Source organism: uncultured Campylobacter sp. (assembly GCF_938002845.1).
In the GTDB taxonomy this organism is placed as follows: Bacteria; Campylobacterota; Campylobacteria; order Campylobacterales; family Campylobacteraceae; genus Campylobacter_B.
Map to the genome: position 1 here is coordinate 1 of NZ_CALKZP010000046.1, position 52115 is coordinate 52115.

Sequence of the window (52115 nt, forward strand, 5' to 3'; positions counted from 1 at the left end):
AGCGCAACCTTGCCATGGTTGATGTCGCGAGTTCGACTCTCGTTTCCCGCTCCATTTTACATTCTGTTTTTGTATTAAACGTGCCCGGATGGCGGAATCGGTAGACGCAAGGGACTTAAAATCCCTCGGAATTTTTTCCGTGCCGGTTCAAGTCCGGCTCCGGGCACCACCTAATAAGCCGGCGTGGCGACATAGCCAAGTGGTAAGGCATGAGCCTGCAAAGCTTTGATCCCCGGTTCGAATCCGGGTGTCGCCTCCAGATCCTAAAAAGGAGTTATTATGAGATACATACTAGCGGCTCTTTTGGCATTGATGGTTTTTAGCGGGTGCTCTAATACTTGGCACGGCGTAAAAGAGGACTCACACAATGCGGCTCAATGGACCAAAGAAAAGGTTCACAACGGCGCCGAGTGGGTCGGAGAAAAAACCGAATAAATTCTACGCGTAGGTCCCAACCTGCGCGAACTTTCGGCGGGGTCCACCCGCCCTTAATCGGGAGATGGCTGAGCGGTCGAAAGCGGCGGTCTTGAAAACCGTTGAGGTGAAAGCCTCCTGGGGTTCGAATCCCTATCTCCCGGCCATTTTAATCTAATCTGAAACTCCCTTTTAACTTCAAAAAATTCACATTTTATTTATACTAATTTTCATTTAATGCTCTTTAGGCTAAAATTTTATCTTGCAGCAAACGGCAGTTTGCGGCGGTGCCTTTATAGATGAGAAACAGAATAGCATACGGCGAAGATGCCAAGATTGCGCGTTAGTGGCTTGTTTGATCGATACGCGCTAAAACAGCGCGTAGCGAGAATAGGGCGATGTAAAATTAAATGTTCGTCCGTCTCGCTATGAAAGCGTGTGGGCTCTGTTGCGGAATTTGGCTATAGAATTTCAAAGCTTAGTAGCCCGCCGCGCTTGGCGTAAAATTTTAAAATTTACCGATTCGCGCTTTTTAAATTTAGCCCTGGTGCAAGTAAATTTTAAAATTTGCGTCCGCGCCGCTATGCTGTCGCGCCGCCGCGCAGATAAATATCAATGCATTTGCCGATTTGGGCGATGCACAAAATGAGAGTAGCTGCTCGGTATGGGGCCAGAGCCGGTAAGCTTGCGAAGCGGACCGGGGTTGGCACAGCAAACAGGTGAGTAGCCAAGTTAAAAGTAAGCGAGCCTAAGAGATATCGCAGGCTGACGGGTCGAAGCGAGCAAATCTAAAAAATAGCGCAGAATAGCGCAGGCGGGCAGCTTGATAGGGCGAAAGAGAAAAATCTGTCGAAATATCTACGAGGCGGAATTTTACTAGAAATAAATGAAAGGCTTAAATGCGAAAAATTTTACTATTTTTACTGCTTTGTGCGGGAGCTTTTGCGCTTGAGTGGGACGGAGCCGTCCTGCGGGGGGCGCTGCCAAACGGGCTTAAATACTATATTTTAGAAAATTCCGTGCCTAAAAATTCCGCCGTTTTCTATCTAATCGTGGATGCGGGCTCGATCGACGAGGACCCTAATGAGCGCGGGCTTGTGCACTTTATCGAGCATATGTCCTTTAACGGAAGTCGCGATTTTAGCAAAAACGAGCTTATCAAAAAGCTACAGAGCCTGGGCGTGAAATTCGGCGCCGACGTAAATGCGCAGACGGGCTACGACAGCACGATCTACACGCTTAACATTGCCGTTAGCGAAGAAAATTTAAAGGACGTTTTTAAAATTTTTGCTTCAATTGCGGACGGAGTGGAGTTTAATCCGCTTGAGCTCGTAAAAGAAAGAGGCGTCATAATCGAGGAGGCGCGCAGTCGCGATACGCCTATCGCGAGGCTTTACGAGCGGATGGATGAGGAGCTTTACGGCGGCAGCGCGTATTTTGATCGCGCGCCGATCGGCGATATGGCGGTCGTAAAATCCGTAAGCGCGCAGCGGATCAAGGAGCTTTATCAAAAAATTTACCAGCCCAGGTCTATGAAATTTATAGCCGTGGGCGATTTTAAAAGGGATAAAATTTTAAAACTGCTAGAGCAAAATTTTTTGCCTCTTAAAAATACAAGCTCCTACGCCCGCCTGGATATGGGCATTCCGCCGAGACAGGGTTTGAAAATTTACAATTACGATACGAACGAAACGTCGCTAAATTCCGTTAAAATTTCATTTTGGGAGGAATTCGCGCCCCCAAATAGCGAGGCGAATGAGAGAAAAATTTTAAAAACCGAGCTTATCTCAAGCCTTATTTCTACGATTTATGAGCGAGCGAAGGCTAGCGAAGGCGCGCTTCTGCGCGTTAATTTTTCCAGATCGAATTTGCAGTTTCAAAAAACGATCTATAACTTCGACGTCGCCGTTTTGGGCGGAGATTTTGACGGTGCGATCTCGCAAGCGCTCGGGCTAATCAAAGGCTTGCGAGATAACGGCTTTGATGAGCGCGATTTCGCCCTTGCGAAGGATGCTTTGATCAGCTCGCGGCACAGCGCCTTCGAGCGCAAAAAAAGCGCAAATTCCGCGTTTTTTGCAAGAGAGATTCTTCATGCCGTAAAATCAGGAGCCGTCCTGCCTAGCGCCGCAAAACAGCGTGATTTGGAAATAAAGCTGCTCCGCGAGATCAGCCTGGAGGAGCTAAATTTAGAATTTAGGCGCCTTACGGATCTGGGCGAGGTGCATGCAAGCGTCTTTAGCGGCTCCGGATATAATCTTAATGAGGCTAAATTTAAAAAGCTGCAAAGCGGCGCTAAGGCGATAAATACGCATGCCGCGTATAAAAAGCTACCGGGTAGCTTGGTTTCTAAAAACCTACCTGAGGGCAAAATTTTAAGCAAAAGCTTTGAGCCGCGATTTAAATTTTATACCTACCTGCTTGAAAATAACGCGACCGTGATCTTAAAGCCGCTTAAGACGCGCAAGGATTTCATCTCGTTCGCCGCGGTAAGTAGAGGCGGAATGTCCAATCTGGCGCATCCGGGGCTTGGCAGTTTTGCCGCGATGCTTGCAAACGAAAGCGGCGCGGGCGAGTTTAACAATTATGAAATTTCGCAAATTTTAAGCGGGCGGCAGGTGAATTACCGCAAAAATATCTCCGCATTCTCGCACGGATTTTATGGAAGCTGCGGCTCGCAGGATCTAAAATGGCTGCTGGAAGCGATAAACTTAGAGCTTAGCTCTCCGCGCGTAGACGAGAAAGCGCTGCAAAATTTAAAGATCAAATCGCTCGACGAGCTTGCGCGAAACGAGAAGCTGCCCGGATATAAATTTAGCAGGGAATTTAGTGAGTTTTTTTATGGCGGCAATGCGCGAATGCGCCCGCTAAGCGCCGCGCAGATCAAAGCTCTTAACGCGGAGGAGTTAAAAAAGATTATCTATGATAAATTTAGCAACGCCGCATCCTACACTTTCGTACTTAGCGGCGATTTTGAGTTAAAAGACGCCGAAGCCCTCATAAAAAAATATCTGGCGAACCTGCCCGCTCGCGGCGAACGCGAGGATTTTAAAGATGACGGAATTCGCAGCTTAAGCGGGCGGCACGTTTTTATGCGCAACTATCAAAACTCTCCTAGAAGCGACGTCGCGCTTACCGCGATAAATAGATCCGCTCCGCATTCGCTTGAAAATGCGATAAAAATTTCCGCCCTAGCTTCGGTACTTCAGGAAGCACTTAGAGAGCGCATAAGAGAGGATGAGGGGCGCACTTACGGCTTTTCGGTCGCTTCGAGTCTAAGCCGCATCCCGTACGAGCACTCTAGCCTTCATATTTCGTTTTCCTGCGCGCCGCAAAATACGGATCAAATTCTATCCGCAATTAGAGAAATTTTTGCAGAAATCGCAGGTGGCGGATCGGACGTAGCGCGACATCTTGAAAATTTTAAAAAATCTCAGATCATCACGGCTCGCACCGCTCGCGAAAGCCCCGAGTTTTGGAACGATGCGCTCGTAAAATACGCGCTTTGGAATGAGGAGATCGCCGATTTTAAGACCTTTGAAACGATCGTAAATTCCATCTCGCCGAAGGATATCGCGGAGGCGGCGCAGACCTATATTTTTGACACCGATGAAACCGTGAGGATAAACGCGCCGAAATTTTAACAGGCTAGGCGCATCTAAATTTTGCTCGTTAAATTTACTAGCCGCGTTTAAATTTAACGGCGCTTGCACGGCAAATTTCGGCGCCGCAAATTTATGTGCTTTAAAAATATACCCAAGAATAAAACTCAATTAAGCCCATCTGTACCGTGCATAGATTTTAGATAAATTTTATTTTGGAATAGATTTATCTCGCCGATATACCGCTATTTTATTACATTTTTTCTATTGTTTGCATAAGTCGTATAATTGTTATCACTTTTATTGAAATTTAAAATATTATTGGCTAAATTTCCTCAGTCTTAATTTTTATTTTCAAAAAAGGAGAAAAAATGATTGTCGATTTTTGGGCCTGTAATCCATGTGAAAGCGGCGCAGGCCGCAATTATTCCGCTTCCATAAAAGGCGAGAAATCCACTCAAAATCGCTGCGGGGGGGGGCTTGCACGCTCCTTAATAGTCGCGGCGTGTCTTTGTGGTCTAAGCGTCGCGCAGGATTCGTCTGAAAATAACGCAACAAGAAGCGTTGCTACCAAAGAAAATCCAGGCGCGCAGAGTTCCACTGCGACGATAAATAGTTATAAATTCCCCGAAATAGTCGTCGTCGGTAACATCGACTCGAGCCTGACGAGCGTCGGCGATAGCTATGGCGGTACGCAAAAAATAAGCAGGACGATGATCGAGTCGATGCCTAGCGGCAACGGCGACTTCGTGCAGCTTTTGCGTACCAATCCAAATGTGCAATTCAGCTCCACAAACCGCCAGAGCACGACGCTAGGCGAGATCAGCCCCGCAAATATCAGTATCAACGGCGCGAAGTATTGGCAAAACAACTTTATGCTTGACGGCGCGAATATGAATAACGATCTTGATCCCGCTAGAAATCCGGGCGGCAATCCTACGCGCTTTTCGGCGTTTGATACGATGAATTCCGTCTCGCAAGGTATGGCGATCGATAGCGATTTTTTACGGAGCGTCGAGGTGCACGATAGCGGCGTCTCCGCCAAATACGGCGGATTTACCGGCGGCGTGGTGGAGGCTAAGACGCGAGATCCGCGTGCGGGCTTTCACGGCAAGTTTTCGATGCAGCACACCGAGGATAGTTGGACTAGATACCATATCTACGGCGATGAACAGAGCTTTGAAAACTCCGCTACTCCGTTAAATCAGCCGAGATTCGATAAGTGGATCACTAGGTTAAATTTAGAGGGCACCGTTACCGAGGATCTGGGCTTGATGTTCGGCTACACAAATACTAGAAGTAAAATTCCGCTCAAGGCCTACGACAGAAGATACAACGCCGATACGACCATCACCGAGCGAGTTCAGAGGCGAAATATAGACAACTACTTCCTAAAAGCGCTTTGGTATGCAAGCGACCGCCTAACTATCACGCCGAGCGTAACTTATGCGCCCGAGCGAAGCAAGATGTTTAACGACCACATCAAGGACTCCTACGCCGATATGAAATCTGGCGGTTTAAATTTAGCGCTTAAAACCGACTACGATGGCGATTTTGCTAGATTTAATCAAATTTTATCTTACAGCAAACTCGAGAGCTCTCGCGATGCGGAGAATGAATATTACAGGGCTTGGCAATACTCAAACGTAAAAAATTGGGGTAGTAAAATTTACGATGCTTCGGCGATAGAGGGCGGCTTTGGGGATCTCGATCAGACGCAAAAGAGCCTTTCATACAACGCAGATCTAGAGTTTAACGAATTTGATCTAGGCGGCAGCAGGCATAGATTTATCACGGGCTTTGAGTTTAAAAAGCAAGAGGCTAAATTTAACGTAAAAAAGGAGTTTATGACCGCCAGCGGAATAGCACCGCTACCTGCGGGCGTAAATGCTTGCGATCCGAATGACGAGCTCTGCTCTATAGATGATTCTTTTGCGAGGCGCGGTAGTAGCGGTCAGTTTTTTACGCGAAAAAGCTATTACAAGGGCAATACCAAGGTGGATATGAAGAGCTTGGCGGTTTATCTGGAGGATGAGATAAAAATCAATGATCTTACCTTGCGACCGGGCGTAAGATTAAGTAGGGACGATTATATGAAGCAAACGACCGTAGCGCCGAGATTTAATAGCTACTACGATATTTTTGGCGACGGCGATTCTATTCTTAGCTTCGGTGCAAACCGCTACTACGGGCGCAATCTCTTTACCTACAAATTAAGAGAGGGTCGAGAGGGCCTCGCCACTACCTACACGCGTCCGCGCAATGCCTATACTCAAAACTGGACGCAACTGCCAAAAGACCCATCTCTAACGAAATTTAACGAGCTAAGGGTGCCTTATGAGGATGAGCTGGTATTCGGGGCAAAGCAAAAGCTTGGGAATTTCGAGTTTTTCGGCAAATACGTAAGCCGCAAGGGCAGGGATCAGATCATCAAATCTACGCGAAGAGATCTAGGTCTAGCGCCGGATCCGAACTACCAAAGCAACTACCAGACCTTCACCAACGACGGCAGAAGCGAGAATAAAATTTTAACCTTCGGCGTTAAAACGATCGATGATTACGAGGCTTTCGGTACGCTAAACGGCTTTGAGCTGGGCTTTGAGCATATCAGGATGAAGACCAATAACACCATCTACGATGAGAAGCTTGATAGAGAAACGCTTGAAGATGAAAAAATCGTCGAATACGACGGGAAGTTGATGAGGTTATCGGAGCTTCCGGCGCAGGACTATGCGAGACCTTGGACAGCGAGCCTAAATATTATCACTAAAATTCCAAGCTACGGCATCAGCGTAAATAACTTCTTCTCGTTTAAAGGCTCGCAAGAGGCGATCGCCCGCACGGGCAAGACGCCCGCAGGCAAGTATCCGGCCAGATACGACAAATACGAAAAGGTCAATCTCGGCAAAAGCTACAGCTGGGATGCGCGCATCGGATACGCTAAAAAGATGGCGGGCGAGGTGGAATTTTTTACGAATTTAGATATCTACAACGTCCTAAATAGGCGCAACAAAGCAGGGCTTAGCAGCAATACTTCGCTCGATCTAGTCTATGAGGCGGGCAGGCAGTTTTGGCTGGAAGCGGGCATTCGGTGGTAGCGTAAGCTAAATTTGCGGAGCTTTTGAAATCCACGGCTCCGCAAAGTTTCGTGAAATTTTTTGAAATTCACGGCGTTTTGCGAAATTTCAAATTTCACGCCGTGCTCCTTAAAATTCCGCATCGCGCACTGTAAAATTTTAGCGTGCGCATCGTATGATTTAACATATGTGCCGCAAAATTTTAACGCACGCGAAATTATTAAATTTGCGCCCAAATTTAAGTTGAACCAATTTAGGAAGCCGAAACGGCGTTTTAAATTTTAACGCCGATATCGCTTAATAGGCTCTTTCATTGAAATATCACAAACTGCCTTTTAAATTTTGACGGGCTAATATGTCGATGATTTAAGAGATAATAGCAAACCCTTTCAAAGTCCTCCCCGCTCATCATAAAACTGATAAATTCGCCCTTGCCGTCATAGATGATCAAAGTATCGATCGCACGAAAGCTAAATTTCCCCTCCGTGATCTTTGAAAAAATCAGTTTGGCGATGAAAAACGGCAAAACCAATACCGCCGCGCTCATAATAAAAATTACAAATCCTCTAAAGCTCTGTAAAAATCCAGCGAACGCAACGCTTATCACGATGAACGAAAACACAATACCGATGGAATTTCTAGCGGGCACGATATGTCCGAATAGCGGCGTGGCGGTGAGCTTTATGAGCGATATCTCATCAAATTTTATAGATTTCGTGATTTTGCCTTTATTTACGTAGTTGATACTCCTGTTCGTCAAATGCACAAGGCGCGTATGGGCGCTGTTTAGATACGATATGACGGCGAATACTACAGGAACAAACGGCGTATAGTATGGAAAAATATCCCCTATATACAGAAACACCGGTACCGCCAAGGGAGCGAAGAATAGATTATAAATAAAGAATACTATTATGTTGTAGTCTTTGACGATGAGGGGTTTATTGTAAAATTGCGGTGAATTTTGGCGCTCGGCCCTGTTTTGTTCGGATTGCGATTTTTGCGGCTCATCGTTAAAATTTTTCATTAAATTTTTTGCTCCCGTTTTAAAATTTTATCGCTAGCGGCTCGGGCGCTTTGCGGCGCTAAATTTGCCGTTCGCGCCGCATGCTTTAGCGACGCTATTCCAAGCAGAGCCTGCTTGCGTCCTTTCAAAATTTTATTTCGTTGAAATTTATCAGCGCCGCGTATCGGTACCGCATGCGCTTACCGCGCCGCCGCATGAAATTTCGAGTTCTTACGGCTCGAAATCAAAGTAGTAAAAATCATTCGTCTCGCTCCAGAGCTCTTTTAACGAGCGCCCGTCTATCTGCGGCACGGCGTAGAGCTCCCGCAGCGTGGCGAAATACCGCTCGCCGCTTGCATTTGCACCCGCCTCGTCCGCGCATCTTTGAAACGAGCAGCGATCGGCGTAGACGATGATCAAGTATTGCGCGCCGCGCAGGCGAAAGCTAAGCTCGGGCTCGCCGCCCTCAAGGACGCATTTTAGCAGCATTTGCTCTATGGTTTCAAATGAGTATTTCGGCATTTCGCTCCGATCTTAAAATTTTATCGCCGCCGCCGCATATCGCGAGCGGTTTTACTCCGCCAAAAACCCGAAGCGCTCGATCATATCCAAAAGCATATCGGCTCTGCAAATTTCATCGTCCAGCAGATCGTCGTATTGATCTCGCAGTCGCTCGGCGTCCTGCGCCACGGGCTCTAAATACTTTCTAGCCTGCGCGGGTTCGCCCTTCATTACGTAGTATTCGCCCAAGATCACGCGAGCTCGCGTCTTGATAACCTCGTCGCCTTCGCTCTCAAGTGCCGCTTTTAGGCTCTGCACGCCGCCCTCCTCAAGCCCTCGCGAGAGCTGCGTTACCTTCTGTAAAGCTTCGCATCCATTTTCGCTCCTTTGCAAAATTTTATTTAAAATAATAGAACAAATTTCCGCCGTACTTAAGATCCACGAACTCCTTACTGTCAAAATAGAGCTTAAATTTCATGTGGCTCAGGTATTTGGCGTCCCGCGCTTTCTCTATAAAATTTCTTATCAGCCGCTCTATTTTTTCGCCACCTTCGCGGCGCGCCGCGTCCTGCCTCGTGAAATAAAAAACTACGGGCGCGTCGGAGACCGCCGCGATATACCAAATTTTAAGCGGCGCTAAAAGCTCGTTTCGGTTTCGCAGCAGCTCCTCTACCGCGCCTTGGATCAGATCGGTGCGGATCTGCGACTCGAAGGACTCGACCGAGATATAAAAATTCCTTAGCCCGTTTAGTTTCTCGAAAAGCGGCGTGCGGGCGAGGTAGCGCTCGATGCACTTTTTATCGGTGATTTTTGCGGCGTCTTTATCGAAGCGAAGCACGGATCTTAAGCCACGCCGAGTTCTTGCCCGCGCCGTAAAACGCGCTAATCGCTCGAGTTTTAAATTTAGCGTCTATGAACTCTATCAGACCCCTGACGTTTTCACTATTTTCGACTTTGCCCTCTATGATCTCTTTGCAGCGCCTGCTCTGATACGGGCTTAGATCGCAAAACATCGCGTGCCTTTAAATTTAAAGCTAAATTTACTCTGCGCTATAAGCCTGTAGCATATCGAAAGTCGGAGCGAAAAAGAGCGCGCCCGTCTTTGCCGTGCTAAAATCTAGCAGCCGGTCGTAGTTGCCCCGCGGACGACCGATAAACATACTCTCAAGCATCAGCTCCAGCGTGCTAAAGGTACTTGCGTAGGCGATGAAGTAGGTTCCCGTCTCGCCGCCTTGCACAAACGGCATATTGTCGCGCACGACCTTTTTATCGTCGCCGACATTGGCTGCGGCGGAGTGCGAGTTGCTGGGCTTTATCTCCTCGCTCATTTCGATGTCGTTTTGTTTGCTGCGCCCGATGACGCGCTCCTGCTCGGCGACGCCCGCGGCGTTCCATGCGCTCATATCGTGGATATATTTCTGCACGAAAAGGTAGCTGCCGCCCTTATACGCCGCATCCTCGTCGCCTACCTTGGCGAAAAAGTCGCGATCTGCGCCCTGCGGGTTTTCGGTGCCGTCCACAAAGCCGATGATGGCGCGCCCGTCGTAGTATTTAAAGCCGCAGATCTCCTCCTCGCACGTCGCGACGTCCTTTAGCGCGGCTCTGATCTCGCTTGCCATATCGTAGCAAATGGCTTGACTCCCCGCTCTGATGTGGATATGGATATCGCCTCCGGTAGCGGGCGCAGCGTGTTTATCGCCCCTAATCTCTTCGAAATTTTTTAGCTCCTTCGGCAAAGGCTTCGGCAAGCCGAGCATTTTCCACGCCTCAAAACCCACGCCGAGCACGCAGCTTGTTTCACTAGCCGCACCGAATCTCGTAACGGCGGTTTTGTTTAAATTTATCACCAGAGCGCAAAGACCCTCGAAAGCCTTTTTGCAGGCGGTTTTGCCTGCGTTAAAGCGCCAGATCATAAACACGGTGTTGTTGCCGGGCGCGTCGGTTACGTTTTGGGATTTGACATGCGCACAGGCGCAACTTTTTTCTTCACTCATTTTTCTCTCCTTCAAAGTAAAATTTAAAAGGAATTTTAGCGCAATATCGGTAAATATTGGGCGTAGAGATAGAATTTAGGCGGCTTTCGGGTTTGATTTTCGGCGGAGGAAATTTTGTCTTTGATCGTTAAATTTACGGCGCGATGGAATTTTGGCTTTAAATTTATAAAATTTACGCCGAGTTGAAAAGCGAAATTTCAGAGCTTTGCGGGGATGAAATTTTAAAGTAGTGGCAGATGGGAAGGGATTCGAACCCTCGAAAGCTTGCACTTTACACGCGTTCCAGGCGTGCTCCTTCAACCGCTCGGACACCCATCTAAATTAAAAGTCGCGATTATAGCGAAAATCTAAAATTTTGCCAAATTCCGTTTTGGCGCGCAATCCGTTTTGCCTTTAAATTTAAAACTCGGCGCTTGAAATTCTATCGCAATGCTTGGAATTTTTCTGCAGCGATTAGAATTCCGCCGTGCTGCTTGGAAATTTTACCGCAGCGCTTGAAATTCTACCGCGCCGCTAAGCCAAGCCGCTTTGCGCTTCTTAGCCGAGCGCGATTTTATCTTGCTGCGGCTATTTTAAAATTTAGATTATCTTTGAAATTGGAATTTGCCGTCCGCCGTAGCGCTAAATTTAAAAAGCGCAAGCAGATTTTTTCTTTCATACATCCGCTTGCGTCGTAAAAACCGGGCTGCGCTTTAAATTTACGGGTATTTTAAAATTTCGCGCCGTCCGTAAATTTATAAGCTAATTAAAAATTCTATCCTTCGGGAAGGCGGACATATCGGGCTGTACGTCCTTATCTGCGCCGATAAGCGCCTTGATTTCGCTATCCTCGATGCTAAAGCCGCCGCCGAGCGCCTTGTAGGCGTTTACCGTCGCGTTTAGCACGTCAAGATCGGTCTGCACTTTGTTTAGCTGCGCGCTAAGTAGGTTTCGCTGCGAATCCAAAAACTCCAGATGATCGCTGTAGCCCGCCTGATACCTGCTTGAGGCGTTTGAATAAATTTTGCTCTGCGAAGCGACGAGATCGGCGAGGCTTGCCTGCCTTAATTTGGCGTTTTGCACGCCTACAAGCGCGTCGCGAACGTCGCCGAAAGCGGTTTTAAGCGCCTTGTCGTATGCGATGAAGCTCGCGTTTTGCTCTAAATTTGCAAGTTCTACGCGTCTTTTTTGGCGTCCGAAGTCAAGCAACGGCCCTACGAGCGAGCCGCCGATATTCCACGTGCTCGCGTTTGCGGTAAACAGCCTGTCAAACTCGCCGCTTGCGTATCCCGCCGAGCCCGTAAGCGAGAAGGTAGGGAAGTAGCCCGCCTTGGCGACACCCACTAAGAAGTTGCTTGCGCGCAGATTTTCGAGCGAGCTTGCGACGTCCGGACGGTGCAGGATCACGTCGCTTGGGATTCCGCTTGGGATCTGCGGCGCGCTAGGCATTTTCGCGGCGATCTGCGGCGCGCCGCGTAAAATTTCATCGTAGCTCTTGCCCGTTAGGATATTTAGCGAAGTTTGAGCTGCGGAGAGCTGATTTTGCACGCTTATGAGGCTTGCCTCGGCACTTTGTACCGCAGCTTTGGCTTGATAAAATACGATCTCGCTAACCGCGCCCGCATCGAGCTGCTTTTTGCGGTAATTTTGCGTATCTTGATAGCTTTTTAGGCTATCTTTTAAAATTTTCTCCTGCTGCTTTAGTGCTAGTAGCGTAAAATAGGTCGTCGCAACCGTGCTAGTAATCGTATTTTTGGCGGTTTCGTAGTCGTATTTCGTCGCATTAAATTTCGATCGCGCCGAATCTACGCTGTTGCGCACGCGCCCCCAAAAATCGATCTCGTAGCTTAGCACGGCGCCGATCTGATACGAGCCATGGGAGTTGCGATCAGGCTGGTTGCCGAAATTATTTTGACGCACCGCGCTGCCGCTTAAATTTACGTTCGGCAGATATTCAAGCTTGTTCAGCCCTAAATTTACCCGCGCGTACTCGACGTTATTCAGCGCGGTTTGCAGGTCGGAATTTTGTTCCAGCGCGCTTTGGATCAGGGCGTTTAACTGCGGATCGTTAAAGCTTTTCCACCACTGCGTACTAACGTTCGTGCTCGCGTAATCCGCCTTAAAGCCGGTCTGCTTTTGCGGCGTAACGGGCTTGAAGTTGCAACCGCAGAGTAAAATTCCAAGCGTCAAGGCGCTTAAAAGAGCATTATTTATTTTCATCGTTCACCTCGTTAGTTTGGACTTTTTTACCGCGTCTATCAAGCCAAGCGTTGAAGCTTTCGAGCAGGTAGAAAAACAGCGGCACGAAAAAGATCGCGATCGTAGATGCCGCGAGCATTCCGCCTACTACGCCGGTTCCCAGCGCGTGGCGGCTAGCAGCGCCAGCGCCGGTGGCGATAACCATCGGAAGCACGCCAAGACCGAACGCAAGGCTCGTCATCACGATAGGGCGGAACCTCATCTTGGCGGCTTCTATGGCGGCATCGGCGATAGAGCGATGATTATTTAGGTGCTCGTTCATCGCAAATTCCACGATCAAAATCGCGTTTTTCGCCGCCAGACCGATTAGAAGCAAAAGTCCGATCTGAAAATATATGTCGTTATTCAGCCCGCGGAAATACGTAAATACGAGCGCGCCGAATACCGAAAACGGCACGGCGGTAAGCACGGCAAGCGGCATGAGCCACCTTTCGTATTGAGCCGCCAGGATCAAAAACACGAAGATCATTCCAAATACGAATGCCTGTGCGCCCTTGCCCGTCTCGCTGACCTCTTGATACGCGGAACCTGCCCAGCCGATCGAATATCCGCTAGGAAGCTCCTCTTTTATAACCTCTTGGATCGCTGCAATCGCCTGGCCCGAGGTATAACCCGTATTTGGCTCACCCATAATCTGCGCTGCTGGGAAGGCGTTAAATCTATTAACGGAATCAGGACCCAGCGAACGCTCAAGCCTCACTAAAGAATTTAACGCGATCAGATCGCCGCTGTCGCTGCGGACGTAGAGCGATTTTAGATCGTTAGGATCGTCTCTGTAGTTTTGCGTAGCGCGGATATAGACCTTAAACGTGCGACCCAAGAGGTTAAAGTCGTTGATGTAATACTGCCCGATGGTGGAATTTAGCACGGTGAAAATGTCGGCTATCTTAACGCCTAGCATCTTTATCTTCTCTTTATCGAGATAGAGCTTATACTGCGGGAAATCGGTATCCAGCGTCGTTCGCACGAGCTTTAAAGCGGGGTGTTGATTGGCTTTGGCAGTTACGCGATCCATATCTGCGCGAATTTCATCGTAGCTCTTGCCCGTCGTGCTTTGCGCGTAGAGCTCAAATCCACCCGTAAGCGAAAGCCCCATAATAGGCGGCGGCGTGACGACGTAAGTCATAGAGTTGCGATCCGCGCCGTAGAGCTGCCCGTTTAGCGCGGCGGCTAAGGCAAAGTTGGAATTTTCATCGCCCGGGCGATCTTTCCAGTCTTTTAGCTTCATAAAAAAAGCTCCCGCATTTTCTCTAAGCGCTCCGGCTAGCATATCGTATCCCGTGATTTGGGTTATATCTTTTACGTTTGGATACTTTTTAGCGATACTTGCGATGAAATCCTGATCTGCTTCCGTCCTAGGTAGAGTAGATGCCGATGGAAGCGTAGTCATCGCCATAATCGATCCTTTGTCTTCGTTAGGCACTAGGCCGCTCGGAGTAAGCTTAAGAAGCTCTATCATTGCATAGATGATGATGCCCACAAAAACGAGGCTGATTAGCACATGGCGCAAAACCATGCCGACGCCTGCGGCGTAAATTTTAGTTGAGATGCTAAAAAGATTATTAAACCATCTTATAAAGAAAAAAGGCTCAGATTCCTTTTTTTGCAAGATTAGAGCGCAAAGTGCGGGTGTTAGTGTAAGGGCTACGAAGCCTGAAAAACATACCGAGGCTACGAGCGTTAATGCAAATTGCCTCTGCATAACCCCGGTAAAGCCCTCCATAAACGCAACCGGCACGAAAACCGCTGAGAGCACGAGCACGATAGAGATGACGGGCGCTACGATCTCGCCCATCGCTTTTGTGGTAGCCTCTTTGACGCTAAGATCCGGCTCCTCGTGCAAAATTCTCTCTACGTTTTCGATCACGATAATGGCGTCATCCACGACGATACCGATAGCTAAGATGAGCGCGAAAAGGGTGATTAAATTTATCGAAAATCCGAAGGCGTAAATTCCGATAAACGCGCCGCAGATCGATACGGGCGCAGCAAGCGTCGGAATTATCGTCGCTCTAAGGTTGCCTAAGAACATATACATAACGATGATGACGAGGATTAACGCTTCAATGAAAGTATGAATGACCTCTTCGATCGATACTTTTACGAAGCTAGTCGTATCGTAGGCGACGTCGTAGGTCAGCTCGCCTGGGAAATTCGGTTTAAGCTCGTCTATGCGCTTATTTACCGCTTCGACTACGGCTAGAGCGTTGGCGCCACTTTGCATAAAGATAAGCACAGGCACCATTTCTTTACCGTTAAATTTCGCCGAGATATTGTAGCTTGCGCCGCCCAGTTTGACCTCGGCGACATCTTTTACGCGCAAGAAATTCCCATCTTTTTGCGCACGTATGATGATATTTTCAAACTCTTCGACGGTTTTTAAACGACCCTCAGGCTTGATCGCATATACGTAGGGATTGCCTAAGTTCATTGGCTGCTCGCCCATCTTACCCGCGGCGTATTGGCTATTTTGTTCGCTTATCGCGGCGATTATCTCGGCAGTCGTAACGTTAAATTTCTTAAGTAGCTCGGGCTTTACCCAGATCCTCATAGCATAGTCTTTCGTACCCAGCGCTTGAGCTTCGCCGACGCCCGGCACGCGCTTTAGCTCATCTACGACGTTGATAGCTACGTAGTTTTGCATCTCTACGACATCCATCTGTTCGCTAGGATCGTAAAACGCAAGCACTTCGAGCATCGTACTGCTGCGCTCGGTGACGGTTACGCCATAGCGGCGCACTTCGTCGGGAAGTAGCGTAAGAGCTGGCGTGACGCGGTTGTTTACATTGACTTTCGCATCTGCTGGATTTGTGCCGATTTGAAAATATACGTTGATACGAACGTCGCCGGAGGAGCTTGCTGAGCTTTCCATATAAATCATATTTTCAACGCCATTGATCGCATTTTCAAGAGGGGCTGCGACGACGTCGGCGATCGTTTGCGCGTCCGCGCCGCTATATGTAGCGCTTACGACGATTTGCGGCGGCGTGAGTTGCGGATACTCCTCGACGGAGGAATTTTTAAGAGCCAAAACGCCCGCGATTACGATGATGATCGAAACGACGCAGGCAAAGACGGGGCGGTTGATGAAAAATTTAGAAAACATTATTTCCCGCTTTCCGCATTGCTCTGAGACGGTTGCTCGTTAGGCTGCCCCGCTACGTAAGGATCGGTGCTTGCGGGTACGGGAGTGACCTTGGAGCCCACGTTGATCTTTTTAAAATTATCCAAAATGATCTGATCGCCGTCTTGCAGCCCGCTTGAAATCGTCGCTGTGCGGGTATCTTGCGCTGCGATTTTGACCATCTTTTTAGCGACCTTTCCGTCTTGCACGACATAGACTATGGTGTTGCTAAGATCTTGCTTGAGCGCAACTTGCGGAATTTTAAAGCCGTTTTTCTGATAAAAGCCATCGACGCTTATTTTGGTAAAAACGCCCGGACGAATTTCCAAGCTTGGATTTGGGATTTGAGCTTTGGCGCTGACTGACGCGGTATTTGTATTGATGACGCTATCGATGAAGCTTAGCGTGCCGTTGTAGTCCTTACCGCCGAGGTTTATGCTTACCTGACGACCCAGCTGCTTCCACTGCCCGTTTCTTAAATTTGCATCAAGCTCCAGTCTATCGACGTCCGCGATGCCGAATTCCACGTCGATCGGATCAAATTTAGAAAGCCTAACCAGATCCTCACCCACGTTTACGTATGCGCCTACGTCTTTTTGCGTATCGCCCGCCATGCCGTCAAAAGGTGCGGTCACGAGCGAGTGGTCAAGATCGATCTTTGCGCTTTTAAAATTTGCTTCGGCTACCATAAACGCGGCTTTTGCGGTGTCGAAGTCCTTTTGAGAGATCGTGTTGCTAGCTTTTAGCGCTTTAGCTCTTTTGTAGTCCGCCGAGGCATTTTGCAGATTAGCGTTTGCGCTGTCAAACGCCGCTTGGTAGCGAGAGCGGTCGATCTCGTAGAGCACGTCGCCCTTTTTGACGCTGTGACCCGGCTCGAAAAGCTGCTTTTCGATAGTGCCCGAAACCTGCGGCTTTAGCATTATCTCAAGCTCGCTCACGGTCTGTCCGTTAAATTTCAAAATTATCGGCACATCGGCGGATTTGGCGATAAATACGCCAACCGGTAGCGCAGAAGCCTCGCCGCTTTGTTTTGCGCCGCTTTCCTCCTTTTTTTCAAAATAGGAGCAGCCCGAAACCAAAAACGCTGCGAAAATCAAACTAGCGACTTTTTTCATGTAGTTTCCTCTGTTTGGGTTAAAATTTTGTATTTGTAATAGTTATTACGAATAAATTATAAATTATAATAAAAACTATATAAATAAAACTTAAATTTAGCCCGTAAAATAATATATCTGGGGAATTATAGCGGAATTTCGATATAATCGCGCTAAAATTTTAAAGGCTTTTTATGAGAAAAATTCTTACTATTGCGGGTTCGGATAGCGGCGGCGGTGCCGGCATCCAGGCCGATATCAAGACGATTAGCGCGCACAAGATGTTTGCAATGAGCGCTATTACGGCGCTTACGGCGCAAAATTCGCGCGGCGTATTCGGTGTGCTGGACGTTCCGCCAGATTTTGTAGAGGCGCAGCTGGACGCGGTTTTTAGCGACATCTTTCCGGACGCCGTTAAAATCGGAATGATCTCCAATGAGGGGGTTGCCGAGGCCATCGCAAAGAGCCTGGGCAAGCACGGCGCGAAAAACGTCGTCTTAGATCCCGTGATGGTCGCTACTAGCGGTGGAGTTTTGATGAAACAAAGCGCGCTGCATGCGCTAAAATACGAGCTCGCTCCCGCTGCGGAGATTATCACGCCTAACGTGCGCGAGGCCGAGGTCTTGGCGGAGATGAAAATTTTAAGTTTAGCAGGTATGCGCGCCGCAGCGGTTAAAATTTCGCAATTTTTTAGCGGCGCGATTTTGATCAAAGGCGGTGATCTTGCGGGTGCGAGCAGAGCTTGCGGCGCGGCGGATACGGCGCAAAATTTTAATGCTTCGCAGCGTGATACGGGCGAAAATGGCGCACGCGAAAATTTCGCCGGTTCGACGAAGAGCGCGGATTTCGCGGATGAAAATTTTACTAGCGGAGGCGGAAATTTAACGACGGGTGCGGAGCCTTCTTTTGGGCGAAATTTGTCCGCAGCGCCTTTAGATGCAGGTTTTGAATCAAATAGTGAGGACGCGGATTTGAGGAATTCCGCGGTTGATATTTTGTACGAAAACGGCAAATTTTATGAGTTTTCCGCGCCTAAAATTTCTACGCGCAACACCCACGGCACGGGCTGCACGCTCTCAAGCGCGATCGCGTGCGCGCTGGCGGCGGGGCTTAGCTTGCCTGTAGCCGTTGCCCATGCCAAGGGCTTCGTGCGCAGGGCGCTCGGGTGGGGTGAGCAGATCGGGCACGGATGCGGCGCGATAGATCATTATTTTACGGTGCGCGATCCCTTCGGCGCGGACTTTGGCGGATCTTGCGCGAACGAAATCAAAATCATCGCCCCGGATTAAAATTTCAAGCGCTCGTTGAAGTCCCTGCATTCGTTAAAATCCAAAACTCCGCTGCTAATTAAATTTAATCTAGCGGCACGAGATCGTCCAAATGGCTCGTCGCGACTTGTGATAAACGGCGGGATTACGTGGCTAAAAAGCGTGCGCTACGGGGATATGCGCACTTAAAATTTTAGTTGATTTTCAGGCATCATAATCCGCGTAGAATTTTAAAGAATTTTTGAATTTTATTGTAAGGTTCGCGTTGCAAGTTAGGGCTTTCCTTATTTGCCTTATGCTATAGCTTTGCTTCGTGGCATTGTTAAATTTGCGTTATTTCTTATAGGTCTTTATGCGCGAAAAAAGAGAGTTAGAAATATAAAACTAGTCATGCATTCACTGCTCACGTTGCTGCCTGCCTTCGCCTCTATAAGGTAGACGCATCATTGTATATCTGACCATTGCGCTATACTTGCTGCAGTATTGCGACACCGCTGCAAACTTGCGATCCATGCCTGTCGACTCATATTCGCTGAGCTTGCTAAAATTCCAAATTTTCTAGCAAAAGAGTTATAATGGCTAAAATTACGTAAATTTAGGAATTTAAAATGCGCTGCAAAAAAGGACTACTACTCTTAATCATCGCCTCGGGGACAATCTCTGCCGCAGATAACTGGATCGCATCGCTACTACTACCTAGCATCGCAGATACGTTTGGGGTGCAGGTAAGCGCAGCCTTGACAGTTTTGACGGCATATCTGATCCCCTTGGCTTACTTCAGCCGGTTTACGGACATCTTAGCGATCGCTACGGCAGAGGTAAAATTTTAATCTCGCTAATGCTCTTTTTGGCGATATTTACGCTTCTTTGCTCCACTGCAAAAAGTTTAGCGTGGCTTGTTTTATTTCGCTTTTGCACGGGATGCGCGGCAGCGGGTATAATCGCTGTCTGCCTCGGCGTTATAGGCGATGCATATGACGATAAGGATAGACAAAAAATCGTAGCGATATTTCTGGGCTCGGTATTTTTAGGGCAGGGGCTGAGTGCGGCTTTAGGTGGATGGGCGGTGGCTAGATTTTCTTGGAAGGAGATATTTTTAGCCTTTTCTGCGCTGTCTGCGGTATCTTTCGTATCACTATTTACGCTAAATTTCAAAGACGCTCCGAAAAGCGGAGGCGAAAGCTTCGTAAAATCCCTAGCCAGCTTGCGCGGCGATGCTGCGCTTTTGAGAAGCTATTTTTTGGCTTTATGTAACGGCGTAATCGTGCTTGGGGCGTATTCATTCATAGGCGCTTATCTACTTAAAAAGCTAGGCTTGAGCTCAAATTTTGCCGGAGCCTGCCTTATGCTTTACGGCGTCGCTTGCTTTTTGGCAGGAAACGCTGCCAGATATTTAAAAGAGAAGTTGCCGCCAAAAGAAATTCTATCCCTCGGCTTTTTGGCGTCCGCTTCGGCGCTGTGCCTTTTGGCGAGTTGCTTCGCTGCCACTGCATATGTAGGGACGTTTTTGCTGGGATTCGGCTATGTTTGAGCGCAGTCCGTCCTAGCAAGCGCGGCACTTCGTTGTGGCTCCGCCAAAGGTCTATCCTCCAGGATCATAGGCACGGCGATATTTTTCGGAGGCGGCATCGGTACTGCCGTAGGTGGCAAGGCGCTTGAATATTTAAGCTACCAAGGGCTATTTTGCGGCTTTGCTGCGTTAGCCGCCGCGCTGCTGATTTTTTACCGTGCAAGCTTTAAGGGCACGCGTGAAATTTAATGCTCCGCAACAATAGCAAAATTTAAAATTAGGCACACTTCGCTGCCGAGAAATTACCTAAAATTACGCTATTTCAGGGCGTCGCGTTCGGTATCGTCGTAAATATCGCAGTGCATTGCATCACGCTGCCGCTTTTAGGACTTACACCACCGCTTTTTCAGCTTCCGTGGTATGAGTTTGTTTCGGAATTTTTCGGGCACACGGTTTGGTTTTGGGCGATCGAAGTATTCCGCCGCGATCTACGAAATCGCGTAACGGGTGAGCCCGATCCCGCGGACCGCTCGGGCGCTTCGCTCTTCTAGCTAAATTTGGAATTCCGCCCCGTTTAGTGCGGAATTCCATCATTTTTTATAAACGCAGTAAAATCACGATAAATTTTTATGTTAAAATTATGATTAATAAAATTTCAAAAGGAGCGGCAATGAAATATAAAATTTTAGTTGCAACCTTTACGGCTGCTCTGGGCTTACAGGGAGCGCTTGCGAGCGATTTTGACGAGCAGGCTTGCGCGGCGCTAAAGGGCACGAAAATTTACGATACAAAGATCAGTGAAGCGATCTGGAATCAAAGCGGCGAAATCAGCGCCGATAGGATGTCTGCGCTAACCGGCGGAGCCAAAAAGACGCTAAAAGCCGCACCGCACTGCATAATTCACGGCGAGATAGCCTCGCGCACGGGCTCGGACGGCAAGCATTACGGCATAAAATTTGAGCTGCGCTTGCCAGGCGACTGGAACGGCAAGCTTCTATTTCAGGGCGGAGGCGGTTTGGACGGCTTTGTAGCACCGGCTCTTGGCGCCGTGCCTATCCGCACTAGCACCGCAACGCCCGCGCTTATGAGGGGCTATGCGGTCGTCACGACCGATTCGGGACATCCTACGCCTACGCCCGAGTTCGGACTTGAGCAACAGGCGCGGTTAGATTATGCATATCAGGCCATCGGCAAGGTCGCGAGCGTCTCAAAGCAGCTGATTTTTGCGGCGTATAAAAAAGCGCCAGCGCACAGCTACTTTATGGGCTGCTCAAACGGCGGACGCTCGGCTCTGATGGCGGCGCAGAGGTATCCGCTGGAATTTGACGGCGTAATCGCGGCAAATCCAGGCTTTAGGCTTTCGCGCGCGGCGATTGCGGAGCAGTGGGATAACCAGCAGCTTATAAAGATCGCTCCTAAAAACGCCGCGGGGGATAAAATTTTTGCAAACGCCCTTACGCAGGAGGATTTGGATAAGCTAAGCAAGGCGGTTTTGGATAAATGCGATGCGCTAGACAGGCTAAAAGACGGAATCATCGGCGCTTGGGAGCGTTGCGAGTTCGATCCCAGCGGACTTGATCTAGCTAAAGAAAAAATTTCTGCGATAAAGGCGATATTTGAGGGCGCAAAAAACAGCAAGGGCGAGCAAATTTACAGCGGCTGGTTTTACGATGCCGGAGTAAATCAGCCCGGCTGGCGCATGTGGAAGCTTGGCGACTCGCAAACGGCAGAGCCAAATGCTAGAAATATCGTGCTCTCGAAGGGCTCGATGAATTATTATTTCTTGACGCCGCCGCAACCGGAGTTTGATCTGATGAACTTTGATTTCGATAAGGACGTAGAGCGAACATTTGAAACCGCGGCGATAAACGATGCGATTTCGACCAAGCTAGATAGCTTCCGCGCTAACGGCGGTAAGCTCATCATTGTAACGGGCGTTTCCGATCCCGTATTTTCGGCGATGGATCAGCGCGATTGGTTTAAAAAGCTAGTGGAAATGAACGCGAATGCGGACGAATTTGCGCGATTTTTTGCACTGCCTGGGATGAATCACTGTGGCGGCGGTAACGGCATCGATGACGTCGATCCGCTAAGCGCGCTTGAAGCGTGGCGCGAGCAGGGAATGGCTCCATCTAGCCTGCTAGGCAAAAGCACGAGCCGCGCCGGCAAGCAGATCCCTATCTGCGCGTACCCAAAAGTCGCTACCTACGTAGGCGACGACGAAAATAGCGCGAGTAGCTTTGAGTGCAGATAAAATTTATTTAAAGGAGTAAAGATGAGAGGTAAAATTTTAATCGCGGCCTTTGCGGCGGCGTTTTTGTGTGGCTGCGCGGCGCATGATACAAAGCCAGGCAAGGAGGCAAGCGCAATGGATAAGAGGGGCGAAAGCGCGGCTGCAGACTGCGGTGCTAGTGAGGGCGTCTGCAAGGTGCCCGCGGTGCAGGGACCGATGATAGGTGGCGGCACGGATGAGCACGGCTGCTTGGTCGCCGCAGGGCAGAGCTTTTCAAAGATCAAAAATGAGTGCGTGCAGGTTTTTGACGTCGCGGATGTGAGGCTGGACGATCCGGATAACGCCGCGCTTGCGATCTACGGGATATTTTCCGCGGATAAAAGCAGGGTCGAAATTTTTTGGTCGAGCCTTCCTGAGAGCGTGATATTGCGCGCGAAGGGAAGCGGTTATGTCTCGAAGGACGGCAAAATTTCGCTGCTAAAAAGCGGCAATAGCTATAAGATCCGCAGAAAATAGCGGGTGAAATTTTAAGCCCGCTAAATTTCGCGCGCCGTGAAAGAATTTAATCCAAGCACGCCAAGGCTTGGGCCTGCTCAGTAGGCTAAGACGTAAATTTAGGGCATTAATACCGAGCCGATTCGGTTGTTCGCGGTATCTGCCGCCGATGAAATTTAATCAAAGGAGCAAAAATTGAGGTCATAAAAGTAGATCTACAAAAATCATATCCCAAACCCGGGCGCGACTACGCTCGTATCGGCCAAATACGATGGCGACGTCAACGCGATGGCGATAACGTGGGTGCAGGCGCTTGACTACGACAAGGTTACCATCGTGCCGCACAACGGCTCATACACGAGGACGCTCATCGAAAAGAGCGGGTATTTCGCCGTGCAGATCCCCACGGCAGCGCAGGCGGAGCTGGTTAGCGAGCTGGGCGCCGAAAACAACTCGCGCTTTGATAACGCGGACAAGATGAAAAACGTGGAAATTTTCTATCAAGATAACTTCGATGTTCCGCTGATCGCGGGCTGCGCCGCATGGCTAGTTTGCAAGCGTATCCCCGAGCCTCACAATGAGCAGAGTTATGGTCTTTTCATCGGCGAGGTCGTCGCGGCATACGCGGACGAGCGGATCTTTGACGGCGGGCACTGGCTGTTTGAAAAGATCCCTGACGAGCTAAAAACACTTCACTACGTCGCCGGCGGTCGGTATTATCTGGATAGCAAAGCGGTAGATACCAAGCGCACGCCGATAAGCGACGAATAAACCGCCCCGCAAAATGCTGGCAAATTTGTAAATTTAAGATGAAAGCGCACGTGAATACGTGGCTGGTTTTAGTAAAATTTCAAACTGAAAAATCCAAAAAAGGATAGAAAATGAAAAAATATATCGTCATCACCGGCTCAAGTTCGGGTATCGGAGCAGCCGCGGCAAAGGCGTTTGCGAGGCGCGGAGAAAATTTGATCCTAATCGCGCGCAGAGCGGAGCTACTGCAAAGCTTAAAGGACGAGATCGCTAAAATTTTGCCCAAACCAGACGTCGTCGTTAAAATTTGCGACCTTGCGCGCAGCAAGAACGTCCTAGCGCTTTGGGATGAGCTAAAAAGCTACGAGCTAAAGGCGCTAATTAATAGCGCGGGCTTCGGGGATTTTGGCTTAGTGGGAGAGCAGGATTTACAAAAAATGGTAAGAATGATAGACCTAAACGTAACCGCGCTCGCGATACTTTCGAGCTTATTTACGCGAGATTACAAACGCAAACAAACTCAGCTTATAAACATCTCCTCCGTGGGCGGCTATTTTCTGGCGCCCGGCGTCGTGCCGTATTGCGCTACAAAATTTTTCGTAAGCGCTTTCACCGAGGGTTTGAGCCACGAGCTGGCGCAGGATAAAGAGGCCAAAATGCAGGCTAAAGTTCTAGCTCCCGCCGCGACTAAAAGCGAGTTTTGCGACGTAGCTTCGGGAAAGCGCGGATTTGATTACGATGCGGCGTTTTCGCAATACCACAGCAGCGAACAAACGGCAGAATTTTTGCTCACGCTTTACGATAGCGATGCATGCATCGGAGAGGTGGATTTGGCTAGCTTCGAATTTAAACTTAGCGAACCGAAATTTAATTATATAGCAGCCGCCAAATAGCGGATCGGGTGAGGCGCAAGCTCACTTATAGCTTGCACTGTTAAGTTGCTTCTTTACGTGCGAGCAGGACTTGATTAGCTTCGTAGCGACAAGCTGCGCAGGCAGGCGCCTTTGAATTTACGCATTTATAGATCGCACGATGAGCCGTGCTGTGCAGATGATATGCGCGTAAAATTTAGAATAACGTAGCATCGGAGTTAAATTTGACTGCAAAGCGTGGTAAAATTTAAAGAAATTCAGGGAGCGAAAATGGGAAAATCCGCCTTGGTGCTTGGCGCTACGGGCGTCGTGGGCAGGGAGCTGGTACGCGAGCTTTGCGAGAGTCCCGGTTACGATGAGGTAGAGGCATGGACGCGCCGCGAGATAGGCTTTTGCCACCCTAAGCTTCGCGCGCGGATCATTGATTTTGAGGGTATCTCAGATATCGCACCGCATAAATTTGACGAGATTTTTTGCGCGCTTGGCACGACGATGAAGCAGGCGGGTTAGCGCGAGGCGTTTTTGCGCGTGGATGTGGACCATGTCTATGCAGCGGCGAAGTGGGGCAAAGCACCGGGCGTGCGGCGCTTCGTGCTCGTATCAGTTCCGGGTGCGAACGAGGGCTCGCTAAGCTTTTATCTGCGCGCTAAAGGACGTATTGAGCGGCGCGTGAGCGAGCTCGGCTTTGACAGCCTTCAGATCGTCCGTCCGCCAATAATCTTGGGCGAGAGACCTGATGCTCGCCTGCTAGAGCGGCTTGCGGCGGCGGTTTTTAAACTGCTGCCCGCCTCGCGTTCGGTAAATTTAGACCGCTTAGCGGCGCAAGTATCGCCCGCGCGATGATAAATACGGCTCGCAGCGACGCGCGCGGCGTGCAAATATACGAACCGCGGGAATTTCTATAAATAGCGGATGGAATTTCGGCGCAAAGGCGGGGCTTGGGTTAAATTTAAAACTAAAGTTTTAGGCAGTGTGGATAAAATTTTATAAATTGATCTACTTAAATTAAATTTTAAATTTAATATAATTTTATAGTAAAATTTCTCGCTTGAAATTTTCAGCGTGGAATCTTGAATACTGTGTTGTTGCAAAATTTTGTTATAAAACCCTATGCTAAAATTTTAGGACTAAATTTGCGGTGTATTTAGTTTAGCCGCGAATAAAGCCTCCTAGGGCTTCAAGCTCGCATGCGGTTATGGCAACTTCAAGCCCCGAAACGATCGTAAGTTTTTGCAAGTTTTATAAATCCGCGATATTAAATCCTAAAAATTATGAGCTACTTAGGAGGCGAAAACGTCTATTTTTTCGCTTCTTTCGGCGTAATCGGCGGATCGAGCTGCATGATCTTATCGCCTAGGCGCTGAAAATTTGCAAGGCTTTTTAGATGGAAATACGCTAGCTCCAGATATCCGCGGCGCGCAAAATCCGCAAGCTTTTTATCGCTTAGCTTCAAAAGCTTTTCGCGATTTACGACCGAAAAGCCGTTTAGCAGAGACGATTCCTTGCCGCTAGAGTTGATGCCAAGCTCCTTGGCTTCTAAAATCCCCGCCTTTTGAAATTCCGCCGCCGCAACGCGCGTGCGCATATCCAAATCGGCGTAATTTTTCATCACCTCTTTTAAATTTTCCAAAAACGGCGTCGGCTTGCCGTCTTTAAAAAGCGCCTCGCCGTCGCCCTTGATTTGCTGCGCGTCTTTGTCGAAGCAGATCGCGGTCTGCTCGCCGATCTGGGCTAGGAAAAACGGATAATTCTGTACCGAAGAAGGCACCGTTCCTTTATAATCCTTATCGATTAGAACGTTTTTGGTGCGCCCTAGCAGCGCCACCATTTTGGGCTCTTTTTCGATGGTAAATACGATAACGAGGTTGTCCGCGCAAAACGGGATCTCCGGTGCGATCACCGGCACGAAAGGCGCGGTAGGGAATGCATCCGCGTGATACTGCAAATCCGCGTGTTTAACGCTATCTAATACGACTGGGGTCATGTTGATCCTTTAAAAAATTTTAGCAATTATATAAAAAAGAATATTAAAATTCTAAAGATTTTTGAAATTTCGGCTGTTTTTGCTTGCGTAAATTTATAGATTTGGAATTTTAAATTTGATAGAATCACCGTTAAATTTAAGGAGCGAAAGTGGGCTTGGATGAGCTTTTGGCGCTTGCAATAGATGCCGCAAAAAAGGCAAACGCCGCGATAATGCAAAACTACGATAAATTTGATATCTTTGTCAAGGCGGACAAATCACCGCTTACGAATGCCGATCTTGCGGCAAATGATGTGATAATGAGCACTCTGGAGCCTAGCGGCATCGCGATCTGCTCGGAAGAGTGCGTGCTGGATAGCAAGCGGCGCATGAGCGAGGAGAGATTTTGGCTCATAGATCCGCTGGACGGCACGAAGGAGTTTATCGCGCGCAACGGCGAGTTTTGCGTCTGCATCGCGTTGATTGAGTATGGGCGTCCGATTTTAGCGGTAATTGGCATCCCTATAAGCGGCGATATATATAGCTCAAACGGCGGCGGAGTTTATAAAAACGGCGCGCTGCTCGCTCGCCCCACTAGCGCATCGCAAATCTTCTTGCAAGGGCACTATAGCAGATCCGCAAAATACGTGCAATTTGCGCAGAAATTTGGAATGCAACTAATGTGCAAAGGCTCTGCGATAAAATTTTGTATCTTAGCCGAGGGGGGCGCCAGCACGTATGCGAGATTTAGCGATTGTTCGCTTTGGGACATCGCCGCGGGGGATTTTTTGCTGCATCAAAGCGGCGGAACGGTAGTGGATTTAAAGACGATGAAAGCACCTCTTTATAATGGAAAAAGCTTGATAAATAACCATTATTTGGCGGTCGGCGCGAATGCTATGAAATTTTTACCTGAAATGTTGGAGTTTGCGAAGAATTTTTAAGCTAAATTTATAGTAAACGTCTTATAATATAAGTCCAAAAATTTTTTATCAAAGGATAAAAACATGAAGGGCTTTACTATGATCGAATTAATTTTCGTGATCGTGATTTTAGGTGTTTTGGCGGCAATTGCCATTCCAAGACTAGCAGCTACTAGAGACGATGCAGAGGTTGTTAGAGCAGCGCAGAATGTATCTACATCGCTGACTGATCTAATGGCTTATTATACTTCGCAAGGCGAGTATGATAATAGCACGACAGGTTTTAATAATATGACGAATGTTAAAAATCCTATTACCGTAAAAGGCAAGACTTGTGCTACATATACCGTCGATAGCAAAACCAAGGTTACTCTTACAAAAAAGATGGATGGTTTATGCGCTCAGGTATGGGATATGCCGGGGTTAAAGAATATAAATGCCGTCTATGCGTCTGACGCTTTATTGATTATTAAGCAGTAGCTTCTTTGGCGCAGGGACTATCTCTGCGCCTTTTTATTCAAAAATCCAAGTAAAATTCCAATCATCCAAATAATTGCGAAAAATATAAAGATAAAGCTCCAAAATTGCGCCAGATCTACGCTTTTGCTTGCCGGAAATAGATACCAGCCTCCGCTATAAAGCGCCGTCAGTTTAGCTTGCAGTCCCTCTAGCGCTGTATCGGTCGGCACCGCCGGTATGTCGAATGCGCAGCTGTTAAACGGCTTAAAAATCGGCACTGCGCTTATGTCAAAATTTAAAAATCTCACCGCTCCACCGCAGCCGCTCATCCCGCTCATATCTCCGCTCCCTCGCAGTACCGTGTGAATTTTAGCTAAATTTAGCGATGAGGCAAATCCTAGCGCCACGCCGTAAAACCACACCGCATATCCGCAGATCGCGCCGTAAACGTCCTTGCCACAAACCACTAAAATCACCGCTCCTAGCGCTATGGCGCAAAGCGCGAATCTCACGTGAATGCTAAAGCTTTCCGGATAGATAAAAAGGAATTTTTGCAAGAAAAAATATGAAAACGCTAGCCAAAAAAGCGCCCAGATAGCGCAAAAAGCGAGAAATTTTTTAGAGTATCTGTTTTGAAATTTTAAAATCATAAAAATCCTTTCCGCGCATAATTTTATAATAAATTGCAGATATTTTTGCTAAAATCCCAGCTTTTATAACAAAAATTTCAAGAAAAGGGTAAAATTTTGAAGGGTTTTTTACGCAGATTAGAAAGAGCTTTTGATGCGTTCGCAAATATCTTAGGCGTATTAAGTATCGTATTTTTGGCGCTTTTAGTTATAGTCGTTTTTTACGATGTTGTGGCGCGCTATCTTTTTCCAGCCGCAAATTCCGTCGCTATGCAAGAACTTACGTGGTGGCTATATTCGGCGATGTTTTTATTCGGTGTGACCTACGCGCTTAAAGAAAATGCCCATGTTCGCGTGGATATTTTTTACGAAAAATTTAATCCCACTGCAAAAGCGCTCATAAATATCTTAGGCACGATATTTTTCATTTTGCCTTTCGTGGCGCTCGTGGCGTTCTTTTCGATCGATTATGTAAGCGAGGCTTATACGAGCCATGAGGCCAGCGCCAATCCCGGCGGTATGCAGCATCTTTGGATCATCAAGTCCGCAATCACACTTAGCTACGCGTTTTTATTTATCTACGCATTTGGATTTTTGATTAAAAATATTAATGCCCTGCTTGATGTTAGGGAAAACAAAGGCTCGGAATTTCTTAGTGGGAATTCTTCGGGCGCACAGAGTGTGTGAGGGCAGAATGAGCTTAAATTTAAAATTCTATAAATTTTACGCTTTTTGCGCTTGGGCGGAATTTTACCGAGGCGAGATAAAAGGTGGCGAACTATGATAGGCATAGTGATGTTTGCGGCAGCGCTTTTTATGCTGCTACTCGGTTTTCCCGTTGCGTTTACATTTGGTGCTGTAGCGGTGATTTTCGGCTTTATCTACGGACTTAGTGAGGCGTGGGATTACGCGCAGGGCTTTGAAATTTTAACCGAAGCTTTCGAGGATATGAGCAGGCAGTTTTTCTCACTAATGCCTAATAGAATTTACTCGATTATGGAAAATCAGCTGCTAATTTCGGTGCCGCTTTTTATTTTGATGGGTATGATTTTGCAAAAGACTCGCCTTGCGGAGCGTTTATTAGAGTCAATGGCATTTTTATTCGGCGGCGTACGAGGCGGCGTGGCGATCAGCACTGTTTTGGTGGGCGCGTTACTTGCGGCTACGACGGGCATCGTGGGCGCGACTGTCATCGCTATGGGCGTCATCAGTCTGCCCGTGATGATGAAATATGGCTATGATAAGCCGCTGGCTACCGGCACTATCGCTGCTGCAGGCACGCTTGGGCAGATTATTCCGCCTTCTATCGTGCTGATTATTTTAGGCGATATACTTTCTGTTTCGGTGGGCGATCTTTTCTCTGCAGCAGTTATTCCGGGGCTCGTGCTAGTTGGTTTTTACGTGATTTATATTGCGATTATTTCATATATTTGCAAAGATTATGCGCCGCCTGTTCCGCCGCTAGAGGGGCTTAGCAAATCAAAGCAAATTTTTATCGCGCTTAAAAACGTCGTGCCGGTGCTCGTGCTGATTTTGCTCGTCTTGGGATCTATTTTTGCGGGCATCGCTACGCCTACGGAGAGCTCGTCGGTAGGCTGCTTGGGTGCGATAGCACTAGCTGTTTTATACCGCACTTTTTCATTTAGGCTGATCTATGACGCGCTAAAAAATACCGCTAAAATTTCGGGCATGGTTTTTATGATTTTGATGGGCGCCACGGCATTTTCGATGATTTTTTCTTACACGGGCGGAGATGAGGTCGTAAAAAATTTTATGGAGAATCTGCCCGGTCAAGCATGGGGATTTATCGCGCTTACGATGGTAGTTATCATAGTGCTTGGATTTTTTCTCGATTATGTCGAAATTTCATATATCATTTTACCGATACTTTTGCCGATAGTAGAGTCTTTGCATATCAATCCCGTGTGGTTTGCGATCTTAATCGCTGTAAATTTACAAACGTCGTTTATGACGCCGCCATTTGGATTTTCGATATTTTTTTTAAAGGGCGTGACGCCGCCGCAAATCCACACCACGGATATTTACAAGGGCGTACTGCCTTTTATTTTATTGCAAATTCTAGTGCTATTAACGCTCGCAATCTTTCCGGGGGTTTTTGGTTTAAAAGCTTTTTTAGGCTAGAAATATTAAAATTCACGCTAAATTTAACCTAGGAGCTAAAAATGGCTAAAAAGCTTATCGACGTTATGGATACGACCTTTCGCGACGGGTTTCAGTCGGTTTTTGGTGCGCGCGTGGCGATGGAGGACTTCCTGCCCGCCGTTAGCACGGCCAAAGACGCCGGCATCACGCACTTCGAGTTTGGCGGCGGCGCGCGGTTTCAGAGCCTGTATTTTTACCTAAACGAAGATGCCTTTGAGATGATGGATAAATTTAGAAGCATCGTGGGACCTGAGGCGAACCTGCAGACCCTTAGCCGCGGCGTAAATACCGTCACGCTCGATACCGGCAGCCGAGAGATCATCGATCTGCACGCCAAGCTTTTTGCCAAGCACGGCACGACGACGATTAGAAATTTCGACGCGCTAAACGACGTGGAAAATTTAAAATTTAGCGGCGAGTGCATACATCGCCACGGCCTTAAACACGAAGTCGTGGTTACGATGATGGATCTGCCGCCGGGATGTAGCGGCGCGCATGATGCGGCGTTTTATGAGAGAATTCTGCGTCAAATTTTAGACGCGCAGATTCCGTTTGACAGCGTCTGCTTCAAAGACGCAAGCGGCACCAGTAGCCCGCAGAAGGTCTATGAGACGATCAAGCGCGCGCGTAAAATTTTAGGCGACGGAGTGCATATCCGCTTGCACACTCACGAGACGGCTGGCGTTAGCGTCGCATGCTACCAGGCTGCGCTCGTTGCGGGCGTAGACGGCATCGACCTTGCCGCGCATCCCGTAAGCGGCGGCACCAGCCAGCCGGATATCCTGACGCTGCTGCACGCGACGAAGGGGCAAAATTTCGACCTAGGGCTAGACGCAGAGAAAATTTTAAAATACGAAGAGGTTTTGGGCGAGTGCTTGAAGGATTATTTTATGCCGCCTGAGGCCACGCAGGTAAGCCCGCTCATTCCGTTTTCGCCGATGCCCGGAGGCGCGCTTACCGCAAACACTCAGATGATGCGCGATAATAAAATTTTAGACAAATTCCCCGCCGTCATCAAGGCTATGCGCGAGGTCGTCGAAAAGGGCGGTTTCGGCACGAGCGTGACGCCGGTTAGTCAGTTTTATTTCCAGCAGGCGTTTAACAACGTAATGTTCGGCCCGTGGAAAAAGATCGCCGAGGGCTACGGCAAGATGGTGCTAGGCTATTTCGGCAAAACGCCCGTTAAGCCCGATGACGGCGTGATTAAGATGGCGGCAGAGCAGCTGGGCTTAGAGCCTACGACGAAGCATGCCGTAGATATTGCCGATGCCGACGAGAGCAAAAGCGTCGCGTATGCGCAGAAGATTCTACGCGAGCAGGGCATCGAGCCTAGCGAGGAGAACATATTTATCGCGCTTGCGTGCAAAGAAAAGGGCATCGCGTTTTTAAAAGGCGAGGGCAAGGTGATGAGCCGTAAAAAAGAGGACGTAGCACCCGCCGCAAGCCATCAAAGCGGTATTTCTAAAAACGGTAAATTTGACGTTAAGATTAACGGTAAAATTTACAGCGTAGAATTCGCAGGGCAAAACGTGCTCGTAAACGGCGATCGATACGACGTCAGCTTCGATACCTCAGCGCCCGCAAAGCCGCAAGTGCAAGCCGCTCCTGAAAGCAAGGCAAGCGGCGCGGACGGCAACGAAGTAAAAGCGACGCTTCCTAGCAACGTATTTAAAATTTTAGTCAAGCAAGACGATATCGTCGAGGCGGGGCAGACGATCATCGTGCTTGAAGCGATGAAGATGGAGATAAATATCGAAAGCCCCCGCAAAGGTATAATCGATAAAATTTTAGTCGCCCAGGGCGATACGGTCGATGCCGATCAAGTGCTTGCGATTTTAAGATAAGCTCTAAATTTAGGCGGCGCTCCCGCCTAAATTTCATGACGGCTATCCTCGGTGCTTAAGCGAGCTTACCTAAATTTTAAGCTATAATAGCGCAATCATTTATCAAAATTTAATTTAAAAAGGACGCAAAATGACAACTCCGAACGATCTGGATAAACTAGGTCTTAAAAATATCAAAAAAATCAACCACAACCTAAGCTACGACGAGCTTTTTGAACTCGAAAAGGCAATGAATGAAGGACGGGTGTCAAGCAACGGCACTTTTATGGTGGATACCGGCATATTTACGGGTCGCAGCCCAAAAGATAAATACTTCGTAAAACAAGATCCGAGCCAAAAATACATCGCCTGGGGAAAGGTAAATCAGCCTATCTCAAAAGAGCTTTTCGATAAGCTTTTAGCCAAAGCCAAAGCTCAACTAAGCGGCAAGGAAATCTTTATCCAAGACGCCTATTGCGGCGCTAGTAAATCCAGCCGCAAAAACGTGCGCTTCGTAACCGAAGTCGCGTGGCAGGCTCATTTCGTAAAAAATATGTTCATCCGCCCAAGCAAGAGCGAGCTAGCGGAATTTCATCCCGATTTTGTCGTTTACAACGCGTGCAAATGCAAAAACGAAGATTACGCGAGCGACGGGCTGCATTCCGACGTTTTCGTTATCTTTAACGTCGAGGAAAATGTCGCGGTTATCGGCGGCACGTGGTACGGCGGCGAGATGAAAAAGGGAATTTTTTCGATGATGAACTACTGGCTCCCGCTTGCGGGCAAGATGTCGATGCACTGCTCGGCAAACGTGGGTAAGGATGGCGATACGGCGCTGTTTTTCGGCCTAAGCGGTACGGGCAAAACTACGCTCTCAACCGATCCAAACCGCAAGCTGATCGGCGATGATGAGCACGGCTGGGACGATGAGGGGATATTTAACTTCGAGGGCGGCTGCTACGCGAAATGCATAAATTTAGATCCGAGTAGCGAGCCTGAAATTTACGCTGCGATCAAACGCGACGCATTGCTTGAAAACGTGGTTGCGGACGAGGCTGGCGTCGTGGACTACAAAGACGGTAGCAAGACCGAAAACACCCGCGTCAGCTACCCGATCTATCACATCGATAACTACGAGCCAAGCTCTGCGGGCGGCCATCCGAAAAATATAATATTCCTAACCGCCGACGCGTTCGGCGTTTTGCCCCCGGTCGCAAAGCTTACTAAAGAGCAGGCGATGTATTATTTCCTAAGCGGCTATACGGCAAAAGTCGCGGGCACCGAGCGCGGCATCACCGAGCCGGTGGCGACATTTAGCGCGTGCTTTGGCGAGCCGTTTATGCCGCTGCACCCGACCGTTTACGCTAAGCTTCTAGGCGAAAAGATCGACAAACATGGTGTCAGCGTCTATCTCGTAAATACGGGCTGGAGCGGCGGCGCGTACGGCGTGGGCAAGCGAATGAGCATCAAAGCCACGCGCGCATGCATAAACGCGATCCTTGACGGTAGCATCAAAAAGTGTGAATTTGAAAATTTCGAGAAATTTAACTTAGCGATCCCAAAAGAACTCGCAGGCGTCGAGACGAAGCTGCTAAATCCGATCAATACATGGACGCACCCGGCGGAATATAAGATCACGCGCGATAAGCTTGCAAAGATGTTTGAAGAGAATTTCAAACGCTACGAGGACGTAAAAGAGGGGGTCGAGTTTGCCAAAGCGGGCCCTACGGCTTAGGCTCCTGGGTCTTGGGGCGATCTGCGCGCTTTTTGCTGCATGCGAAGATACCCCCTCAAATTTAAAACAGCCGCTCGTTGCGATGAGCGGCTTTTCCTTTTACGACGATCCGTTAAGCTACATCAACAATGTGCGCGCAAAATCGGGGCTAAATCAGCTTGCGCAGAATGAAATTTTAAATACCTCCGCGCTTAATCACGCAAAATATGTCGTCGCAAACGAGGCGATGTCACACGACGAGACCCCGGGCAAGCCGAATTTTACGGGCGAAAATCCGTCAAAGCGCGCTTTTTACGCAGGCTATAATGCCGTCGTGAGTGAAAATTTATCCTATAATTCAAGCGATCTAAAAAGCGCGATTGATGGGCTACTCAGCGCGATTTATCATAGATTTGCATTTTTGGATTTTGCTTCGGATGAGATCGGCATCGGCTATTTTGAGCACGGCAAAAAAAGTAGCTACGTTTTTGAGATGGGAAATTCGCGCCTCAACGCCTTTTGCTCGCAAAATTTAAACGACGAAGGAAGCGGCAAATTTCTACTTGGGATGTGTAAAAACGAAACGCTACGCATGAGGGAGGATAAGTTCAAAAGCGCCACAGCGCTGAACTCGCGCCCTTACGTCTACTACCCGAACGACGAGCCTGCGCTTGCGTTTTTCAGCAATGAAATTCCAGACCCCATGCCCGAGTGCAAAATCACCGCAAATCCCGTAAGCGTGGAATTTAATTCCGCCCAGCCGCCCGTAGCGATGAAAAGTTTTAAAATTTACGAAGGCGGTAGGGAGCTTCAAAACGTTAAAATTTTAGATAAAAACTCCGATCCTAACGCCATTTTAAGCGATAGGCAGTTCGTGCTTTTCAGCAGAGAGGTTTTTAAATTTGACGCTAAATACGGCGCGGAGTTTAATTACGAGCAGGGCGGTAAGCAAAAGACGCTGCGGTGGGAGTTTATCACGCAAGCGCCTAAATTTAGATACTTCGTCGTGCAAGGCGGAGAAAATTTGAGCGTGAAAAATGGCGCGTTTTACGACATATTCGTAACCCCGAAAGACTGCAACGATTTGATGAAAAGCTACAAAACCAGCTACTCCTTTATGGATAAGCCCGAAATTTCAAGCCCCGCGGCAAATATGCTGCGCGTAAAGCTAAACGGCGCAAAGGGCGCAAAGCTTGAAATTTCGACAGACAACGGTGCGATAATAAATCTGTATCTAAGCGACAGCTCCAAAAGCTACGGCGGCATAGGTAAAATTTACGCCGCAATCGCGGCGATTTTAGCGGCGATCATTTTGTTTTATCTTTTGGCAAGGCGCAGAGGGCGATAGGCACGAGGCCTATTTCGCAACCTCTACTTTTGTCTGCGCGCACAGGGGCGCATAATGCCTGTTTAGCGTAAAATTTAATGTAGAGCTCGGCTTTTAAATTTCATCCCCGTTTATCTCATCCGCAAGTTTTAAAATTTTAGCCTGCACCGCCTCAGGAGCGTAGATATCCATCCACTCTATCCCATTCGAAGCACTAAAAAGCACGGCAATCTGTCCCTCGCTCATCGCGCGCTTAGCAAGCTTGGTCGCCGCGGGGCTGTTGCCCATATTGGGCGTCTCGTCTATGCTTATCTCGGCGCAGCGGCGCAAAATAGGCGCCGGATCAAACTCTCCCTCGAGCAAAATAATAACCGAGCCGCGCCTAAAACTGCAAGCGTTCCAAAAGATCTCGGCGCCGTTTACGTATTCGCGCGAGAGATCGAGGCGAAATTTGCCCCGCTCGCGTACGAGAAAACTAAACTCGCTCAAGTTTAGCGGGTGCTCTATGCTACCGAATGCCCCCACGATGCTATCTTTGCGGCCGTTATAGACATAGGCGGCGAGCGCATTTTGCAGTAGCGGCGCGATGATCTGATCGTGCGCGCTCGTGTGGTCGTCATCTCTGGCGCGGCCTGGGATCTTTACGAAAAACGGCTTGAAATACTCCATAAACGCTCCTTAAGCTTATAAAATTTGCTCGCTTTTGCTTTTAAATTTAGCGCTCGCGGCGGTTAAATTTAACTTTGAGCCAGCCGCATTTTAGGCTCGCTTCAAGCATTGTCGTTTTTAAATTTCACTCTTTTATCTGCTATTGCAGCTCCTTGCGCTTATGTATCGTTTTTATCTCTATCAAATACAACTTGGATGGCGGGTTTAGATTTTACACAAAATACTCGCGCGCAACATCCTTGCTCTCAAAGGGGCTTGCGCTCAGCTCGATGCCATCTATGAGCAGGGCGTAGCTGCGCGCGGCGTCCGTTTTGGCGTATGTTAGCGCCAGCCTCGCCGCAAGCTCTCTATCCGCCTCGCTCGCGCCCCTGCTTATCAGGCTTAGCGCGCCCACGACGTCATCTTTAAATTTTATCTCGCTAAATTTTGGATTTTGCGCGGCGGCAAGCTTTTTATTGTCGCTCTCATCTCGCCCGATTATGAGCTTAGCGCCCTCAGGCAGGCGCAGATGACGCCCGAATTTTAAAATTTCAGCGTCCGCGGGCGTTTCGATCTTTTCAAATTTTACCGCATCCTTGATCCGCTCGCTGAAGCTCTGCACGGTCAGCAGACAGCCTCCCGCAGGCGTTTCGTAATCCTCAAAGCCGAACTCTGCCGCGAGCTGCATCTGTCTAGCCCGTCCGCGCCCGCTGATATCAAGCAGCGCGCCCCTATCGACCCAGCCCTTGATCTCGGGCGTCGTAGGCGGCAGCAGCTTCGCGCATAGCGGACGCAGGATCAGCCCCTCCTCATCGCCGCTAAGCCCGCCGACCTGAGCTAGAGCCTGCGCGCGTTGGCTCATCGGGCGCTGTCCGAGCACCTCGCCCGTGATGATGAAGCTCGCCCCTTCGCTTTGCAGCATCGCAAGCGCGGTCTTAAACATATATCCGTGGCAGTCGATGCATGGGTTGAAGTGCTTGCCGTAGCCGTATTTGGGCTCGAAAAGCACCTGCCGCAGATATTCGCTTCTGATATCGACGCTTTTAAAATCCGCCCCCGCAGCTGCGGCTCTGCGGCGCATGATCTCGCTCTTATCGTCCTTGCCGCCAAATCCGATATCCATATTCAGCGCGAGCACCTCGATGCCTTGCGATGTGATGAGTTTGACCGCGAGCATAGAGTCAAGCCCGCCGCTAAAGAGCGCCAATGCCTTCATTTCGTTCCTTTACTTGAGTTGATTGATCTTTTTTTGATACTCCAAGATCCGCTCTATCTTGTCGGGCGCGTCGGAGCTTTTGAGCTTTTGCATCAGATCTTGCAGGGCGTTGCGGCGTAAAATTTTGCACGCGTCGTTAAAAAGAGCCACGCCGCCTATCGGCAAAATTTCATCGTCCAGCGCGAGCGCGCGCAGATTTTCGCGGGTTTCGCTTTCGGCGTTTTGAATATTTTGGCTATTTTGAGCACTTTGAACATTTTGAGCTGCGGCTTCCATCTCGCCTTGCTTTGCGACGTTGTTTACGTCTTGCTTCTCGCCGCCGTTTGCGCCCTGCTGCGCGGAGGAGTCTTTTAAATTTATGTCACCCGCAGAGCCTTGCCTGTTAAAATTTTGCCCGCTAGAATTCACGCCGCTTTTTAAATTTACGCTCTCGCCCTGGATAATTTCTCCCGCGTCGCCCGCGGTAAAATTTTCGGAGGCGCTGTCTACATTGCCGTCCTCGCCCGCGATGAAATTTTTAAAATTCCCGCCGCTGCGAGCGAAAGCCAAAAATGCCTCGAAAATATCGCCGTGCATGCGAAAATCGCGCCGCTGTAAGCAGCCGAGCCCGAGCTGTGCCATCTCGCCATCAAGCAGCATCGATTTTATGATCTGAAGCTCCGCGATCTCCTTGCGGCGCAGTAGCAAGCGCCCGGGCCTAGCCGAAGACGCAGGCGGCGCGGAGCTTTCGTAGCGCGCCGTGTTTTGCGAAAGATTAAAATTTCCGCCGTTTAAGCCCCTGCCGTCTGCGCCGTGCCCCCCGTAAGAACCTAAATCGCGAGAGTCGAAGCTCCCGCCCTCGTTAAAATTTCGCCCCTCAAAGCCCGCGCCGAAATTTTTACCGCCGTCAGCAAGATTGAACGAAGCGGGCGAGACATTTAAAATTTGCGCCACTAGGCTCTGATAGGACTCGGCTAGCACGGGGCCGAGCGCTGCGGTAAATTCTTTAATCTCATTTAGCGCCGCTTCTTTTTGCACGGGGCGAGCGAGGTCGTATTTTTTAGCGATTCTTCGGATCAGAAACTCCCCGCTCTCCATACCGCTAGCATAAATTTGCTCTAGCTCGCGCACCTTGCCGGCCGCAATCATATCCGCGGGATCGGCACCGCCGCCGATTATAGCGACGCTTGAGTCGATCTTGTTCAGACACAAAAGCCGCGCCGATTTTATCGCCGCATTGATGCCCGCGGCGTCGCCGTCGAAGCTAAGCACGACGTTAAGCTCCGCGCGCTTTATAAGCGGCAGATGAGCGGGCGTCAGCGCCGTGCCGAGCACCGCTACGGCGTTATCGATGCCCGCTTGATGCAGCATGATGACGTCCATGTAGCCCTCGGTGATGATGAGGGTTTTTTTAGCAATCGCGCTTTTTTTCGCAAGATCGAATGCGTAGAAAATTTTAGATTTATCAAACAGCGCACACTGCGGTGAATTGACGTATTTGGCTGGGTTGCCGCTTATCGTGCGGCCGCCGAAGCCCACGAGCTTGCTTGCGTGGTTGTAGATCGGAAAGGTAATGCGCTCGATGAAGCTAGCGTAAAGCCCGCGCTCGTTTTGCTTCACCGCGCCCGCATTTAGCGCGTCTTGCGGCGGAATTTCTTCGTTTTGCAAAACTCTGATCGTCTGCGCGCTAGCTCCTGCGTAGCCAAGGCCGAATTTGCGGATGCTCTGATCGCTTAGGCCGCGATCGTGCAGGTATTTTACGGCGGTAGGATTTTGATAAAGGCAGCTTTGGTAGTAGGCGTTTAAAATCCCAAGCACCTTCTTCTCTTCGCTGCGCTCCTGGACTTTAACACCGGTGTATTGCAGCGCGAAATTATACATCCCCGCAAGCTTTTCGACCGCTTCTGGAAAGCTTATCTTTTCGTAATCTTGGATAAATTTAATTGCATTGCCGCCAGCCTTGCACGAAAAGCAGTGAAAAATTCCAAGCTTGGAGCTCACGCTCATGCTCGGGTGCGAATCGTCGTGAAATGGGCAAACGCCCACGAAATTTGCGCCGCTGCGCTTAAGCGGGACATATTTTTCTACGACGTCTACGATATCTACGGTGGCCAGCAGATTTTCTATGCTTTCGTTTTTAATCATAAGCGAAATTATACCCGCACTTTGCTATAATTGCCCTTTATTTTTGCGACGAGGTTTGATTTGGATAATTTTTTCTTAGACGATCGCGACCCGATTTTCGGGCTTATCATGCTGATAAGCATAATCTTGCTAGTGTCGATTCTAAGCTACATCTGGGGAGTTTTTTCTAAAAAAAACGAGAGGCAGAGCTTAGAGAATTTCATCAAAAAATTTGACACCCTAGACGCGCTTAGCACCGAGCACAGACAGCTTTTGGCAAGCCCGCAAATAGACAGCCCGACGCTTGGAATTTTAGCTAGCTCTTTCGTTAAAAGCGGCGACTTCGAGCGCGCGATAGAAATTTATCTAATCGCGCTGGGCAAGGCTAACGGCGGCGTGCAGAGGGAGTTTATCCTCACCAATCTCGGTATCGTATATTTCAAAGCGGGCTTTTTGGGGCGCGCCGAAGAGGTATTTTTGCAAGCGCTGAAGCTGCGCCCGAGAAACAAAGAGGCCCTTACGCATCTTACGGTGATTTATGAGCGGCTCAAGCGCTTTAATGAAGCGCTTGAGGTGCTTGACGCGCTGCGCGAACAGGACGCCGAAGTATATGCTCAAAGCCAGTTCGAGCGCGCGCAAATTATCGCAAACGACGCCAATACGCCGTTTAATAAAAAGATCTCTAAAATTTCAAAGCTAAACTTCAAAGGCGCGGGGCGGTTTTGCATGGAGCTTTTTATCAAAAACAAAGAGCCTATGGAGGGTTTCGATCGCTTCCCGCCGATTGAGCAGGCGATCGATCTGATCTATGATTTCCCTGCGGCGGTAAATACGCAGGATGCGGAGTACAATGCGCTTTTTTACGCGCTCGGAAGAAGCGATCAAAAGCCTAAGAGCGCAAGTAAAATTTTTGAGATCAACGCGCTTATGGCTATGAAAGACGCGGGCTTTGAGGACGCGGGGCTTAGCTTTAGCTACACCTGCGCGAAGTGCAAAAGCTCGGTGGGGCTCTTCTCGCACCGCTGTCCGGTCTGCTACGAGCTAGGCAGCATGGAGATCAGGGCGCAAATTTCGGAGAAAACCGGTGAAATCGGTCAAACTTTTTAGCGACGGCAGCTGTCTCGGAAACCCAGGAGCGGGCGGTTGGGCTTATATCTTGCAGTACGGCGACGCGATAAAAAAGGCAAGCGGCGCAGAAGCGATGACGACTAATAATCAAATGGAGCTAACGGCCGCTATAATGGGGCTTAGCGCGCTTAAGCAGCCCTGCCGCGTCGAGCTTTTTACCGATAGCGAGTATGTCGTTAAAGCGATAAATTCCTGGCTTGCAAAGTGGGTCGTTACCGATTTTAAGGGCAAGAAAAACGCGGATCTGTGGCGCAGATACCTTGCGGCGGCGGCGCCTCACGAGATCAAGGCCTCGTGGGTCAAGGGGCATGCGGGTCATCCGCAAAACGAGGAGTGCGACGCTATGGCTCGTGCGGCGGCGGAAGCGATAAAGGGCTGAAATTCTATGGCGAAGCTCGCGGTTACGCGGATTTAGCATGGATTTGCCCGCGTTTGCTTTGTACGCAGAGCCGCTTCGGCGTAAATTTTATCGCCCGAAGCCGGTTTTAGCACATTCGTTCACGTAATTGGACTTCGGCGCGCTTTAGCTTTAATACGCTCTACTCGTTCGCGTTTGCTCGTACTTATTTGTGCGCGAATTGGGTCCGTGGCAGACGAGCTTTGGCGGAGATTTCGTTAGCAGCGAGCAGGCTTTAGTGCAACTTATATTCTCGGCGGGTCTGTTTTTAGTGTGGATTTCATTCGCGGCAAGCGAGCTTTGACGCGGTTTGCGTTAGAATTGGCGGGCTACGTTTAAATTTTATTCGTCGCAGATCGTAGCTGGCGCGCTTCATTCGCTGCGTTGGTGCAAATTTAGCGCAGATCCCGCTCTCGTTCGTTTCGCTTGCGCAGGTTTTGTTCGCGCCAGATGCCGTTTGCGTGCGAGCCGCCGCGGATTTCGTAGAATTTTATAAAAAGGTTAATAATGCAAAATTTAGAAAAATTACAAGAAAAACTGGGCTATAAATTTAAAAATTTAACCCACCTCAAGATCGCTCTTACGCACAAAAGCGCCAAAAACGGACACAATAACGAGAGGCTGGAATTTTTAGGCGATGCGGTGATGGATCTAATCGTGGGCGAGTATCTTTTCAAAAAATTTAGCAGCGACGAGGGCGATCTGAGCAAGCTGCGCGCCGCGCTCGTGAACGAAAGCAGCTTTTCTAAATTTGCAAAATTTTTGGGCATCGGCGAGAACCTGAATATGTCGCTGTCCGAGGAGCGCAACGGCGGGCGCGAGAAGCCCTCGCTGCTTTCGGACGCCTTTGAGGCGATAATGGGCGCCGTCTATCTCGAGAGCGGGTTGCAAAACACAGCGCGCATCGCGATTGCGATTTTAGAAATTCTCTATCCGCGCATCAGCTTTAACGAGCTCGTGCGAGACTACAAAACCGCGCTGCAAGAGCTCACGCAGGCAAAATTCGGCGTCACGCCCGAATATGTTCTTTTAGGCTCGAGCGGCCCCGATCACAAGAAAAACTTCGAAATGGCGGCGCTCGTAGGCGGCAAGCGGCTATCATCCGCCGTGGGAGCTAGCAAAAAGGAAGCCGAGCAAAAATGCGCACAAATCGCGCTCGAGCTTTTACAAAACGGCGCCTCGCACGGTGCTAACGCGACAGATGGCGAACAAACGGTATGCGGCGATGATAAGCAAAGTGGCGCAAGCCGCACACAGGACGGCAAAAAAGGCTCGCGAGGCGGCGGACGAGCGCGAAGCAGCGCAAAGAGCGACCATAATGATCGAGGCGACAAAAGAAGCGACCGCGCTGGCGCATCGGACGATACGTCGGGTGCTAAAAGAAGCAATGAGCGAAACAAAAACGCCGAACAAAACGGGCGCGATACGGACAAACAAGGCGGCGGCGACCAAGGAGGCGCACTATGAATACCTTCGGCGAGAGATTGCGCCTTAGCACCTTCGGCGAGAGCCACGGCGCGGCGATCGGCGGCGTTTTGGACGGCTTTCCGGCGAGCGTGGCGATCGAGATTTCAAATATCCAAAGCGAGCTTGAGCGACGCAAGCCGGGCGGCAGATACGCTACGCCGCGCAAAGAAGCTGATGAGATCGAAATTTTAAGCGGAATTTTTGACGGTCGCAGCACCGGTGCGCCGATCGGATTTATTATCCGCAACGCAAACCAGCACTCGAAAGACTACGAAAATCTCAAGGATATTTTCCGCCCCGCACACGCCGATTTTTCGTATTTTGCCAAATACGGACTACGCGATTACCGAGGCGGCGGACGGGCAAGCGCGCGCGAAACCGCCGTGCGCGTAGCTGCGGGAGCGTTTGCGCAGATCCTGCTGGATCACTTTAAAATTTCCGTAAAAAGCGGAATCTGCGGCGTGGGCGAAATTTACGCGGAAAATTTAGACTTCGACTTTGCGCAAAACAGCGAAATTTTCGCGCTCGATCCCGCTGCGGAAGGCGCGCAGAAGGAGTTAATTCTAAGCGTCAAAAATGCGGGCGATAGTATCGGCGGCTGCGTGCTAACGCGCATTACGGGCGTGCCTGCGGGACTCGGCGAGCCGCTGTATGGTAAGCTGGACGCGACGCTTGCGGGCGCGCTGATGGGCATAAACGGCGTAAAAGCCGTGCAGATCGGCGCCGGAGTGAGGGCAAGCACGCTAAAAGGCAGCGAGAACAACGATTTCATGGGCTCTAGCAAAAATTATATCCGCACCAACGGCGGCAAGATCGGCGCGAATTTCGCAAGCAACAACGCAGGCGGAATCCTAGGCGGCATAAGTAGCGGCGCGCCTATCGAGATCACGACCCATTTTAAGCCCACTCCGAGCATTTTCATGGCGCAGCACAGCGTGGACGTGCGCGGCGCAGACGTGGTCTGCGAGCTGCGCGGGCGACACGATCCGTGTATCGCCGTGCGAGGCAGCGTCGTAGCCACCGCAATGGCGCGGCTGGCGATCGCCGATGCGCTACTGCTAAACGCGAGCGCGACGCTGGGGAATTTAAAGCGAATTTACGGCGAGGATTAAATTTAGACGAGCGCCCTTCAAATTTTGCGAAATTTCATGAAATTTCAAGGGCCGAGTGATGAAATTCCCGCGAGCGAGGCGGGCAAACTTTAAATTTACGCGGTAGGCCTATCGCGACAAGGAGAGCGAAATGAGACTTGAGCGTATCGGCGAGGATTCGGCACTGATCGCGCGCATAGAGGCGATCAACGTCGCGGCGTTCCCCGAAATCGAGCGCATCAGCATAAAAAATTTCTTAAAAATGTCGCGCAAAGGACAGCTTGAAATCGCGGCGATTTTCGAGGATTTTGGCGCCATGGGCGCTACGGGTAAACATCACGCGGCGGCGAGCAAAAATTTAAACGCGCCGAAACAAGATTTTTGCGCGGTAAAGCAAGATTGCGGCGAAACGAGCCAAAATTGCGGCTCTGCGGGTAAAAATTCCGATGCGAGCGACTGCGGCGCGGCAGAATTCGCCTCTTTGAGTTCTGAAAATCGCAGCATGGTAGGTAAAAAATCTAATGTGATGTGTGAAAAATCCAGCTTGGAAAGTAAAAATCCCAGCGCGGCGACAGGCGAAAATTCAAGCGTAGCGGCGCAAAATTTAAGCGGCGAGGAGCTCGTTGGGTTTTGCGTCTATAGGACCGAGCAAACCTACAAGCGCGCGGTTTTACACCACAAACAACCGCCGCCTCGCCTAAATGCGGATAAAATTTTAAAATCCAAAGCCCATAGCGGCGCCGAATTTGAAGGCGAAAAGGATGAAATTCCAAGCGGTAAAGCGGAATTTTCAGAAGCAAAATTTTTTAGCGTTGCAAGCGGCGAAATCGCAAGTCAAAAAACGCAGTCTCTTGGCGGCAATAAAATTTTAAACGCGAGCGCAGATAGCAAAATTTCGATCGCCGCGGACTGCTCGACTTGCGGTGCGGGCGGCAAAATTTTATCAAGCGTCAGAAGGGATGAAATTTCATTAAGCGCCGCAGGGGGCAAAATTTTGCGCTACGATGAGAGCGGAATTTCAAGCGGCGGAGAAAGCGGGATTTTTTACGTGGCTTACCTCGGCATCGATGCGAAATTTCGCGGGCTGGGGATCGGCTCAAGGCTGCTCGCGCTCATCGTCACGCAAAATCCGCGTGCGCAGATCATCCTTGACGTCGAGCCGCCGCACGAGGATGCGCCCAATCTCGCGCAGCGCCTGCGCCGCATAGAATTCTACGGCAGGCACGGCTTTCGGCGCTGCGGCAAGTTTTTCAACTACGCAGGGCTAAGCTTCGAGATCCTTGCTAAGCCGCCGCTAACGGCGCCGCAGCAGGGATTTGACGTAGCGAGCTTCGTAAAATTTATCGGCGCGGGCAATAAATTTAGATTTAAAATCACTGACGCGCCGCTATATAAAAACTAATGCAAAAGCCCGAATTTAGCCTCATCTGTGACGATACGTTTTATAGAATTTTCTCCGCCTCTATCCTTGCGTTTTTTTGCATTTTTATCTCTTTGGACATCGGCGGATCGGGGGAGCTGTTTTACACGGACAGCCCGTTACGCTCGCAGCGAGCCAAGCCTAGTCTGACGATCGTTTTTGTGTTTTTAGCGTTACTTTATCTGCGAAGCGGTAGCAAAGAGGCGGCGCGCGTGGAATTTGACGGGCTTAAAATATCCTTTCGCAGAGGGTTAGACAAATACGATCTTATGCTTGGATGCGTCGATCTGATAGAGCCGTCGCTCGGCTTCGTGCGGACGTTTCGCGTACCATTTATAAGCTACGAACGGTTTTTGAAACTGCAAGAAATTTTAAAATTCTTACTCCTTTTCGCATACGTCGCGGGCGTGTTTTTGACGATCAAATTCGGCTTTGTCGAAGCTGCGATCTATGCAGCGGCGGGCATTTTTGCGATTTTGATCGCTTCAAAGCTCGTCGTCGCGCGAAGGCTAGACGGACGAGCGGGGCTACGACTGCGCGACTGCCTGCTACTGCGCGGGAGGGACGATACGGGCGCGGCGGTATTTTTTTGCATCCGTCCCAGCCGAGCCGAGCGCGAGGCTTTACGCATATATTTTTTGAAAAATTTCAGCTACGACATTAAGGCGTGAAATTTTTCGGTTTTCAGCGTAAAATTTAGACCCGCTGGATGTCTGGATAAAGCTAAACGTAAACGAAGCGCAAAGGCGGATGCTGCGCGAGTATTTCGCGGCGAGATTGGGGCTAGGTTTCGAGCAAAATTCCACTCACGGCAATCGCAGATGAGATCGCTAGGCGCTTAAAGCAGTTATTGAAGCGGTCGCAGATAAACCGCTAGCGCCCGCTTGGCTGAGACAGCCGCCGCTCGTTACAACTCGCCGCAAGAGCCTCCGCAAATATCCCGACCTTTAAACGCACCGAAAGCGAGGCGGTGATAAAATACGAAAGCCATACCGAAAAGGAATTTTATGAGGGACTACGACAAAGAGCCGATCAAAACCATAGACAGAGCGGTTTACTTTCAAAACAATATCGTTCTTTTTCTTTCACTCGGTTGCTTATATAAAATATTCAATTTAGAAGTTACTCCGTTAAACTTAGAATTTTACACGCATTTTAGTGCCGATTTAGTTATGTTTATCGTAGTGGTCTTTTTATTGTTGCCGGCTACGCTACTTTGGCCTATTAAAAGAAAGGGCAGTCCCGCGTATTTTTTATTGGAAAATAATAAAATCAGCTATATAAATGCTTTCGACGATAAGCCCGGATCACTAAATCAGGCGTTGAATGATTTTTATTTTGTCAAGAAAGAGGAAGTAATAAAAATTTGCAATGCCTGCGATATAGATAAGGTAAGTTTTTGCATTATATCAGAGCTATATGATAGCTACGGAAGATTTCACTATTTTTCGTCATACGAGCTGTATAAAAAGTCGTCCATAGGGGTACACATAGGAAAGGTTGTATTGTTTTTATATCATACGATAAATTTCATATTGTTCATCTTGCCGTTTAAAATTTATATGCTGATAAGAGCGGATGAGCCTTTGGGCTTAATCCGCAAAAATATCGTGCTAAGGTTCAAAAATAGAAATTACTTCCTTATAAATATATATTCTAGGCGAGATCTGGATGAGATATTAGAGTATTTTAAGCAAAAAGGCGTCCAAGTTACGGATAAAGTGGTCTTTATGCCGCAGGCGCAGAATAAAGGCTTGTTTACCGATAAAAATGAAATTTGGAGCGATGATTTTAGCGATACGCAAATTCCAAAGGATACGTTTAAGCGAAAGCTTAGGCGATTTTTTAGCTTGGATTAAAGAGCGATTACGCCCGTTTCAGCGTAAAATTTAGACCCGCGGGGTAGAATTACAAAAATTTTTACACGGAGCAAACAATGAAAAATTTCTTTCTAGCCGCAATAGTTTGCGCGCTTTTTAGCGGTTGCGCATACGAAGCGCAGTTTAATCAAAACGCCGATGTGGCGCCGTTTGACGACACTATAAGTGCGACCAACGCCATGCAAAGTGCGCTCATTTACATCCCTGGCGAGCTAATGGGGACAAAAAGCTACGTCGCAAGCTCGAAGTTAGGCAGAGACGATGAGCTTAAAATCGACGTCGGCGAGTTCGTCGCAGGCGAGGCAAAGCGCTTCTTCGGCACCTACCTAAGGCGCGTAAGCGTTACCGACGACGAAAAAGCGCTGCAAGGTAAAGGGCTTGTTATCGCGCCTGAGCTTAGCTCATTCGGCTTTGGCTTTTACAGCTCCGACGGCATCGACGTTTCGGCAAAGCCCTACGTGCGCTACAATTTACGTCTAAAAATGTTTAAAAACGGAAAGCCGATCTACAACCAAAATATCGCCGTAAACGAGCGCAACTTCGGCGAGGAGGAATTCTTCGGCGGCGGTCAGGGCTCATACGCGCAGATCGGCGGGATCTTTCAAAAATCGATGGCGAATGATTACGCCGTGCACGCTAGAGAAATTTTGGACGTAATCAACGATAACTAATCGTGCTTGCGCCTTTGTGCGTGGTAAGCGGCATCTGGTCGATTATTTTTGCCTGCCGTCTTGTGGTAAAATTTGTCGCGGCGATCTTACGGCACGCGCTTGCGGATCGTCGCGCCTAAGCTCTATCTAGCGATAGGCTTTAAAGCTCTCATAGGCGCGCTTGCTTGTAAGATTTATCCCGCCTGCGACATTAAATCCTTTTGATACCTAGTTTGCCAGCGCTCTAGGCATCAAATTTAATCCCGCAAGCTGGGTTAAATTCCGTAAAATGCGTTATGAAATTAACTTGGCAGCTTATATTTAAGTGCGGCAAGCCGATAAATTCCGCACCTTGACATACCGCCTAATTCCGTATTTTAGGGCCAAATCCTGCAAATAAATTTTTCGCGTTCGCTGCTACGCTTGCATAAAATTCCATATTCGCAGCACCAAAAATTCGCCCTAAATTTAAAGCACCGATTAATATTAATTTTTATATCATTACTAAATTTTTTAAGGAGAGAATTATGAAAAAGTTTTTATTGCTTCCGTTTGCTTTCGCGGCGCTTTTTGCGGCACCAAGCTGCGATAATGTCCAGCTCAAAGCGGCTGTGGAAGGTATCAATAAGAGTGCGCCGATGCGAGTCGACGAGATTACCACATTAACGGGTGCTGAGTGCAAGGATGGCAGCTTCATCTATAACTACGAGCTAAATGACGGCATGGGGATGAAATTTGACAGTGTCGGAAATGATCAAAAAACCGTGATACAAAATGTCATAGATAGCCAAAATAAGCAAATTTTTTGCAATCAGATGAAGGTAATGCATCCATTAATAAACAGCGCGATATGGAGCTATAAGATAAAAAGTGGCGAAGAATTTATAAGGGTAGAATTTAAGCCTAGCGACTGCAAGTAGCGCTTGCGCGAGATTTAAAATTTAGCGCGGCGTGAGCCTTTGCCTGCTCGCCCGCGCAGCATCCGTTTAAAATTTATCCGCTTCGCTTTTGATTTTGCCTGCGCAAAAGTAACATGTTAAAATCTCTGCTTGACTTTTACCGCGCCGCCGCGTATAGCATGACGCGGATCAGCGTGCATTTCGCCGTCACAGAGCGCTAAACGCGCGAGTCCTTTTTAAGCCGCGATCTAATGCGTTAGGTTCTGCCAGTGGCGTTTTTCATTAAAATTTTACTATTTCACGCGGAATTATATCTGTGTAGCAGCGCAAACACCGCGTAAAGCTTTCGCGCGAAATTCTATAAGTTACGGAATTTTATTTGAAACAGCATCGTAGATTTTGAGTCAGAATTTTATGATTTATTATGCTACACTTGCTGCGATGAGATCTTGCTAAATTTTATCCGCGACCTGCTCACATAAAATTCTGCGTAAAGCATACGCTCGCTTGCGAGCTTACAGAGGCACCAGCTGCCAACGCGCCGCCACACAAACGCGGCTAATCAAATGCCTCACTTGGGTTTTAAAATTCACCGTTCGCAGCTATTTTTATCAAGCTTTAGCCGTATTGGCGGCAAGCCCTTTATTTCATAGTTTAACACCATCGTTTTGCCGAGCTCCCGCAGGCGCTGCGAAAATTCCGTGCTGCAAAAGCTGACCTTCGCCTTGGCAAACAGCATCTCTTTTAAAATTTCCGCATCACTCGCATCCAGCGCGCTAAGATCTAAATTTGGCGAGCTATTTAGCGCGTAATCGTATATGAAGCTACCCTCTTCGCATGCGGCGCTTTTTAGGGTCGTAGCATCGTCGATTCTACGCGGCGCGCCCTCGTTTATCCGCGCTAGCGCATCTCGTACCTGCTTGCTTTCGCAGAAATTTCGCTCTAGCTCGCCGCGTTTTTTCTCTGCATAAAATTCCATCGCCACATTTGCCAAAATTCCGATTCCAAAAAGCACTAGCAAAATTTTAATCGGCTTATTTAGCCGCGCACTTAAGCTTCGCGCGTCCATCAGCGCGCCTTTTTGCAGCACAGCAGCGTGTGCCCGACGCCCAGCCCGTCGTGAATTTGCGAAATTTTAAGCCCTGCGTTCTGCGCAAATTTAATCATATCGTCCGAGTGATAAATTTTGCTATTGCCGTTTGCCATCGCGGCGAAATACACGCTGATCTGCGTCATGCTATACGCGGCGGTTTCGTAGCGCTGCCTGTCCCAAAACGGCTCCAAAATATAAAGCCGCGCCTGCTCGCTCATCGACTCCGCCGCGCGCGAGAGGATGCTTACGATCTGCTCCTCTGCAAAGCAGTCCAGAAACTGACTGAGCCAGATCGCGTCAAAGCCGCGCGGAAAGCGCGTAGCAGCATCTAGCAGATCGGCCGCAAGCCCCTCTATACGCTCAGTGCCCTGCGCGCCTGCGACGGCGTCTTTCATCATCGAAATTTGCCCAGCAAGATCCATTATTGTGACGCGCACATTTCTGTCGTAACCCACGCATCGCTTAGCAAAGCGCCCCGTGTTGCCGCCTACGTCTAAAATTTTATCCGTCTTGCGCGAGAAAATGATCTTTAGCGCGGGCTCAAACGCCAAATCCGAATAAAAATGATCAAACGCGAGCCAGCTTTTGCGCACGTGCGGCGGCAGATGCGAAAGCGCCTCATAGATCGTAGCCCACTGTCCAAAAACCTTTAGTCCCTCTGGTTTGCCTGATTTTAGCGTCTCTTCGAGCCTAAATAGCCCCTCGTAGCACACGTCGTGGATGAAGTCCATATCCACGCCGACGAGCTCGTCGGTAAGCAGAAAATACCCCGCCTTGCTGAGCCTAAATTTCTCGCCGCACAGAAGCACCGTGCCGATGCTAAGCGAACTTTCCAAAAGCAGCTTTACGGCGTATTCGCTAAGCGAGAGCTTCTGCGCGATCTCACTTATGCTTAGCCCGTCACGTGCCTCATTAAGCGCGCTTAAAATTCCAAATTTTTTCATCAGCCGCGAGACTTGAAAGACCACCGGCGCAAAGGCGATCTCATTCGCCGTCCGCTGCGCCTCGCCCGCGCTTTGACGCTCGGCGCCGTAGCGGTCTAAAAGCTGTTTGGGAAGTTTCATTTTTGATCCTACTTGCGTAAATTTCGTAAAATTTTAGCAAAAAATTCTAACTTTTCTTGCGCCCGCTAAGAATTTGCGCGTATCTTAGAATTTTGCGATGAAATTTTAAAATTCCGTCTTAAAATTTATGGAATTTTAGTTAAAATCTTTCTATCAAAATTTCGCGTAAAAGCTCTGCGAAAATGTCAAATTTAGGAGAATCCTTGAAGCTTCAAATGTCCTTGATATCGGTTGCCTGCGTCGTAATCATCCTGGCTGGTCTTAAAGCCGCGCAGGCTATCGTCGTGCCATTTTTGCTAGCTATTTTCATCACGGTGCTCGTATCACCGCTGGTGCTTTATGTCCAAAAGATCCGCGTCGGGCGCGTTTTTAGCTTCCTTATCATTACCTTTGCCTTCGTGGCGATTATAGTGTTTTTCGGCGCGGTCATCTTCGATGCGATCAAGGAATTTTCAGCGCGCCTGCCCGAGCTTCAAGCAAAATTTGAAGAGGTGCTAGGAGGCGTGAGCGCAAAGCTCTCTCGATTCGGCATAGAGCTTAACGCCGCAAGCCTGGGCATCGATCCGAGCGAAGCCGCCGCACAGCTATCTGCACTACTGCGCAAAACAGGCTCGATAGTCTCGACGGGATTTTTCATTTTTATAATGGTTTCATTTATGGTCTTTGAAAGCTCCGTGATCGACGAAAAAATCCGCTATTTTTCGCAAAGTAGCCGCGCGACACACACTTTCGTGAAGAAATTTGCCTCCAGCCTCAAAAAATATCTGCTAATCAAAACTATCGCTTCAGCTTGCACCGGTGCGCTCATCGGGCTCGGGCTGTGGGCTCTTGGTGTCCCATATGCCGCGCTGTGGGGGATTTTAGCTTTCGTGCTAAATTTCATTCCTACGATAGGCTCGATCGTAGCGGTCTTTCCGACGCTTTTCGTGACGCTAGCTACGATGGATATAAGCTCTAGCATCTGGACTATCGCAATCTATTTGGTCGTAAACGTAGCGATCGGAAATATCATCGAGCCACGATTTTTAGGGCAAGGGCTCGGGCTTTCAACGATCAGTGTGCTTGCAGGGCTGCTGCTGTGGGGCTTCGTGCTTGGTATCGGCGGGTTATTTTTGGCTGTACCGCTTACGATGAGCTTGCAAATCGCGCTTGCTTCAAACGACAAAACACGCTTCATCGCGACTCTATTAAGCAACAAGGTCGAAAGATAAAGCAAAATTCCGCGGAATTTTAAAATTCTATAAATTTTAGCTTGAGCGCGCTCAAGAGTATTTTTGTCTCTTTTAGATAAAATCTGCCCAAAGGATCAAATATGACGAGCGAAAAATTTATTTACGAAGTAAACACGGTGACGAAATTTATCCAAATTTACTGCGATGGCAAGCATGCGGATGCGCCTAAAAGAGATGGTGCCGTGCTTCATGACTACAAAGACGATAAGGGGCTAGTGCAGACGCACTTTCATCTCTGTAGCGACTGCGAGCGGATGCTGCGTTACGCCTACGCGCGACTAGGCGCCTGCCCGCATACCGAAAAGCCACGCTGTCACCACTGCCCGCATCCGTGCTACGAGCGCGAAATGTGGGTAAATATGGCTAAGATGATGAAATATAGCGGCATGAAGCTTGGGCTTACGAAGATCAAAAAGCTTTTTTCGTTTAAAAAAAGCTAACTTGTGCCGGCAATTTAGCTTGAGTTTGCGGGTAAAATTTATCTTTGCAAGCTCGCTTCATCTTTATGCAAAAAAGTATAAAAAAGCAGCGTGAGAACAAGCGCAAAAAAGATATAAAATAAATCAAAATGCTAAATCTTAGCGCCTAAAATTCTACCTTGCAAACGCAAATCCTCCGCAATCCTTGATAATAAATAATTAAATTTGAGTT

45 protein-coding genes, 4 tRNA genes and 2 pseudogenes are annotated in these 52115 nt (G+C 48.8%); 34 read left to right on the forward strand and 17 right to left on the reverse strand.

Features of this window, described 5'->3' with window-relative positions:
• Positions 1–82: 82 nt before the first annotated feature.
• The 6 genes from Q0224_RS06560 (at position 83) to Q0224_RS06585 (ending at position 7111) form a co-directional block, all read left to right on the forward strand.
• Positions 83–169, forward strand: a tRNA-Leu gene (locus tag Q0224_RS06560).
• A gap of 16 nt (positions 170–185) precedes the next feature.
• Positions 186–259, forward strand: a tRNA-Cys gene (locus Q0224_RS06565).
• Between the two features lie 20 nt (positions 260–279).
• Positions 280–435, forward strand: a complete 156-nt coding sequence (locus tag Q0224_RS06570; protein WP_177387338.1) for a hypothetical protein — start codon at positions 280–282, stop codon at positions 433–435.
• A gap of 58 nt (positions 436–493) precedes the next feature.
• A tRNA-Ser gene (locus Q0224_RS06575) sits at positions 494–581 on the forward strand.
• Positions 582–1313: 732 nt separating this feature from the next.
• Positions 1314–4055 (forward strand): insulinase family protein, encoded by a 2742-nt coding sequence (locus tag Q0224_RS06580; RefSeq protein WP_297950018.1) that lies wholly within the window; start codon positions 1314–1316, stop codon positions 4053–4055.
• A 329-nt stretch (positions 4056–4384) separates the two neighbouring features.
• The gene (locus Q0224_RS06585; protein ID WP_297950021.1) at positions 4385–7111 is read left to right on the forward strand and encodes a TonB-dependent receptor plug domain-containing protein; all 2727 of its coding nucleotides are present in this window, start codon (positions 4385–4387) and stop codon (positions 7109–7111) included.
• Positions 7112–7400: 289 nt separating this feature from the next.
• On the opposite strand, the gene Q0224_RS06590 is transcribed toward Q0224_RS06585, so the two are convergent.
• From Q0224_RS06590 to Q0224_RS06635, 10 genes are all read right to left on the reverse strand, one after another.
• Positions 7401–8117 carry a hypothetical protein gene (locus Q0224_RS06590; RefSeq protein ID WP_297950023.1) on the reverse strand — a complete coding sequence of 239 codons (717 nt, stop codon included), beginning with the start codon at positions 8115–8117 and terminating at the stop codon, positions 7401–7403.
• Between the two features lie 210 nt (positions 8118–8327).
• Complete coding sequence (locus Q0224_RS06595; RefSeq protein WP_297950025.1) at positions 8328–8618, reverse strand: hypothetical protein; 291 nt, start codon at positions 8616–8618, stop codon at positions 8328–8330.
• A 51-nt stretch (positions 8619–8669) separates the two neighbouring features.
• On the reverse strand, positions 8670–8990 hold the full coding sequence (locus Q0224_RS06600; RefSeq protein WP_297950027.1) for a hypothetical protein: 321 nt from the start codon (positions 8988–8990) through the stop codon (positions 8670–8672).
• Positions 8991–8994: 4 nt separating this feature from the next.
• Positions 8995–9435, reverse strand: coding sequence for a hypothetical protein (locus tag Q0224_RS06605; RefSeq protein WP_297950029.1), 441 nt, complete (start codon positions 9433–9435; stop codon positions 8995–8997).
• Positions 9419–9610: a hypothetical protein gene (locus tag Q0224_RS06610; RefSeq protein ID WP_297950032.1), complete on the reverse strand. Its 192-nt coding sequence runs from the start codon at positions 9608–9610 to the stop codon at positions 9419–9421. Before Q0224_RS06610 ends, Q0224_RS06605 begins: the two co-directional genes overlap by 17 nt.
• Positions 9611–9637: 27 nt before the next feature.
• The gene (locus Q0224_RS06615; protein WP_297950034.1) at positions 9638–10591 is read right to left on the reverse strand and encodes a Dyp-type peroxidase; all 954 of its coding nucleotides are present in this window, start codon (positions 10589–10591) and stop codon (positions 9638–9640) included.
• 230 nt (positions 10592–10821) lie between these two features.
• Positions 10822–10909, reverse strand: a tRNA-Ser gene (locus Q0224_RS06620).
• A 423-nt stretch (positions 10910–11332) separates the two neighbouring features.
• Positions 11333–12790: an efflux transporter outer membrane subunit gene (locus Q0224_RS06625; protein ID WP_297950036.1), complete on the reverse strand. Its 1458-nt coding sequence runs from the start codon at positions 12788–12790 to the stop codon at positions 11333–11335.
• Entirely contained in the window at positions 12777–15935 is a 3159-nt protein-coding gene (locus Q0224_RS06630; RefSeq protein WP_297950037.1) for an efflux RND transporter permease subunit, read from the reverse strand. The genes Q0224_RS06625 and Q0224_RS06630 overlap by 14 nt, the downstream gene beginning before the upstream one ends.
• Positions 15935–17068, reverse strand: coding sequence for an efflux RND transporter periplasmic adaptor subunit (locus tag Q0224_RS06635; RefSeq protein WP_297950038.1), 1134 nt, complete (start codon positions 17066–17068; stop codon positions 15935–15937). The genes Q0224_RS06630 and Q0224_RS06635 overlap by 1 nt, the downstream gene beginning before the upstream one ends.
• A gap of 173 nt (positions 17069–17241) precedes the next feature.
• On the opposite strand from Q0224_RS06635, the gene thiD reads away from it, so the two are divergent.
• From thiD to Q0224_RS06685, 10 genes and pseudogenes are all read left to right on the forward strand, one after another.
• Positions 17242–18336 carry a bifunctional hydroxymethylpyrimidine kinase/phosphomethylpyrimidine kinase gene (thiD, locus tag Q0224_RS06640; protein WP_297950039.1) on the forward strand — a complete coding sequence of 365 codons (1095 nt, stop codon included), beginning with the start codon at positions 17242–17244 and terminating at the stop codon, positions 18334–18336.
• Between the two features lie 587 nt (positions 18337–18923).
• Positions 18924–19145 (forward strand): hypothetical protein, encoded by a 222-nt coding sequence (locus Q0224_RS06645; protein WP_297950040.1) that lies wholly within the window; start codon positions 18924–18926, stop codon positions 19143–19145.
• Positions 19145–19846: an MFS transporter gene (locus Q0224_RS06650; protein ID WP_297950082.1), complete on the forward strand. Its 702-nt coding sequence runs from the start codon at positions 19145–19147 to the stop codon at positions 19844–19846. The genes Q0224_RS06645 and Q0224_RS06650 overlap by 1 nt, the downstream gene beginning before the upstream one ends.
• Positions 19847–20124: 278 nt before the next feature.
• Positions 20125–20376 (forward strand): annotated as a pseudogene (locus tag Q0224_RS06655) (DUF1440 domain-containing protein); the annotation flags it as partial.
• Positions 20377–20495: 119 nt separating this feature from the next.
• On the forward strand, positions 20496–22079 hold the full coding sequence (locus tag Q0224_RS06660) for a tannase/feruloyl esterase family alpha/beta hydrolase (protein ID WP_297950042.1): 1584 nt from the start codon (positions 20496–20498) through the stop codon (positions 22077–22079).
• A gap of 21 nt (positions 22080–22100) precedes the next feature.
• Positions 22101–22574 carry a hypothetical protein gene (locus Q0224_RS06665; protein WP_297950043.1) on the forward strand — a complete coding sequence of 158 codons (474 nt, stop codon included), beginning with the start codon at positions 22101–22103 and terminating at the stop codon, positions 22572–22574.
• A gap of 267 nt (positions 22575–22841) precedes the next feature.
• Positions 22842–23324, forward strand: a complete 483-nt coding sequence (locus tag Q0224_RS06670; RefSeq protein ID WP_297950045.1) for a flavin reductase family protein — start codon at positions 22842–22844, stop codon at positions 23322–23324.
• A gap of 110 nt (positions 23325–23434) precedes the next feature.
• Entirely contained in the window at positions 23435–24196 is a 762-nt protein-coding gene (locus Q0224_RS06675; RefSeq protein ID WP_297950047.1) for an SDR family NAD(P)-dependent oxidoreductase, read from the forward strand.
• Positions 24197–24445: 249 nt separating this feature from the next.
• Positions 24446–24685, forward strand: coding sequence for an NAD-dependent epimerase/dehydratase family protein (locus tag Q0224_RS06680; protein ID WP_297950049.1), 240 nt, complete (start codon positions 24446–24448; stop codon positions 24683–24685).
• A gap of 18 nt (positions 24686–24703) precedes the next feature.
• On the forward strand, positions 24704–25018 hold the full coding sequence (locus Q0224_RS06685) for a hypothetical protein (RefSeq protein ID WP_297950051.1): 315 nt from the start codon (positions 24704–24706) through the stop codon (positions 25016–25018).
• A 454-nt stretch (positions 25019–25472) separates the two neighbouring features.
• Here the strand turns inward: Q0224_RS06685 and Q0224_RS06690 are convergent, their stop codons facing one another.
• Positions 25473–26159, reverse strand: a complete 687-nt coding sequence (locus Q0224_RS06690) for a SapC family protein (RefSeq protein WP_297950053.1) — start codon at positions 26157–26159, stop codon at positions 25473–25475.
• Positions 26160–26308: 149 nt separating this feature from the next.
• Here Q0224_RS06690 and Q0224_RS06695 point away from each other — a divergent pair, with 149 nt between their 5' ends.
• Positions 26309–27082 (forward strand): 3'(2'),5'-bisphosphate nucleotidase CysQ, encoded by a 774-nt coding sequence (locus tag Q0224_RS06695; RefSeq protein ID WP_297950055.1) that lies wholly within the window; start codon positions 26309–26311, stop codon positions 27080–27082.
• A 63-nt stretch (positions 27083–27145) separates the two neighbouring features.
• The gene (locus Q0224_RS06700) at positions 27146–27541 is read left to right on the forward strand and encodes a type II secretion system protein (RefSeq protein ID WP_297882463.1); all 396 of its coding nucleotides are present in this window, start codon (positions 27146–27148) and stop codon (positions 27539–27541) included.
• 17 nt (positions 27542–27558) lie between these two features.
• Here the strand turns inward: Q0224_RS06700 and Q0224_RS06705 are convergent, their stop codons facing one another.
• Positions 27559–28170 (reverse strand): hypothetical protein, encoded by a 612-nt coding sequence (locus tag Q0224_RS06705; RefSeq protein WP_297950057.1) that lies wholly within the window; start codon positions 28168–28170, stop codon positions 27559–27561.
• Between the two features lie 96 nt (positions 28171–28266).
• Between Q0224_RS06705 and Q0224_RS06710 the strand changes: the two genes are divergently transcribed.
• The 5 genes from Q0224_RS06710 (at position 28267) to Q0224_RS06730 (ending at position 35197) form a co-directional block, all read left to right on the forward strand.
• Positions 28267–28836, forward strand: a complete 570-nt coding sequence (locus Q0224_RS06710; RefSeq protein WP_297950059.1) for a TRAP transporter small permease subunit — start codon at positions 28267–28269, stop codon at positions 28834–28836.
• Between the two features lie 93 nt (positions 28837–28929).
• Positions 28930–30291 (forward strand): TRAP transporter large permease subunit, encoded by a 1362-nt coding sequence (locus Q0224_RS06715; RefSeq protein ID WP_005871492.1) that lies wholly within the window; start codon positions 28930–28932, stop codon positions 30289–30291.
• 41 nt (positions 30292–30332) lie between these two features.
• Complete coding sequence (locus Q0224_RS06720) at positions 30333–32156, forward strand: biotin/lipoyl-containing protein (protein WP_297950061.1); 1824 nt, start codon at positions 30333–30335, stop codon at positions 32154–32156.
• A gap of 130 nt (positions 32157–32286) precedes the next feature.
• Positions 32287–33870 carry a phosphoenolpyruvate carboxykinase (ATP) gene (pckA, locus tag Q0224_RS06725; RefSeq protein WP_297950063.1) on the forward strand — a complete coding sequence of 528 codons (1584 nt, stop codon included), beginning with the start codon at positions 32287–32289 and terminating at the stop codon, positions 33868–33870.
• Positions 33845–35197: a CAP domain-containing protein gene (locus tag Q0224_RS06730; protein WP_297950065.1), complete on the forward strand. Its 1353-nt coding sequence runs from the start codon at positions 33845–33847 to the stop codon at positions 35195–35197. Before pckA ends, Q0224_RS06730 begins: the two co-directional genes overlap by 26 nt.
• 93 nt (positions 35198–35290) lie before the next feature.
• Here the strand turns inward: Q0224_RS06730 and Q0224_RS06735 are convergent, their stop codons facing one another.
• The 3 genes from Q0224_RS06735 to dnaG form a co-directional block, all read right to left on the reverse strand.
• Positions 35291–35845 (reverse strand): hypothetical protein, encoded by a 555-nt coding sequence (locus tag Q0224_RS06735; protein ID WP_297950067.1) that lies wholly within the window; start codon positions 35843–35845, stop codon positions 35291–35293.
• Between the two features lie 211 nt (positions 35846–36056).
• On the reverse strand, positions 36057–37040 hold the full coding sequence (locus tag Q0224_RS06740; protein WP_297950069.1) for an argininosuccinate synthase domain-containing protein: 984 nt from the start codon (positions 37038–37040) through the stop codon (positions 36057–36059).
• Between the two features lie 9 nt (positions 37041–37049).
• Positions 37050–39164 (reverse strand): DNA primase, encoded by a 2115-nt coding sequence (gene dnaG, locus Q0224_RS06745; protein ID WP_297950070.1) that lies wholly within the window; start codon positions 39162–39164, stop codon positions 37050–37052.
• Between the two features lie 60 nt (positions 39165–39224).
• On the opposite strand from dnaG, the gene Q0224_RS06750 reads away from it, so the two are divergent.
• The 9 genes and pseudogenes from Q0224_RS06750 (at position 39225) to Q0224_RS06790 (ending at position 48096) form a co-directional block, all read left to right on the forward strand.
• Entirely contained in the window at positions 39225–40250 is a 1026-nt protein-coding gene (locus Q0224_RS06750) for a tetratricopeptide repeat protein (protein ID WP_297950071.1), read from the forward strand.
• The gene (rnhA, locus tag Q0224_RS06755; RefSeq protein WP_291938667.1) at positions 40228–40650 is read left to right on the forward strand and encodes a ribonuclease HI; all 423 of its coding nucleotides are present in this window, start codon (positions 40228–40230) and stop codon (positions 40648–40650) included. The genes Q0224_RS06750 and rnhA overlap by 23 nt, the downstream gene beginning before the upstream one ends.
• 525 nt (positions 40651–41175) lie before the next feature.
• Positions 41176–41838 (forward strand): annotated as a pseudogene (gene rnc / locus Q0224_RS06760) (ribonuclease III); the annotation flags it as partial.
• A gap of 293 nt (positions 41839–42131) precedes the next feature.
• Positions 42132–43247 carry a chorismate synthase gene (gene aroC, locus Q0224_RS06765; RefSeq protein ID WP_297950073.1) on the forward strand — a complete coding sequence of 372 codons (1116 nt, stop codon included), beginning with the start codon at positions 42132–42134 and terminating at the stop codon, positions 43245–43247.
• 130 nt (positions 43248–43377) lie between these two features.
• Positions 43378–44628, forward strand: coding sequence for a GNAT family N-acetyltransferase (locus Q0224_RS06770; RefSeq protein WP_297950075.1), 1251 nt, complete (start codon positions 43378–43380; stop codon positions 44626–44628).
• A complete protein-coding gene (locus tag Q0224_RS06775; protein ID WP_297950076.1) occupies positions 44628–45317 on the forward strand; it encodes a hypothetical protein in 690 nt (229 codons plus the stop codon). The genes Q0224_RS06770 and Q0224_RS06775 overlap by 1 nt, the downstream gene beginning before the upstream one ends.
• Positions 45318–45653: 336 nt before the next feature.
• Positions 45654–46505 (forward strand): hypothetical protein, encoded by an 852-nt coding sequence (locus Q0224_RS06780; RefSeq protein ID WP_297950077.1) that lies wholly within the window; start codon positions 45654–45656, stop codon positions 46503–46505.
• 77 nt (positions 46506–46582) lie between these two features.
• The gene (locus Q0224_RS06785) at positions 46583–47197 is read left to right on the forward strand and encodes a hypothetical protein (RefSeq protein ID WP_297902312.1); all 615 of its coding nucleotides are present in this window, start codon (positions 46583–46585) and stop codon (positions 47195–47197) included.
• Between the two features lie 506 nt (positions 47198–47703).
• Positions 47704–48096, forward strand: a complete 393-nt coding sequence (locus Q0224_RS06790; protein WP_295150746.1) for a hypothetical protein — start codon at positions 47704–47706, stop codon at positions 48094–48096.
• A 568-nt stretch (positions 48097–48664) separates the two neighbouring features.
• Here the strand turns inward: Q0224_RS06790 and Q0224_RS06795 are convergent.
• Complete coding sequence (locus Q0224_RS06795) at positions 48665–49144, reverse strand: hypothetical protein (protein WP_297950078.1); 480 nt, start codon at positions 49142–49144, stop codon at positions 48665–48667.
• A complete protein-coding gene (locus tag Q0224_RS06800) occupies positions 49144–50232 on the reverse strand; it encodes a methyltransferase (protein WP_297950079.1) in 1089 nt (362 codons plus the stop codon). The genes Q0224_RS06795 and Q0224_RS06800 overlap by 1 nt, the downstream gene beginning before the upstream one ends.
• A gap of 203 nt (positions 50233–50435) precedes the next feature.
• Between Q0224_RS06800 and Q0224_RS06805 the strand changes: the two genes are divergently transcribed.
• Together Q0224_RS06805 and Q0224_RS06810 are read left to right on the forward strand one after the other, a co-directional pair.
• Positions 50436–51443, forward strand: coding sequence for an AI-2E family transporter (locus Q0224_RS06805; RefSeq protein ID WP_297950080.1), 1008 nt, complete (start codon positions 50436–50438; stop codon positions 51441–51443).
• A 101-nt stretch (positions 51444–51544) separates the two neighbouring features.
• Complete coding sequence (locus tag Q0224_RS06810) at positions 51545–51904, forward strand: nitrous oxide-stimulated promoter family protein (RefSeq protein ID WP_297950081.1); 360 nt, start codon at positions 51545–51547, stop codon at positions 51902–51904.
• The last annotated feature ends 211 nt before the right edge of the window (positions 51905–52115 follow it).

What these genes read in the sequence shown, in the direction of transcription:
- Q0224_RS06580 (WP_297950018.1), top strand. Translation starts at nt 1,314, where the DNA reads ATGCGAAAAATTTTACTATTTTTACTGCTTTGTGCGGGAGCTTTTGCG.
- Q0224_RS06785 (WP_297902312.1), top strand. Translation starts at nt 46,583, where the DNA reads ATGAAAAATTTCTTTCTAGCCGCAATAGTTTGCGCGCTTTTTAGCGGT.
- Q0224_RS06590 (WP_297950023.1), bottom strand. Translation starts at nt 8,117, where the DNA reads ATGAAAAATTTTAACGATGAGCCGCAAAAATCGCAATCCGAACAAAAC.
- Q0224_RS06800 (WP_297950079.1), bottom strand. Translation starts at nt 50,232, where the DNA reads ATGAAACTTCCCAAACAGCTTTTAGACCGCTACGGCGCCGAGCGTCAA.
- Q0224_RS06570 (WP_177387338.1), top strand. Translation starts at nt 280, where the DNA reads ATGAGATACATACTAGCGGCTCTTTTGGCATTGATGGTTTTTAGCGGG.
- Q0224_RS06630 (WP_297950037.1), bottom strand. Translation starts at nt 15,935, where the DNA reads ATGTTTTCTAAATTTTTCATCAACCGCCCCGTCTTTGCCTGCGTCGTT.
- Q0224_RS06660 (WP_297950042.1), top strand. Translation starts at nt 20,496, where the DNA reads ATGAAATATAAAATTTTAGTTGCAACCTTTACGGCTGCTCTGGGCTTA.
- Q0224_RS06665 (WP_297950043.1), top strand. Translation starts at nt 22,101, where the DNA reads ATGAGAGGTAAAATTTTAATCGCGGCCTTTGCGGCGGCGTTTTTGTGT.
- Q0224_RS06735 (WP_297950067.1), bottom strand. Translation starts at nt 35,845, where the DNA reads ATGGAGTATTTCAAGCCGTTTTTCGTAAAGATCCCAGGCCGCGCCAGA.
- Q0224_RS06770 (WP_297950075.1), top strand. Translation starts at nt 43,378, where the DNA reads ATGAGACTTGAGCGTATCGGCGAGGATTCGGCACTGATCGCGCGCATA.
- thiD (WP_297950039.1), top strand. Translation starts at nt 17,242, where the DNA reads ATGAGAAAAATTCTTACTATTGCGGGTTCGGATAGCGGCGGCGGTGCC.
- Q0224_RS06715 (WP_005871492.1), top strand. Translation starts at nt 28,930, where the DNA reads ATGATAGGCATAGTGATGTTTGCGGCAGCGCTTTTTATGCTGCTACTC.
- Q0224_RS06795 (WP_297950078.1), bottom strand. Translation starts at nt 49,144, where the DNA reads ATGGACGCGCGAAGCTTAAGTGCGCGGCTAAATAAGCCGATTAAAATT.
- Q0224_RS06720 (WP_297950061.1), top strand. Translation starts at nt 30,333, where the DNA reads ATGGCTAAAAAGCTTATCGACGTTATGGATACGACCTTTCGCGACGGG.
- Q0224_RS06625 (WP_297950036.1), bottom strand. Translation starts at nt 12,790, where the DNA reads ATGAAAATAAATAATGCTCTTTTAAGCGCCTTGACGCTTGGAATTTTA.
- Q0224_RS06690 (WP_297950053.1), bottom strand. Translation starts at nt 26,159, where the DNA reads ATGACCCCAGTCGTATTAGATAGCGTTAAACACGCGGATTTGCAGTAT.
- dnaG (WP_297950070.1), bottom strand. Translation starts at nt 39,164, where the DNA reads ATGATTAAAAACGAAAGCATAGAAAATCTGCTGGCCACCGTAGATATC.
- Q0224_RS06645 (WP_297950040.1), top strand. Translation starts at nt 18,924, where the DNA reads ATGCGCTGCAAAAAAGGACTACTACTCTTAATCATCGCCTCGGGGACA.
- Q0224_RS06740 (WP_297950069.1), bottom strand. Translation starts at nt 37,040, where the DNA reads ATGAAGGCATTGGCGCTCTTTAGCGGCGGGCTTGACTCTATGCTCGCG.
- Q0224_RS06675 (WP_297950047.1), top strand. Translation starts at nt 23,435, where the DNA reads ATGAAAAAATATATCGTCATCACCGGCTCAAGTTCGGGTATCGGAGCA.
- pckA (WP_297950063.1), top strand. Translation starts at nt 32,287, where the DNA reads ATGACAACTCCGAACGATCTGGATAAACTAGGTCTTAAAAATATCAAA.
- Q0224_RS06635 (WP_297950038.1), bottom strand. Translation starts at nt 17,068, where the DNA reads ATGAAAAAAGTCGCTAGTTTGATTTTCGCAGCGTTTTTGGTTTCGGGC.
- Q0224_RS06610 (WP_297950032.1), bottom strand. Translation starts at nt 9,610, where the DNA reads ATGTTTTGCGATCTAAGCCCGTATCAGAGCAGGCGCTGCAAAGAGATC.
- Q0224_RS06790 (WP_295150746.1), top strand. Translation starts at nt 47,704, where the DNA reads ATGAAAAAGTTTTTATTGCTTCCGTTTGCTTTCGCGGCGCTTTTTGCG.
- aroC (WP_297950073.1), top strand. Translation starts at nt 42,132, where the DNA reads ATGAATACCTTCGGCGAGAGATTGCGCCTTAGCACCTTCGGCGAGAGC.
- Q0224_RS06700 (WP_297882463.1), top strand. Translation starts at nt 27,146, where the DNA reads ATGAAGGGCTTTACTATGATCGAATTAATTTTCGTGATCGTGATTTTA.
- Q0224_RS06680 (WP_297950049.1), top strand. Translation starts at nt 24,446, where the DNA reads ATGGGAAAATCCGCCTTGGTGCTTGGCGCTACGGGCGTCGTGGGCAGG.
- Q0224_RS06585 (WP_297950021.1), top strand. Translation starts at nt 4,385, where the DNA reads ATGATTGTCGATTTTTGGGCCTGTAATCCATGTGAAAGCGGCGCAGGC.
- Q0224_RS06810 (WP_297950081.1), top strand. Translation starts at nt 51,545, where the DNA reads ATGACGAGCGAAAAATTTATTTACGAAGTAAACACGGTGACGAAATTT.
- Q0224_RS06595 (WP_297950025.1), bottom strand. Translation starts at nt 8,618, where the DNA reads ATGCCGAAATACTCATTTGAAACCATAGAGCAAATGCTGCTAAAATGC.
- Q0224_RS06670 (WP_297950045.1), top strand. Translation starts at nt 22,842, where the DNA reads ATGGCGATAACGTGGGTGCAGGCGCTTGACTACGACAAGGTTACCATC.
- Q0224_RS06705 (WP_297950057.1), bottom strand. Translation starts at nt 28,170, where the DNA reads ATGATTTTAAAATTTCAAAACAGATACTCTAAAAAATTTCTCGCTTTT.
- Q0224_RS06780 (WP_297950077.1), top strand. Translation starts at nt 45,654, where the DNA reads ATGAGGGACTACGACAAAGAGCCGATCAAAACCATAGACAGAGCGGTT.
- Q0224_RS06775 (WP_297950076.1), top strand. Translation starts at nt 44,628, where the DNA reads ATGCAAAAGCCCGAATTTAGCCTCATCTGTGACGATACGTTTTATAGA.
- Q0224_RS06615 (WP_297950034.1), bottom strand. Translation starts at nt 10,591, where the DNA reads ATGAGTGAAGAAAAAAGTTGCGCCTGTGCGCATGTCAAATCCCAAAAC.